Annotated in this window: 53 protein-coding genes (1 of these 53 running past the window's edge); 31 read left to right on the top strand and 22 right to left on the bottom strand. The window is 65.5% G+C overall.

Features of this window, described 5'->3' with window-relative positions; all coding sequences use genetic code 11:
* From AC16HO_RS03115 to AC16HO_RS03155, 9 genes are all read right to left on the bottom strand, one after another.
* Positions 1-433 (bottom strand): ECF-type sigma factor (locus AC16HO_RS03115; RefSeq protein ID WP_484335289.1); only part of this gene is annotated, 433 nt, incomplete at its 3' end.
* Positions 434-634: 201 nt separating this feature from the next.
* Entirely contained in the window at positions 635-1204 is a 570-nt protein-coding gene (locus AC16HO_RS03120) for a cytochrome b (RefSeq protein ID WP_395642891.1), read from the bottom strand.
* Positions 1205-1220: 16 nt separating this feature from the next.
* Positions 1221-2498, bottom strand: coding sequence for a TolC family protein (locus AC16HO_RS03125; RefSeq protein WP_395642890.1), 1278 nt, complete (start codon positions 2496-2498; stop codon positions 1221-1223).
* Positions 2495-2803: a DUF3240 family protein gene (locus AC16HO_RS03130; RefSeq protein WP_395642889.1), complete on the bottom strand. Its 309-nt coding sequence runs from the start codon at positions 2801-2803 to the stop codon at positions 2495-2497. Before AC16HO_RS03130 ends, AC16HO_RS03125 begins: the two co-directional genes overlap by 4 nt.
* The gene (locus AC16HO_RS03135) at positions 2800-5874 is read right to left on the bottom strand and encodes an efflux RND transporter permease subunit (protein WP_395642888.1); all 3075 of its coding nucleotides are present in this window, start codon (positions 5872-5874) and stop codon (positions 2800-2802) included. The genes AC16HO_RS03130 and AC16HO_RS03135 overlap by 4 nt, the downstream gene beginning before the upstream one ends.
* 7 nt (positions 5875-5881) lie before the next feature.
* Positions 5882-6940 (bottom strand): efflux RND transporter periplasmic adaptor subunit, encoded by a 1059-nt coding sequence (locus tag AC16HO_RS03140; RefSeq protein WP_395642887.1) that lies wholly within the window; start codon positions 6938-6940, stop codon positions 5882-5884.
* A 75-nt stretch (positions 6941-7015) separates the two neighbouring features.
* Positions 7016-8431 carry a sensor histidine kinase gene (locus AC16HO_RS03145; protein WP_395642886.1) on the bottom strand — a complete coding sequence of 472 codons (1416 nt, stop codon included), beginning with the start codon at positions 8429-8431 and terminating at the stop codon, positions 7016-7018.
* Positions 8418-9083 carry a response regulator transcription factor gene (locus AC16HO_RS03150; protein WP_395642885.1) on the bottom strand — a complete coding sequence of 222 codons (666 nt, stop codon included), beginning with the start codon at positions 9081-9083 and terminating at the stop codon, positions 8418-8420. Before AC16HO_RS03150 ends, AC16HO_RS03145 begins: the two co-directional genes overlap by 14 nt.
* 136 nt (positions 9084-9219) lie before the next feature.
* On the bottom strand, positions 9220-9744 hold the full coding sequence (locus AC16HO_RS03155) for a hypothetical protein (RefSeq protein WP_395642884.1): 525 nt from the start codon (positions 9742-9744) through the stop codon (positions 9220-9222).
* A gap of 136 nt (positions 9745-9880) precedes the next feature.
* Here AC16HO_RS03155 and AC16HO_RS03160 point away from each other — a divergent pair, with 136 nt between their 5' ends.
* Positions 9881-11728, top strand: a complete 1848-nt coding sequence (locus AC16HO_RS03160; protein ID WP_395642883.1) for a hypothetical protein — start codon at positions 9881-9883, stop codon at positions 11726-11728.
* 21 nt (positions 11729-11749) lie between these two features.
* Here AC16HO_RS03160 and AC16HO_RS03165 read toward each other — a convergent pair whose 3' ends face one another.
* The gene (locus AC16HO_RS03165) at positions 11750-12574 is read right to left on the bottom strand and encodes a polysaccharide deacetylase family protein (RefSeq protein WP_395642882.1); all 825 of its coding nucleotides are present in this window, start codon (positions 12572-12574) and stop codon (positions 11750-11752) included.
* 168 nt (positions 12575-12742) lie between these two features.
* Here AC16HO_RS03165 and AC16HO_RS03170 point away from each other — a divergent pair, with 168 nt between their 5' ends.
* The 5 genes from AC16HO_RS03170 (at position 12743) to AC16HO_RS03190 (ending at position 18684) form a co-directional block, all read left to right on the top strand.
* Positions 12743-13915: an acyl-CoA dehydrogenase family protein gene (locus AC16HO_RS03170; protein WP_395642881.1), complete on the top strand. Its 1173-nt coding sequence runs from the start codon at positions 12743-12745 to the stop codon at positions 13913-13915.
* A 46-nt stretch (positions 13916-13961) separates the two neighbouring features.
* Positions 13962-14504, top strand: a complete 543-nt coding sequence (locus AC16HO_RS03175; RefSeq protein ID WP_395642880.1) for a GNAT family N-acetyltransferase — start codon at positions 13962-13964, stop codon at positions 14502-14504.
* 59 nt (positions 14505-14563) lie between these two features.
* Positions 14564-15166, top strand: a complete 603-nt coding sequence (locus AC16HO_RS03180; protein ID WP_395642879.1) for a glutathione S-transferase family protein — start codon at positions 14564-14566, stop codon at positions 15164-15166.
* Positions 15163-16335 carry a hypothetical protein gene (locus tag AC16HO_RS03185; RefSeq protein ID WP_395642878.1) on the top strand — a complete coding sequence of 391 codons (1173 nt, stop codon included), beginning with the start codon at positions 15163-15165 and terminating at the stop codon, positions 16333-16335. The genes AC16HO_RS03180 and AC16HO_RS03185 overlap by 4 nt, the downstream gene beginning before the upstream one ends.
* A 75-nt stretch (positions 16336-16410) precedes the next feature.
* Positions 16411-18684 (top strand): thiamine pyrophosphate-dependent enzyme, encoded by a 2274-nt coding sequence (locus AC16HO_RS03190; protein WP_395642877.1) that lies wholly within the window; start codon positions 16411-16413, stop codon positions 18682-18684.
* Between the two features lie 100 nt (positions 18685-18784).
* Here AC16HO_RS03190 and AC16HO_RS03195 read toward each other — a convergent pair whose 3' ends face one another.
* The 3 genes from AC16HO_RS03195 to serA form a co-directional block, all read right to left on the bottom strand.
* The gene (locus tag AC16HO_RS03195) at positions 18785-20230 is read right to left on the bottom strand and encodes a DUF1501 domain-containing protein (RefSeq protein WP_395642876.1); all 1446 of its coding nucleotides are present in this window, start codon (positions 20228-20230) and stop codon (positions 18785-18787) included.
* Positions 20231-20237: 7 nt separating this feature from the next.
* Positions 20238-22145, bottom strand: a complete 1908-nt coding sequence (locus tag AC16HO_RS03200; RefSeq protein WP_395642875.1) for a DUF1800 domain-containing protein — start codon at positions 22143-22145, stop codon at positions 20238-20240.
* Between the two features lie 100 nt (positions 22146-22245).
* Positions 22246-23481, bottom strand: coding sequence for a phosphoglycerate dehydrogenase (gene serA, locus AC16HO_RS03205; protein ID WP_395642874.1), 1236 nt, complete (start codon positions 23479-23481; stop codon positions 22246-22248).
* 123 nt (positions 23482-23604) lie between these two features.
* Here serA and AC16HO_RS03210 point away from each other — a divergent pair, with 123 nt between their 5' ends.
* Complete coding sequence (locus tag AC16HO_RS03210) at positions 23605-25020, top strand: FAD-binding oxidoreductase (RefSeq protein ID WP_395642873.1); 1416 nt, start codon at positions 23605-23607, stop codon at positions 25018-25020.
* Positions 25021-25037: 17 nt separating this feature from the next.
* Here AC16HO_RS03210 and AC16HO_RS03215 read toward each other — a convergent pair whose 3' ends face one another.
* Positions 25038-27161 carry a CAP domain-containing protein gene (locus AC16HO_RS03215; RefSeq protein ID WP_395642872.1) on the bottom strand — a complete coding sequence of 708 codons (2124 nt, stop codon included), beginning with the start codon at positions 27159-27161 and terminating at the stop codon, positions 25038-25040.
* A 199-nt stretch (positions 27162-27360) separates the two neighbouring features.
* Here AC16HO_RS03215 and pip point away from each other — a divergent pair, with 199 nt between their 5' ends.
* Positions 27361-28341, top strand: coding sequence for a prolyl aminopeptidase (gene pip / locus AC16HO_RS03220; protein WP_395642871.1), 981 nt, complete (start codon positions 27361-27363; stop codon positions 28339-28341).
* 10 nt (positions 28342-28351) lie between these two features.
* On the opposite strand, the gene ccmE is transcribed toward pip, so the two are convergent.
* Genes ccmE through AC16HO_RS03255 form a run of 7 tightly spaced genes read right to left on the bottom strand, consistent with a single transcriptional unit; the run spans position 28352 to position 33842 of the window.
* Positions 28352-28798: a cytochrome c maturation protein CcmE gene (gene ccmE, locus AC16HO_RS03225; RefSeq protein WP_395642870.1), complete on the bottom strand. Its 447-nt coding sequence runs from the start codon at positions 28796-28798 to the stop codon at positions 28352-28354.
* Positions 28795-29004, bottom strand: a complete 210-nt coding sequence (ccmD, locus tag AC16HO_RS03230) for a heme exporter protein CcmD (RefSeq protein ID WP_395642869.1) — start codon at positions 29002-29004, stop codon at positions 28795-28797. Before ccmD ends, ccmE begins: the two co-directional genes overlap by 4 nt.
* Positions 28997-29761 carry a heme ABC transporter permease gene (locus tag AC16HO_RS03235; protein WP_395642868.1) on the bottom strand — a complete coding sequence of 255 codons (765 nt, stop codon included), beginning with the start codon at positions 29759-29761 and terminating at the stop codon, positions 28997-28999. Before AC16HO_RS03235 ends, ccmD begins: the two co-directional genes overlap by 8 nt.
* A 7-nt stretch (positions 29762-29768) precedes the next feature.
* A complete protein-coding gene (gene ccmB / locus AC16HO_RS03240) occupies positions 29769-30452 on the bottom strand; it encodes a heme exporter protein CcmB (protein ID WP_395642867.1) in 684 nt (227 codons plus the stop codon).
* On the bottom strand, positions 30449-31123 hold the full coding sequence (gene ccmA, locus AC16HO_RS03245; protein WP_395642866.1) for a heme ABC exporter ATP-binding protein CcmA: 675 nt from the start codon (positions 31121-31123) through the stop codon (positions 30449-30451). The genes ccmB and ccmA overlap by 4 nt, the downstream gene beginning before the upstream one ends.
* Before the next feature lie 43 nt (positions 31124-31166).
* On the bottom strand, positions 31167-31787 hold the full coding sequence (locus AC16HO_RS03250) for an HAD-IA family hydrolase (protein WP_395642865.1): 621 nt from the start codon (positions 31785-31787) through the stop codon (positions 31167-31169).
* A gap of 6 nt (positions 31788-31793) precedes the next feature.
* Positions 31794-33842, bottom strand: coding sequence for a 3-hydroxyacyl-CoA dehydrogenase NAD-binding domain-containing protein (locus AC16HO_RS03255; RefSeq protein ID WP_395642864.1), 2049 nt, complete (start codon positions 33840-33842; stop codon positions 31794-31796).
* 289 nt (positions 33843-34131) lie between these two features.
* On the opposite strand from AC16HO_RS03255, the gene rpoE reads away from it, so the two are divergent.
* The 9 genes from rpoE (at position 34132) to recO (ending at position 42880) form a co-directional block, all read left to right on the top strand.
* A complete protein-coding gene (gene rpoE / locus AC16HO_RS03260; RefSeq protein WP_395642863.1) occupies positions 34132-34740 on the top strand; it encodes an RNA polymerase sigma factor RpoE in 609 nt (202 codons plus the stop codon).
* A gap of 180 nt (positions 34741-34920) precedes the next feature.
* Positions 34921-35553, top strand: a complete 633-nt coding sequence (locus tag AC16HO_RS03265; RefSeq protein WP_395642862.1) for a sigma-E factor negative regulatory protein — start codon at positions 34921-34923, stop codon at positions 35551-35553.
* Positions 35554-35707: 154 nt separating this feature from the next.
* A complete protein-coding gene (locus AC16HO_RS03270; protein WP_395642861.1) occupies positions 35708-37138 on the top strand; it encodes a Do family serine endopeptidase in 1431 nt (476 codons plus the stop codon).
* A 183-nt stretch (positions 37139-37321) separates the two neighbouring features.
* On the top strand, positions 37322-39112 hold the full coding sequence (lepA, locus tag AC16HO_RS03275) for a translation elongation factor 4 (RefSeq protein ID WP_395642860.1): 1791 nt from the start codon (positions 37322-37324) through the stop codon (positions 39110-39112).
* A 34-nt stretch (positions 39113-39146) separates the two neighbouring features.
* The gene (gene lepB / locus AC16HO_RS03280) at positions 39147-40058 is read left to right on the top strand and encodes a signal peptidase I (protein WP_395642859.1); all 912 of its coding nucleotides are present in this window, start codon (positions 39147-39149) and stop codon (positions 40056-40058) included.
* Positions 40059-40102: 44 nt separating this feature from the next.
* Positions 40103-40495 (top strand): DUF4845 domain-containing protein, encoded by a 393-nt coding sequence (locus AC16HO_RS03285; RefSeq protein WP_395642858.1) that lies wholly within the window; start codon positions 40103-40105, stop codon positions 40493-40495.
* Complete coding sequence (gene rnc / locus AC16HO_RS03290) at positions 40496-41152, top strand: ribonuclease III (protein ID WP_395642857.1); 657 nt, start codon at positions 40496-40498, stop codon at positions 41150-41152. It begins immediately after the preceding gene.
* Between the two features lie 111 nt (positions 41153-41263).
* Complete coding sequence (gene era, locus AC16HO_RS03295) at positions 41264-42166, top strand: GTPase Era (protein ID WP_395642856.1); 903 nt, start codon at positions 41264-41266, stop codon at positions 42164-42166.
* A 24-nt stretch (positions 42167-42190) separates the two neighbouring features.
* Positions 42191-42880, top strand: a complete 690-nt coding sequence (gene recO / locus AC16HO_RS03300; protein WP_395642855.1) for a DNA repair protein RecO — start codon at positions 42191-42193, stop codon at positions 42878-42880.
* Positions 42881-42927: 47 nt separating this feature from the next.
* Here recO and AC16HO_RS03305 read toward each other — a convergent pair whose 3' ends face one another.
* A complete protein-coding gene (locus AC16HO_RS03305; protein ID WP_395642854.1) occupies positions 42928-43668 on the bottom strand; it encodes a response regulator in 741 nt (246 codons plus the stop codon).
* 79 nt (positions 43669-43747) lie between these two features.
* Here AC16HO_RS03305 and rlmD point away from each other — a divergent pair, with 79 nt between their 5' ends.
* The 14 genes from rlmD to ilvC form a co-directional block, all read left to right on the top strand.
* Positions 43748-45043 (top strand): 23S rRNA (uracil(1939)-C(5))-methyltransferase RlmD, encoded by a 1296-nt coding sequence (rlmD, locus tag AC16HO_RS03310; protein ID WP_395642853.1) that lies wholly within the window; start codon positions 43748-43750, stop codon positions 45041-45043.
* A gap of 120 nt (positions 45044-45163) precedes the next feature.
* Positions 45164-45676 carry a CYTH domain-containing protein gene (locus AC16HO_RS03315; RefSeq protein ID WP_395642852.1) on the top strand — a complete coding sequence of 171 codons (513 nt, stop codon included), beginning with the start codon at positions 45164-45166 and terminating at the stop codon, positions 45674-45676.
* 1 nt (position 45677) lies between these two features.
* Positions 45678-46685, top strand: a complete 1008-nt coding sequence (nagZ, locus tag AC16HO_RS03320) for a beta-N-acetylhexosaminidase (protein ID WP_395642851.1) — start codon at positions 45678-45680, stop codon at positions 46683-46685.
* A gap of 76 nt (positions 46686-46761) precedes the next feature.
* On the top strand, positions 46762-47307 hold the full coding sequence (locus AC16HO_RS03325; protein ID WP_395642850.1) for a hypoxanthine-guanine phosphoribosyltransferase: 546 nt from the start codon (positions 46762-46764) through the stop codon (positions 47305-47307).
* A gap of 100 nt (positions 47308-47407) precedes the next feature.
* Positions 47408-48157 (top strand): S-methyl-5'-thioinosine phosphorylase, encoded by a 750-nt coding sequence (locus tag AC16HO_RS03330; RefSeq protein ID WP_395642849.1) that lies wholly within the window; start codon positions 47408-47410, stop codon positions 48155-48157.
* Between the two features lie 176 nt (positions 48158-48333).
* Positions 48334-48540: a cold-shock protein gene (locus AC16HO_RS03335; RefSeq protein WP_395642848.1), complete on the top strand. Its 207-nt coding sequence runs from the start codon at positions 48334-48336 to the stop codon at positions 48538-48540.
* A 33-nt stretch (positions 48541-48573) separates the two neighbouring features.
* Complete coding sequence (locus AC16HO_RS03340) at positions 48574-48774, top strand: hypothetical protein (protein ID WP_395642847.1); 201 nt, start codon at positions 48574-48576, stop codon at positions 48772-48774.
* A gap of 223 nt (positions 48775-48997) precedes the next feature.
* Positions 48998-50584 (top strand): 2-isopropylmalate synthase, encoded by a 1587-nt coding sequence (locus AC16HO_RS03345; protein ID WP_395642846.1) that lies wholly within the window; start codon positions 48998-49000, stop codon positions 50582-50584.
* Between the two features lie 164 nt (positions 50585-50748).
* On the top strand, positions 50749-51690 hold the full coding sequence (locus AC16HO_RS03350; protein ID WP_395642845.1) for a branched-chain amino acid transaminase: 942 nt from the start codon (positions 50749-50751) through the stop codon (positions 51688-51690).
* Between the two features lies 1 nt (position 51691).
* Entirely contained in the window at positions 51692-53107 is a 1416-nt protein-coding gene (gene leuC / locus AC16HO_RS03355; protein ID WP_395642844.1) for a 3-isopropylmalate dehydratase large subunit, read from the top strand.
* A complete protein-coding gene (leuD, locus tag AC16HO_RS03360) occupies positions 53104-53682 on the top strand; it encodes a 3-isopropylmalate dehydratase small subunit (RefSeq protein ID WP_395642843.1) in 579 nt (192 codons plus the stop codon). The genes leuC and leuD overlap by 4 nt, the downstream gene beginning before the upstream one ends.
* 152 nt (positions 53683-53834) lie before the next feature.
* A complete protein-coding gene (gene leuB, locus AC16HO_RS03365; protein WP_395642842.1) occupies positions 53835-54905 on the top strand; it encodes a 3-isopropylmalate dehydrogenase in 1071 nt (356 codons plus the stop codon).
* A gap of 113 nt (positions 54906-55018) precedes the next feature.
* Positions 55019-56695 (top strand): dihydroxy-acid dehydratase, encoded by a 1677-nt coding sequence (gene ilvD / locus AC16HO_RS03370; RefSeq protein WP_395642841.1) that lies wholly within the window; start codon positions 55019-55021, stop codon positions 56693-56695.
* A 73-nt stretch (positions 56696-56768) separates the two neighbouring features.
* A protein-coding gene (gene ilvC, locus AC16HO_RS03375; protein WP_395642840.1) for a ketol-acid reductoisomerase crosses the window boundary here: on the top strand, positions 56769-57671 show its 5' portion. 90 nt of this gene lie beyond the right edge of the window; 903 of the gene's 993 nt are visible here — the first part of the coding sequence; its start codon is at positions 56769-56771; its stop codon lies off the right edge, out of view.

Genomic DNA, 57671 nt, shown 5'->3' on the forward strand with positions numbered 1-57671 from the left:
CCACGCGCAAGCCGTCGTCGTCGCCGCCGGCGTCGTGCACCGACGGCAGCCCGGCACCCTGGTCGAGGCGGTCGAAGCTGGTGATCGCGACGTCGCCGCCGCGCTTCTGCGCACGCTGCGCGCGCGCGTGATCGACGAGCACGTGGCGCATGATCTGCGCGGACAGGCGGATGAAGTGCGCGCGGTCATTGAGTTCGAGTTCGCGCCGCTCCGCGAGACGCAGGAAAACCTCGTTGACCAGCGCCGTCGGTTGCAGCGTGTGGTCGGAGCGCTCCTGTTGCAACTGGCGCCGTGCCGCGCGATGCAGTTCGTCGTAAACGCGCGGCAGCAGTTTTGCCATCGCCTCGGACTCGCCCGCGGCGTAACGGTGCAGGAGCAAAGTCAACGCCTCGTCGGCTCTTTCATCGTTGCGGGTTGAGGTGGATTCGACCATCGGTTTCGATGCTTTGTTTGCGGCGTGGCGTGGCGTGGCGTGGCGCGGCAAGAGACCGCATCGCGGGACGCGGCGAGTGCCGGCCGAGTATACGGTGTCTTGCACGGGCCGAGCATCTTCCCGGGACGAACAGCCCGGTACCGTGCGGCACCTCGCCCGGGGAGCGCGTGGCGGATCACGGTTGCGCAGGTATCGACGTGCCTACGGGGCCGGCGGCAGCATGCGTCGCATCACGCCGTCCTTGAGCACGAAATGGTGATAGATCGCCGCAAGCGCATGCAGCGAGGCGACGACGATGATCGCGTGGCCGAGGTATTCGTGCGCCACGCCCAGCAACTGCCTGGTCGCCTTGTCGAAGATCTGCGGTTCGGGAAACGCGAACAGCCAGAAAAATGCCAATGGCTCCTGTTGCGCGATGCGCCAGCACACGCCGATTACGGCCTGCGCGACGAGCATGAGGTACAGAGCGTTCTGCACGCCGGAAGCGGCGAGCCGCTGCGCCGCCGTACCGATGCCGGGCAGGTGCGGACGCCGGAACACACGCCAGTACACGCGCAGCGCGAGCACGACGATGAACAGCAAGCCGAACGAGATGTGCAGCGCCTGCAGAAGTTTGCGCGGTGGCGTTCCGCGCGGCAGTTCGTCCCAGATCAGGGCCGATGAATACAGGAAGATCACGAACAGGACGACGATCCAGTGCAGCGCGATCGTGACCCGGTCGTAGCGCGCATCGGCCTGTGGCGGCCGTGTCGGTGGAGCTGCGGCGTTCATGGTTTCCTCTCCTCTGTCAGGAATGGTCCTGGTGTTCGATTTTGTCTTCAGGATGCCAGAGTTCGTGGCTGTCGACACGCACACGCAACGCCGCTTCGTGCGCATCGGCACGCGTGCGCAGCTCGGTCAGTGAGGATTCGGCATCGAGCCGCTCGGCCTGCAGGCGCTCGGCAAGGCCGATTTCGCCCAGTTCGTAGGCGCGATGCTGGCGGGCGAGGCTGGCCGCGTTCGCCGTGCGCGCAGCGTGCGCGGCCTGCCAGAGTTCGACCGCGACTTGCGCGCGCGTGACGTCGAGTTGTGCGTCGCGGGCGATGTCGCGGCGCATTGCCTCGGTTTCGCTGCGAGCCGCTTCGGCCGCGGCGGCCTGCGCGCGCGCCTCGGCGCTGCGCCGCGCGCCGCCGAACGGAATGCTGACGACGAGGCCGAGGCCGCGTTCCATGCCATCGCGTTCGGAAAACGTACGCAGACCCACGGTAGGATCGGGCAGGCGATCGGCATTCGCGCGTCTGGCCAACGCGTCGCGTTCCGATGCGATCTCCTCGGCCGCGCGGATTTCGTGGCTGCGCGAAACGATGCGGTCGATCCAGCTCTGCGGGGTGTCTTCGAGCGGCGCCGGCTTGGGCAGCGAGGGCGCGCGTTCGGGCAGCGGAACTTGCGGAAAGTTCGCGCGAAGCGCGAGGCGCTGCGCCTGCAGCTCCGCGTCGGCCTGGCGCAGGTCCGCCTGGGCGATGGCCAGCGCGGCGGCGATCTGGTCGAGTTCGCGCCGCGCGGCATCGCCAAGCTGCAGACGGCGCGTGATCGTGTCGCGTTCGCGCGCGAGTGAATCGTGCCGCGCGCGTGCCGCCGCGGCGGCCGCGTCCGCGCGCAGCCAGCCCATCCACGACGCGAGCAGCAAGCGCGCGGCCTGGTGCTCGGCATCGCCCTGACGCAACTCGGCGGCGGCGACGCCGTGCGCGCCGGCCTCGCGATCGAGCGCGGCCTTGCCCGGCAGGCGGATCGCCCGCGTGAGCTGCACTTCCCATTCGCCATAGCGCGCCTTGCCGTTGACCGTCGGCGCGTCGCTGACGCTGCGGCGCAGCGGCATCAGCATGAGCTGGGTGTCGTGAGGCCCCGCGGCCAGCGCGCGCGCGTTTTCCCGCGCCGCGACGACGTATGAGTCGGCTGCACGCACCTCGGCATAGGCGCCGATCGCGGCATGCGCGCGGTCGGCCGGCGGCAGGAAGTCCTGCGCTCGTGCGGGCAGCGTCGCCGCGACGATCGCAGTACAGGCCAGCCTGGAAAGACAATGAATCACCGCAACCTCCCGAACGATTCGACCGGCTCGGTCCACCACACGACTTCGCCCGAGTACACGCGCGAACGCAGGAAAGCGACGAGATCGACGGCAGCGTCCTGTGTCAGCACCATCCACAGGACGCGCCGGTCGACGCGGCCACGCACGCGCTCTTCGACCGAGGCGTGGGCGAAATCGCCGCTGTGGCCCTCGGCCTTGAACAGGGTGAAGCCGGGCAATGGCGGCTCGTGCTCGATCAGCGCCGCCGTCACCGCTTCTTCGAGCGAGGCGGCGAACACGAGATTGAGACGACGCAGCACGGTCATGACACGGTCCTCGACGCGCCGAAGCGGCGATACAGCAGAGGCAGCAGCAGCAGGGTGAGTGCGGTCGAGGTGACCAGGCCGCCGATGACGACGATCGCCAGCGGGCGCTGTATTTCCGAGCCCGGTCCGCTCGCGAACAGCAGCGGGATCAGACCCAGCGCGGTGATGCTCGCCGTCATCAATACCGGACGCAGGCGACGGCGTGCGCCTTCGCGGACGATTTCCTCGACATCGCGGCCTTGCGCGCGGAGTTGGTTGAAACAGTCGATCAAAACCAGACCGTTGAGCACGGCAATGCCGAGCAGGGCGATGAAGCCGACCGACGCGGGCACCGACAGGTATTGGCCGGTCAACTCCAGCCCGAGCAGGCCGCCGACGAGCGCGAACGGCACGTTGCCGAGGATCAGCAGCGCCTGGCGAACCGAACCGAATGTCGTGAACAGCACGAGGAAGATCAGGCCGAGCGCGACCGGCACGACGAGGCCGAGCCGCGCCGCCGCACGCTGCTGATTCTCGAACTGGCCGCCCCAGACGATGCGATAGCCGGCGGGCAACGGCACGTCGCGCGCGACCGCTGCCCGGGCCTCGTCGACGAAACCGACGAGGTCGCGGCCGGCGACGCCGCTCTGGATCAGCACGAAGCGCGAGCCGTTCTCGTGATTGACCCGCACCGGGCCCGCGGCCGGCGTCAATCCGGCGAGCATGTCGAGCGGCAGCGCATCGCCTTCTGCATTCGCCAGCGGCAAGCGTGCGAAGCTGTCGGCGTCGCCGCGCAGCGAGGCGTCGCCGCGGATCAGGATCGGGATGCGCCGATCGGGCAGGATTACCTGGCCGGCAGGCAGGCCTTCGAGCTGTGCGCGCAGTTCGTCCTGGATCGTGGCCACGTCGAAACCGGAACGGCCGGCCATTTGTGCGTCGATCGCCACTCGCAGGAACTGCACGCCTTCGCCGGTCTGCGCGATCACATCCTGCGCGCCGTGCAGTTTGCCGATCACGCCGGCGACGCGCGTGCCGAGATCGGCGAGCGTGGCGAGGTCCGGGCCGAAGATCTTGATCGCGACGTCGCCGCGGCTGCCGGTCAGCATTTCCGCTACGCGCATCTCGATCGGTTGGGTGAATCCGACTTCGAGCCCCGGAAAACCGTCGGCGACCTTGCGCAGTTCACCCGCGAGCCATTCCTTGTCGGACACGCGCCATTTCGATTTCGGCTTGAGCTGCAGGAACAGGTCGGTTTCGTTGAGGCCCATCGGGTCCAGGCCGAGCTCGTCCGCGCCGAGGCGCGCGATTGCGTGCTCGACTTCGGGAACCATGGCGAGTACTTCGCGCTGCAGGGCGAGGTCGAGATCGCGCGAACGCGCGAGGCTGATCGACGGCAGCTTCACTACCTGCATGAGCAGGTCGCCTTCGTCCATCGTCGGCATGAACGTCTTGCCGGTACCGAGATACGCGCCGATGCCGAGCACGAGCGCGGCGCCGGCGCCGGCATAGGCTATCTTCGGTCGGCGCAGCGCGGCGTCGAGCAGCGGTGGATAGAGACGATCGATCTGGCGCATCAGCCACGGCTCGGCGTACGTTTTTTCCCGGAGCAGTGCGGACGACAGCACCGGCACGAAGGTCAGCGACAGCAGCAGCGATCCGGCGAGTGCGAACACGATCGTCAGCGCCACCGGCGCGAACAGGCGGCCTTCGAGGCCTTGCAACGTGAGCAGCGGCAGGAACACAAGGCAGATGATGAGGACGCCCGAGGCGACCGGCACGGCGACTTCGCGCACCGCGGCGTAGATGCGGTGCAGGCGAGGCAGACTGGCGCCTGCGGCGCGTGGGTCGAGCCTGCTCACCGTGTTCTCGACGACGACGACGGCGGCATCGACGAGCATGCCGACTGCGATCGCGAGACCACCGAGGCTCATCAGGTTTGCGCTCATGCCGCTGACGCGCATCATCAGGAAGGTGAACAGCGCGGACAACGGCAGGATCAGCGATACGACCACGGCCGCACGCACTTCGCCGAGGAACGCGAACAGCAACAGCACGACGAGCATGGACGCCTCGATCATTGCGCGCGTCACCGTGCCGACCGCACGATCGATCAGCGCGCTGCGATCGTAGAACGTTTCGATCGTCACGCCGGGGGGCAGGCTCGTGCGCAGTTCGGCGAGGCGCTCGCGTACCGCGGCGACGAGGCGCCCGGCATCGGCTCCGCGCAAGGCGACGACGATACCCTCGACCGCTTCCGCCCTGCCGTCGCGCGTGACCGCACCGTAGCGCGTCAATGCATCGATACGCACTTCGGCGACATCGCGCACATGCAGCACCTTGCCGTCGTGTTTCGAAAGGACGATTTCACCGAGATCCTCCGGCGTCTTCACCGCGCCCTCGGCGCGCACGATCAGCGCGACCTCGCCGGCGTCGAGCCGGCCCGAGCCGTCGTTGCGGTTGTTGCGTTCGATCGCATCGGCCAGCGCGCGGAAGCTGAGTCCCGCCGCAGACAGCTTGCCGCGGTCGGGAATCACGGCAAAGCTCTTCGCCTCGCCACCTAGTGCGTTGACATCGGCCACGCCGGGAATCGTGCGCAGCGCCGGGCGCAGCGTCCAGTCGAGCAGCGCGCGGCGCTCGGCGAGGCTCAGGCCGCCGCCCTCGATCGTGAACATCAGCATGTCCGACAGCGGCGTCGAGATCGGCGCGAGGCCGCCCGAGATGCCGTCCGGCAGGTTGGGCTGCACGCCCGCATAGCGTTCGGCGACCTGCTGGCGCGCCCAGTAGATGTCGGTGCCCTCGCTGAAGTCGATCGTGATGTCGGCGATCGCGTACTTGGCGACCGAACGCAGCACGGCCGCGTTCGGCAAGCCGAGCAGTTCCATTTCGATCGGCGCGACGACGCGCGATTCGACTTCCTCGGGCGTCATGCCCGGCGCTTTGAGGATCAGCTTGACCTGGGTCGGCGCGATGTCGGGATAGGCATCGATCGGCAGCGAACGCCAGGCGATCGCGCCGGCGATTGCGAGCGCGATCGTGCCGACGACGACGAGCAGGCGTTGGCTCAGCGCGAATTGGACGAGGCGACTCAGCATGATCGCCTCACTGATCGTGCAGAGATTTCAGCGTGCTCGCGCCGCTGGTGACGATCGCATCGCCCGGCTTGAGCGCGCCGCGCACGATTGCGTTCCGCGCGTCCGCGCCGAGACGCTCAACCCGCACGCCGGCGTAGCGTTGGCCGTTGGCGACGAAGACCAGGGTGTGCTCGCCGTCGGGAACGAGTGCGGCGAGCGGAACGCGCACGCTGCCCGGTGGCGCCGGCAGTTCGAGCCGCGCGCTCGTGCGCTGCCCGATCAGCCAATGTTGTGACGCCGGCAGACGCGCGCGCAGACGTACGCTCTGGCTACCGCTTTCGGTGGCCGCGGCGACGGCGACGAGACCGGCGCGTGCGCCGTCGGCCATGATCACGGTCAGACCCGGCGTGTACGCGGCGCGGTGTGCGACCGGCGCCTGCAGCACGACGTCGACGGCGTCGTCCGCAGCGAGCAGGAAGGCGGGCTCGAACGCAGCGACGACCTGACCCGGCGCGATGCTCCGGCGCACCACGCGGCCGACGACCGGCGCGCGCAGTTCGTACTCGCCGGCAGCGGCATGCGCGGGCAGCGCAACCTGGGCGAGCGCGCCACGCGCCTGGGCCAGGCGGGCCTGCGCATCGCGCGCCCGCGCCCGCGCCTCGTCGGCGCGCGCACGCGAGATGATGCCCTCGGCGAGCAGCGTGTCGTCGCGCTCGGCCTGGCCGTGTGCGAGCGTCGCATCGCTGCTGCTGCGTGCGAGGTCGGCTTGCGCTGCGAGGAAATCGCGGCTCTGCACGCGCGCGAGCGGCGCGCCGGCGGCGACGCTCGCGCCTTCGTCGACGGCAACACTTGCGACGACGCCGGCGAACGGCGCGCTGATCGTACGCGCGGATTCCAGCGGCGTGGCGATTTCGGCAGGCAGGTGATCCAGTGGAATGTGCTCCGCGACGGCGGCCGGCTCGGTGCGAAGGCCGAGGCGTTGCGCCTCGGCGGCATCGAGTTCGATGTCGGCGGCCTGCGCCGCCAGCGCGCCGACGACCAGGCAGGCGAACGTCGATGCGCGGCAGGCAAGGGAGAAACGGGGCATGGGTACACCATCGGCAGGATTCACGATGGCGACGATGCCGCGGTCAGCTTTGGTGAAGCTGTGGGCGACGCGGTTTCAGAGCGGTTTCAACGCCAGCAGCCGCGCGTGGAAAGTTTCGCGTTCGAGAGTGAAATGCAGTTCGAGCCCGAGATTGCGTGCCAGTGCGAGCGCCAGCGCGAGGCCGAGGCCGGCATGCGCCGCGGTGCCGCCGGAAGGCGATTTGCGCCAGAAGCGCTGGCCGACGTGGCCCAGATCTTCCGCGGAGAGATTCGGGGCCGGATTGGCGACGTGCAGCGTGATGGCACCGTCGTTCCGCGCCTCGACGCCGATGTCGACGCGGCTGCCCGCCGGTGCGTATTCGATCGCGTTGCGCAGCAGGTTGGAGACGATGCGTTCGAGCGAGCCGACGTCGGAGCGTATCCACAGGTTCGGCGGACATGCGCACTCGAAACGGATGTCGCGTTCGCGGGCGTAGGTGCCGAGCGCATCGAGCAGGCTCTCGAGCAGCGCCGACAAGTCGAGTGGGTCGAACGCGGGGTGGGCGAGTCCGGCTTCGTGGCGCGCGAGCATGAGCAGTGCGTCGATCGCGCGCTGCATGCGCTCGACCGCGCCGATCGACGCGGCGAAGGCGGCGCGGGTTCCCTCGCTGTCGCCGGGGGTGCGTACGGCGGTTTCGATCGACGTGCGGATCTCGGTCAGCGGCGTGCGCAGTTCGTGGGCGACGTCGCGGGAAAAGCGCCGCTCACGTTCGATCGTTGCGTAGAGTTTGTCGAACGCGGTGCCCAGCGCACGCGCGAACGGTGCGAGTTCGCGCGGCAACGGCTCGGCGGCGATCCGCGCGGGAGGCTGCGTGTCGTCGAGCGTCGCGATGCGTTCGCCGAAGCGCAGCAGCGGCGTCAGGCCACGGCGCACGGCAAGCAGGGCGATCAGAACGGCGAGGGCGAGGGCGAGTGCAATGCCGCCCATCAGCGTGTAGTGGATGCGTCGTTCGAGCCGGTCGTGCGGTTCGCGCTCGGTCGCAACGACGAGCATTCTGCGGTCGCCGCCGGCCGTGCGCGACTCGAGCATCGTCGCCACGGCGCGGCCGCCGTGGCCATCGGGAAGGGTCATGTCGAAGTACAGCGGCGTGCCTTCGGCGGGCGTCTGCGGCGGGCGCGCGAGCGGGCGATCAGCGCTCGACGGCGAGCGCGAGCGGCTGGTTCCGTCGGCATTCCAGACTTCAAAGAAGTCGGTGTGGCCGGGAACTTCGTATTCCGGCAACAGGCGGCCCAGCTCGCCGAGTTCGGCGGGCCCCGGGTGGGTGTCGAGAAACGCCGAGATCGTGTGCGTGCGTTCGAGCAAAGCGCTATCCATGCGCGCGTAGAGCTCGTTGTCGACGAGGCGGTCGAGCACGAGAAACAGCAGCACGAGGATGAGGCCGAGCGCGACCGACAGCTCGATCACGAGCCGGCGTTGCAGCGAAGGTGCCCGCGAGGGTTCAGGCGACGACATAACCGAAGCCGCGCCGTGTTTCGATCAAACCGCCTGCGCCGCATTGCGCGAGCTTGGCGCGCAGCGTGCTGACGATGACTTCGACGGCCTTGTCCGAGGTTTCGCTCGCGCCGTCGTAGAGGCGCTCGAAGATTTGTGTGCGCGACAGCACGCGGCCGCGCTCGCGCAACAGCAGTTCGAGCAGGGCGAATTCCTTCGGCGTCAGCTCGAGCTGTGCGTTGCCGCAGCGCACGCCGCGCGTGCGCGGGTCGAGTTCGATGCCGTTGTGGCGCAAGGTCGGTTCGGCCTGGTCGAGCGGGCGCCGACGCAGCGCGCGCAGGCGTGCGAGCAGTTCGTCGAAAGCAAACGGCTTGACCAGATAGTCGTCGGCGCCGGCGTCGAGTGCGGTCACGCGGTCGGCGACCTGGTCGCGCGCCGAGAGCACGAGCACGCGCGCGGCATCGTTGCGTGTGCGCAGATTGCGCAGCACGGTGAGGCCATCGATTTGCGGCAGCATGAGGTCGAGCACGACGAGGTCGTAGTCGAAGCTGCCGAGATACGCGAGTGCGCACTCGCCATCGGGCGCGTGGTCGCAGGCGTAGCCCTCCGCGCCGAGGCCGCGCATCAGGGCCTGCGCCAACGGCAGCGAATCCTCGACGATCAATACCCGCATCTGCGGTTTTCCCGTGGCCTCGTTTCTTCGCTGCGCCGAAGTGCAATCCGGCGGGCGCGGCGCAAAGCATGGTCCGCCGAGCTTTGGTCTTGCTGTGGAGCGGGCTTGCGGTCGCGGCAATCGTTGCGATGGGTTCTCAGAACTCGCCGACCGCATGCGCCTTGGCCAACAGCGCGCGGCGGAACGACTCGGGCAGCGGCTTGTGCCAGTTCACGTAGAGGTTTTCGTATTCGGTCGGAATCCAGCCCGCGGCGACCGCGACTTCGCGCGCGCGCGGATCGCCCGTGTAGCCGAAGAATGCATCGCAGCAGTCGGCATAGCGCTCGAACGCATACTTGAGAATGAGATACCAGGTGCCGCCGGCCGCGTACAACGCGTCGCGTTCGTGCGCCTGCATGCGCTTGACCGCGTCGCCGTTGCTGCACGAGCCGCCGGACAGGTAGATGTCGCCGAACGGGCGCATGTGCGAGTAACCGAGCACGTGCGTGGCGCCATCCGCGTCGCGATACAGCGCGACGATATGGCGCGGAAAATCCGGTGCCGGATCGTTGAACTTGCGCCGGAACAGCGCGCCGACGAGAAATTCGGCATCGTCGATCTCGGTGATCGTGAGGAAGCCGCGCAACGATTCGGGCAGGGTGTGCAGGGCGGAGCGGAGCATGTGCGTGGAACCTGTCGAGGCGGAGTGGCAAAGGGTAGCGGACCGGCGCAAGATTCCCAACCCCGTACGTGACGGCGCGACGCGGACGGCGCGGCGAATCGGTTAGGATGCGGCAACTTTTTCCCGTGGCGCTTCGATGTCAACTTCATTTGCCCGGGCTTCGACGACGGCTGCCCCCGCGCGGCAACTGTGCGGTTGGCGCATCGCCGGCCTGGCCTTCTGCTGCCTGATGCTCGCGCTGCATGTCGTCGCGGGCTACAACTCTGCGGGGGTCGTGGATTTCCGTCGCGATGTCTACTGGGCCACCGTGATCGCCTACGGAGAAGGCTTTCCATGGTCGGGACCGCCCATCTACCAGCTCGTCGAACTGGGGCCGTGGTGGTACTACCTGCTCGCGCCGGTGCTGCGCCTGGGCGGCAGCATCGCGGTCGCCGCCGCCGCGGTGCAGGCATTGGCCGCGCTGAAGTATTTCCTCGCATTGCGCCTGGGCACGCGCCTGCTCGACGCGCGCTTCGGCGTCGCACTCGCCGCTGGCATCGCGGTCACCGGTTGGGCGATCGCGCCGCTGATTTTCCCCAGTCATCCGGCGGTGGTGGAAACGACGCTGTGGCTGCTCGCACTCGCGGCGTGGCGCTGCCGCGACATTCTGAGGCCTGCGCGTGCGCTGCTGTTCGGCCTTGCCGCCGCGGCGTGTGTGCACGCGCATCCGACCACGGCGACCTGGATCCTTGCGGCCGGGCTGGTGTTGCTGTGGCGTCATCGCAGTTGGCACGCGCTGGCCATGCTCGGTCTGGCTGCGCTCGTGGTGGTGTTGTCGCTGCTGCCGCCGTGGCTGGACCCGCAGCCGCTGGCAGTCGGCATGCGCAAGGCGGCCGAAACGTACGCGAGCCACGATCTCGCGGTCGATCCTTTCGGTCGATTGGCGCGCCTGCTCGCGGGCTTGTTCGTCAACGGCGAATGGTCCGGCCTGATGATGATGACGCCGTGGAAGCTGCCCACGGTGCGCCTCGCGTGGGCTCTGTACTGCGTTTGCCTGGCGGTGGCGTTTAGCGGAGTCGCCCTGTTGCCGCGCGTACTGCGGCGCGCGTTCGGTATCGCGATCGCGGCGTTGGTTTTGCAGTGCGCCTTCCTCGTGTTGGTGCGCGCGAACATGCCGATCTGGATGCTGATGTCGGCGCTGCCTGCGCTGGCTTTTGCGCTGGCGCTCGGCTGGTACGGCTGGCTGTCGGCCGCGCCGGCGTGGCGCAGGGTGTTCGGTGCCGTCGCGCTCGGCGTGCAGGTGGCGCTGTCGCTGGCGACATTCAGCGTTCTGTTGCGCGACATCCGTGCGTTGCGCATCATGCCGGACGCCAATCCCTACGTCGACGCAACGCAACGTGGCGCGAGCTACATGCGTGTGCCGATCGCATTTTTTCCCGCGCGCAAGGTCGATGCCTTCGCTGCAATCGGCTGTGCGCCGATGACCTTGCACGGACGTCTGGCGGCGTTGCTGGAGGCTGACTTCGCGGTGCCGTTGCGCATTGCCTGCGGGCGCTGGCCCGACCTGCGTTTTCGTGGTGCGGACGAAGCGGGTGAACACTTGCTCGGCATCGAGTCGGCGGCGGCCGCGAAGACGACCATCGCAGCGGATGAAACGATCGCAGGCATGGCGATCTATCACCGGATCCGTCCGGTCGGCCCGGCCACCGGGACGCAGCGTACGCAACTGCGCCGCATGCAGGTCGTGCCGGAAACGCTGCGTTCCGAGGCGCGGACCTGGGCGTTCCAGACGCACCCGCGCGATGTCGTTTCGCTGACCGGAGTTGCTGCCGACGCCGTCGGCACGGCCCGTGCGGACGGGCGGCCGGCGAAGCTCGTCTATGCGGTAGGCAACCAGTTGCTCTATGCCTGCGATGCCTGCGCCGGTAGCGTTGCCGTCGACTGGGAAATCGCGATCACGCAGCCGACCTACAACCTCGATATCGTCGTCATCGAAGCGGAGTAGCTCGAAGCGAGCGCTTCGCGTTCAACGCGTCGTCGTGTCGCGCAGCAGACGTTCGAGTTCGGCCGGCGTTTTCCAGTGGTGCCCGCAGACATAGCGCGGCAGCAGCCAGCGGTCGGCATCCGCCTCGACCGGATGCGGCTCGCCGGTGAAGGCGGCACGCAGACGATGCTCATGGCCGTGGTGCGGAAAATATTCGCGCACGAGATAGTCGTTCCATTCGCCGTAGGGGTAGGCAAACAGCGTGCTGCGACACGGCGCGAGATGTGCGTCGAGCCAGTCGGCCGCCGCGCGGATCTCGGCATCGGCGTCGACGTGGCTGGCTATCGTGCTGAACGTGCCCTTGCGTTGTTCGTGCTGCACCGTATGCGGCAAGGTCGCGTGGTTGTGGTCCCAGCTGTGGTTTTCGATTGCGATGACGCCTTCGCGCGCGGCCTCGCGCCACCAGTCGTCGCGCCACCAGCCGCGGCCGGCCATGCAGGTGACATCGAGCACCGCGCGCGCCGCGGGCGAGACGATGACGAAGCTGGTCATGTGGGCGCAGCGTCCCGTTGCCCCACTGAAGTCGCGCAGGATGCCGGCGAATCCGCGCTGCGGTCCGAAGTGGGGATGTTCCATGTCGTGCCAGTCGAAGTACGAGCCGTCGTCGCAGGTCAGCGCGACCGCGCATTCGACGCTGGACGGCGCCGCCTCGCCCAGCAGCACGTCGACGACCTGCGCCGCCGAAACGATGCGCAGGCCGAGGCGTGCGATCGTGCGCAGGTCGTCGGCGAGGGCAACGTGATTGTTGCTCGCGTAGTCGCGACCGAAGATGTTGGTCGCGTGATAGGTGAGAATTGGTACCTTCATGTTGCGGCAAATCTGGATGGTGACTCGACCAATGACGGCCTCATAGAATACCGGCTATTGCCGACGGCTTCGCCGCCGCAATCCCTGCCGCCGTTGCAGCTGACAGCTTCGCTGCAGCTGGACGTCGGCGCGCGTCGTTCGTTTTTTCGGAATTTCCTGGAGTCATATATGGCCGCCGTTGCGCTAAACCCTGTCGATCTGTACGACATCCGCTCGCTGCTCAGCGAAGAAGAACGCATGGTGCAGGACACCGTCGCGCGTTTCACCGACGAGCGCGTGCTGCCGATCATCGGCGACTGTTTCGACAAGGCGCGGTTCCCCGCCGAACTCATTCCCGAGATGGCCGAACTCGGCCTGCTCGGCGCGACGCTGCCGGCGGAGTATGGCTGCGCCGGCATGAACGGCGTCAGTTACGGCCTGATCTGCCAGGAGCTGGAGCGCGGCGACTCGGGCCTGCGCAGCTTCGCCTCGGTGCAGTCCTCGCTGTGCATGTATCCGATCTACGCCTACGGCAGCGAGGAACAGAAGCAGCAGTGGCTGCCGCAGATGGCGCAGGGCAAGGTGATCGGCTGCTTCGGCCTGACCGAACCGCACGGCGGTTCCGATCCGGCCAACATGAAGACGCACGCGAAGCGCGACGGCGGCGACTGGGTCATCAACGGCGCGAAGATGTGGATCACCAACGGCAATCTCGCCCACATCGCCATTGTCTGGGCGCAGACTGACGACGGCATCCAGGGCTTCATCGTGCCGACCAACAGCAAGGGTTTCGCCGCACAGGAGGTGCACAAGAAGATGAGCCTGCGTGCCTCGGTGACCAGTGGCCTGTTCTTCGACAACCTGCGCGTGCCGGACTCCAACCGCCTGCCGAACGTGAAGGGCCTCAAGGGCCCGCTCGGTTGTCTCACCCAGGCGCGCTATGGCATCACCTGGGGGCCGATCGGCGCCGCGATCGCCTGCTTCACCGAGACCGCCGAATACGCCAAGAACCGCATCCTGTTCAAGCGTCCGCTCGCGGCGAATCAGGCGGTGCAGGTCAAGCTCGCCGACATGGCGCGACGGATCACCCTCGCGCAGTTGCTCTCGCTGCAGCTCGGCCGCCTCAAGGACGCGGGCAAGATGCAGCCGACCCAGGTGTCGCTGGCGAAATGGAACAACTGCCGCATGGCCATCGACATCGCGCGCGAATGCCGCGACATCCTCGGCGCCGCCGGCATCACCACCGAGCATGGTCCGATCCGTCATGCGCTCAATCTCGAATCCGTAATCACCTACGAAGGCACCGAGACCGTGCACCAGCTCGTGGTCGGACGCGAGGTGACGGGGATCAACGCGTTTTAGTTTTTTCCTTCTCTCGTCAGCGGGAGAGGTGGGCGGTGGAACACGTATGACGACTGCCGTTGCAACCATCGAAACCACCCGCCTGCTGCTGCGCCCGATCGCGCGCGAAGATTTCGATGCCTGGGCTGCGTTCATGGCCGACGAGGAATCGGCGCGCTTCATCGGCGGCGCGCAGCCGCGGGCGGCTGCGTGGCGAGGTTTCCTGACCATGGCCGGCGCGTGGACGATCCAGGGGTTTTCCATGTTCTCGGTGATCGAGAAGGCGAGTGGTCGTTGGGTCGGCCGCATCGGCCCATGGATGCCTGAAGGCTGGCCCGGCACCGAGGTCGGCTGGGGCCTTGCGCGCGAGGCGACCGGCAAGGGTTTTGCGACCGAAGCGGCGACGGCCGCGATCGATTGGGCGTTCGCGAATCTCGGCTGGTCCGAGGTGATCCACTGCATCGAGCCGGCCAACACGAAGTCCGCCGCGGTCGCGGCAAGGCTCGGGTCGCGCCGGCTGCGCCAGGCCGCGTTGCCGCCGCCGTTCAGCGACAAGGTCTGCGACATCTGGGGCCAGTCGCACGCGGAATGGATGGCGCGCAGGCGTTGATGCGCGCGCTCGTGCGCGGCAAGATTGACGCGCGGAATCGACTGCAGGAGAGACGCGGCATGGTCACCGTCTACGGCATGAAATCCAGCGGCAACTGCTACAAGGTGCAGTTGTTGCTCGAACAGTTGCAACGCCCGTATCGCTGGGTCGAAATCGACAGCGCGCGCGGCGAAACGCGTACGCCGCAATTCCTTGCCAAAAACGCCAACGGCAAGGTGCCGCTGCTCGAACTCGACGATGGCCGCCACCTTTGCGAGTCGAACGCGATCCTCCACTTCCTTGCCGAAGGCACGAACTACCTGCCGGCTGACGCGTGGCTGCGTGCGCAAGCGCTGCAGTGGATGTTCTTTGAACAATACAGCCATGAGCCCTACATCGCCGTCGCGCGCTTCATCTGCCGCTGGCTGCCGGCCGAGCATGCGCGCCGCGCCGATCTTCCGCGCCTGCTCGAGCGCGGCGCGCAGGCGCTGGCAGTGATGGAGAAACATCTTGCCGGGCGCGAATTCTTCGTCGGCGACGGCTACACGATCGCCGATATCGCGCTGTTCGCTTACACGCATTGCGCGGCCGACGGCGGCTTCGATCTGACCGTATATCCCGCGATCTGCGCCTGGCTCGCGCGCGTGCGGGCGCAGCCGCGTTTCGAGCGCATGCACGCTTGAACGGCTTGCGCAAGCGCGGGTGGATCTTGCGCGTCTGCGCGCGCGTCGCGCCGATATTGCTCGTGTTCATCATTGCGGATTTCGCGTTCGCGGCCGGCGTACCGCCGCGGCTCCCGCTCGTCGTGCGCGGTACATCGCCGACGCGCCAGTCTCCCTACGCCGGCCCGTTGCGCGGCGGCAGCAATTTCCTCTGGTACACGCTGGGGTCCGGCTGCGATCGCGAGCCCTACGGCATTGTGCCGAACTACCATCATGCCGAGGTGCGCAGCCAGGTGCGCGCGCAACTCGCGGCGATGTTCGCCTCCGGTCAGGCGCGGCTGAGCCTCGGCGTGTACTTCGCCCACGGCGTGCCGACCGGGACGGCGATCGACTCGAGCGATCCCGCGGCGGTCGCGCAGGCGGCGCAGAATGTCGCGGATTTGCTCGCCGACGTGAAGGCGGCAGGATTCCACGGCGCGCTGTTCCGCTTCTTCCCCGTCGGCACGATCTATCCGCCGAACACGGATTTCGATCCTTCGCTGATGAACGAATACTGGAGCTTCATCCAGACGATCCGTCCCGCGCTGGTGAATGCGCAGTTGCCGTATCTGATCGATCTCGGCGTCGAAGCGCTGCCGCGGGACTCGGACCTGCCTTTCATCCCCGATCCGTGGAAGTATCCGCGCAACACGAACTGGAGTCGCGCCGTGCGCACGCTCTGGCAGAGTTACTACGCGGCGTACGGTGCTGCCGACACGATAGGCTTCTCTTCGCTGACCGACGACGATGCCGGCACGATGCGCTCGCGCGTGCGCCACATGCGCTACGTCTACGATGTCGGCGGCGGCAATCCGCGTTATCCGGCGACGTTCGCGATCGACGTGTACGGCGATGCGAGTGCGAACGAAGCGGTCAAGCTCACCCAGTTCGACCAGGCGATGCGCCGGGAAGACCCGAACGGCTCGCTCGGCTGGCGCGACGCGCCTGTGATCGTCGCTGAAACGTATTACGACGATCCTGTATCCGCCGAGAACCTTGTTGCGGCGATGAAGAATACCGGCCGCAAGGTGCCGTTTCTGACCCAATGGCCGCTGGACCGCGGCAGCGGTGCGTCGAGTGGAGGCAATTGCGCCGCGACCAACGTGCTGCCGCCATTCACCTGGAGCGTGTACGGCCACTATGGCTTCTGATTCCGGCCAGATTGGCCCTGCGCGTTGGCGCAGGATTGCCCTAAAATACGCGCCAATCTTCCCCGAAATCGCACCATGAACGCCGTCGCCGCCCCGATTCCCGCCCGTCACAAGAACGTCAACCGCGCCGAAGTCTGCGATGCGAATTTCATCGAGTTCGTACGCGGCTGGAACGGCACGGTCGCGGCGCACGACGCACGCCCTTCGGCGCCGATCACGGCGGACAGCCTGTGCACGCGCGAGGATTTCGCACAACTGTTCGATTCGCAGCTGATCAGCCGCCACCTCGACCTGATGGCGCGCGTGCTGCGCGTGAAGAACAAGGTGTTCTACACGATCGGCTCGTCGGGCCACGAGGGCAACGCGATGGTCGCGCGCCTGACCCGGCATACCGATCCGGCGTTCCTGCACTATCGCAGCGGCGGCTTCATGGCCGAGCGCTTTCGCAAGCTGCCGGGCATGGACCCGATCATGGATTCGGCGCTGTCGTTCGCGGCCAGCGCGGAGGATCCGGCTTCCGGCGGTCGCCACAAGGTGTGGGGCTCGAAACCGCTGTGGGTATTGCCGCAGACCTCGACGATCGCCTCGCATCTGCCGAAGGCACTTGGTACCGCCGTCGCGATCGAGCAGGCGCGTCGCATCGGCCACAAGTTGCCGGTGCCGCAGGATTCGATCGCGATCTGCTCGTTCGGCGATGCTTCGGCAAACCATGCCACTGCGCAGACCGCATTCAACGCGGCCGCATGGACGGCGTACCAGAAATTGCCCGCGCCCGTGCTGTTCGTCTGCGAGGACAATGGTATCGGCATTTCGGTGAAAACGCCGACCGACTGGATCTCGGCGAGCTTCTCGCAGCGTCGCGACCTCGACTACTTCCACGCCGACGGCCTCGACATCGCCGCGGGCTACGAAGGCGTCGCGCGTGCCGTGCACCACTGCCGCACCACGCGCCGGCCGACCTTCCTGCACCTGCGCACGACGCGGATCATGGGCCATGCCGGCACCGACTTCGAAATCGAATGGCGCAGCTTCGAGGAACTGATGATGGTCGAAGCGACCGATCCGCTGCTGCGCAGTGCCGCGATCGCGCTCGAAGCCGGCCTGTACACGAAGGAACAGCTGCTCGCGCGCTATGAAGACTTCCGCGCGAAGTGCTTCGCCGCCGCGGAGCAGGCCGACAGCACGCGCAAGTTGACCTCGCTCGCCGAAGTCGTCGCGCCGCTCGCGCCGTACACGCCGGACAAGGTAAGCGCCGAGGCGCAGCGCGTCGACTACGAGGCGCTGCGCGTGAAAGTGTTCGGCGGCGCGGACAAGCTGCCGGAGAAGCTGCCGCCGCGCCACCTTGCGATCCAGATCAACAACGCGCTGCACGACCTGTTCGCGAAGTATCCCGAAGCGTTGCTATTCGGCGAGGACGTCGCGCAGAAGGGGGGTGTGTACACGGTGACCAAGGGCCTGCACAAGGCGTTCAAGAACGCACGCGTGTTCAACACCCTGCTCGACGAGACGATGATCTTCGGCCTGGCCCAGGGCTTCGCCAACATGGGCATGCTGCCGGTTCCCGAGATCCAGTACCTGGCCTATTTCCACAACGCCGGCGACCAGATTCGCGGCGAGGCGGCATCGTTGCAGTTTTTCTCGAACAACCAATACAGGAACCCGATGCTCGTGCGCATGGCCGGCCTGGGCTACCAGCGCGGCTTCGGCGGGCATTTCCACAACGACAACTCGATTGCCGCGCTGCGCGATATTCCCGGCCTCGTCGTCGGCTGCCCGAGCCGTGGCGACGACGCGGCGACGATGCTGCGCACGCTCGCCGCCCTGGCCAAGGTCGACGGCCGCGTGACGATCTTCCTCGAACCGATCGCACTGTACATGACCAAGGACCTGTACGCGGCCGGCGACGGCGAATGGTCGTTCGCCTATCCGCCGCCGGGTCAGGCGATGCCGTTCGGCGAAGGCCGCGTTTACGACGGCAACGCCAGCGACCTGGTCATCTTCACCTACGGCAACGGCGTGACCATGAGCCTGCGCGCCGCGCGCGAGATCGAGAAGGCGCAGGGCTGGAAGGTTCGCGTCGTCGACCTGCGCTGGCTGGTGCCGCTCAACGAGGCATACATCGCCGCGCATGCGAAGTCGGCCAAGCGCATTCTCGTGGTCGACGAAGGCCGTCACAGCGCGGGTGTAGGCGAAGGCGTGATCACTGCCATTGCCGAGGCGGGCTTCGGTGCGACGCCGTTCAAGCGCGTCGTCGGCGCCGACACCTACACGCCGCTCGCCGGCGCGGCCTTCCTCGTGCTGCCGGCCGAGGCCGACATCGTCGCCGCGGCACAACAACTTGCGAAATGAGGGCGTGCGCGAGACTTGTTGCCGACGAAAGTCGTCGGCATCAGCTATTCGCGGCGGAACGTGCCGCCGTCGAGCGACCGGCTGACACCTGATTGGCGGCTCAGACGAAGCCGAGGTTCTTGACCGAGAAGTTCGTCAGGTTGGGGAAGATCAAGGCGAGGTCGCTGGCGGAGAGGCCGAACCAGCCCGCCAACGTTGCGGCGTATTGGTCGACGGAGGTGGTCGGGATGATCTGGCCGTAGCCCGCATCGTTCGGGTTGCTCTTGGACAGCGCCAGGCTCGGCATGGCTGCCGTGCCGGTGTAGCTGGCGTTGTCGCCATAGAATCGCCCGCCCGCCACGGCGCCGCCGACGACGAGATGGTGCGAACCCCACCCGTGGTCGGTGCCGTCATCGTTGCACGACAGCGTGCGGCCGAAATCGGATGCGGTGAATGCCGTCGCTTTCGAGGCGAGGCCGGCACTGTTCAGGGCCCGGTAGAAGCCGGCCATCGATCGCGACAGTGTGCCGAGCAGCACCGGTTGTATCGGCAACTGCCGGTCGTGCGTGTCGAAGCCGCCGGTCGAGACAAAAAACACCTGGCGTTTCTGGCCGGTGTAGCCGGCAACGCCGTTGTTCGCTGCCCAGATCAGCTTGGCCACGGTCGAAAGCTGGCGATCCACGTCGGAGCTGCTGATGTTCGGGAAGAAGCTGTCGAATTTGGGCATGCCGGTCGCGTTGATCGCGGCGTTGATCTGCGCGGCGGTGTTGACCGAATGGTTGATCTGGTTCGCATATGTGCGCTCGAGCGCGTTGGCCTGGGTGCCCGCGGCACGCAACGCATCGAACACGCTTTTTAAGTTGTTCGGATTGGTGTCCCATGAATCGGGGATGTCGATCGTTGCCGCATCGCCCGCGTTCATGATGTAGTTGTTGCCGCTGTCGCCGCGGATGAAGGCGTCTTCGCCGGCCAGCGAGTTGAGCATCGGCAGCGTCGATGTGTTCGCGCTGGCGATGAGATCGCAAATGCGGCCGCCCCAGCCGGTGATCGGAGCGTTGCTCGGCGGCGAAGATTGCCAGTACGCCTGCTGGTCATTGTGCGAGAACAACTGCGGCGGCAGGGCGGCCGTGCCGTTCTGGTACTGCGATTTGGTCACCGGCTGTACCAGTGTGCCGACGTTGGCGACGATCGCCACCGGGCTCGACGCCTGGTTGAACAGGGTCTGCAGGTCGGTCATTGCCGGATGGAATCCGTATGTGCCGCCGTCACCGGGCGAACCGGCGCCCGAGCCTGGCGCATTGAGGGCCAGCAGCGTGTTCTGGGCAAGTGCGACTTTTGGCCGCACCGTCTGGTATTGGGCGTAGTGCGCGTTGTCGGTAGGCACGACCATGTTGAATGCGTCGTTGCCGCCGTAGAGGAATATGCAGACCAGCGCCTTGTAGTCGCTGAAGGAATAGCCGCCTGCCGCGGCGTGCACGAGCTGCAGATTGCCGAGTGCGGAATATACGCTCGCGCCAAGTGCGGCGTGCGCGGTCTTGCAAAGGAATTTGCGCCGATCGAAATTCATGTTGCGCTCACTTCTGGATCGCGTATTCGGGGGAGGTGAAGATCAGGTACAGCGCGCGCTGGATGCGGGCGATGCGCCAATCCTGGGTGCTGCTTCCCCAGTAGTGATCGATGCGGTTGAGGTAGTTGAGCAACGTCGTCCGCATGTACGTGGACATCTGCCCGCCCATGAAACGAACGTTGTAGGCATCGACGAGGCGGTCGGCGGGATCGGCAGGGCCGCCCTGTCCGCTGCCGGCCAGAGCGAGGTCGCGCAGGTGGTCGATCGCGACGTTGCCGTAGTCGTCGTTGCTGTTGCAGGTGTCGCGGATGTCCAGCCACATCGCGCGCGGCAGCACGTCGTTGGTGACGTCTGCGATCTGCGAGTCGGTCGTTATCTGGAACTCTGGGCCGAACAGGTTTTTCAGCACCATCTCGCCGGGCGGGACGAAATTCGGGCGGAAAAAATTGAACACCGAGTTCGCATACATCACGCGCTGGTTGAACAGGTAGTCGGTGGACCAGGCCGAGTACCAGCCGGCGTAGCGATAGGGCTGCGAGGAATAGTGCTCGGTATAGACGCTGCCGTTGCTGCGCGTCACCACCTTGTTGTGTCCGCAGCGATGCTGCGCACCCATCGCGCGCCAGATATGCGCCATGCGCAGCAGGGGTTCGCGCAGCTTGCCGAAGCTGTCCGGGGAGTTCTTCGCCCCATTGCGCGCCTCGTCATCGAGCACGATCGCGCTGATCACGGCCTTCAGGTCGCCGCGTACGCCGTGGCCGTTGTCGTTAAACACCGCCGCAACGCGCTGCACGTATCCGGGCGAGGGGTTGCTCGTGACCAGGCGCTGGATCAACTGTCTGCCGATGAACGGGCCGACATTCGGATGATTGAAGATGTTGTCGAGAGCGAACTTTAGATCGCTTTGCGGCGTGCCGCCATCGACGAGCAGGCCGCCGTTTACTGCTCCGGGGTAGCTCAGGAGTTGCTTGCCCGACAGATCATCAGGCGTTCGCGTGCCGTTGTCGTGATAGTTCGCGAACGCGACCATCGGCTGCTGCATGTTGGCGCCAGTGGTCCAGTTGACGTCGCAGTCGCTGAAGTTGTTGTGCGCGGCGGGATTGCAATCGGCCCAGTTCCAGCCGGTGAATACATGCGCGAATGCCTTGACCGTATTCTGCGTGTAGGTCGGTATCGGCTGGCCGCCGGAAAGCTGCGGCGAACCGTCCTGGTTCAGCAGCACGAGGCCGACGGTGAACAGCTGATTCACCTCGCGGGCGTAATTTTCGTCGGGATGGATGTTCTTGGTCGAGTCCGTGCGCTGATTGCTGAGCATGTTCAGGTACACGCCCATCGCCGGACTCAGGGTGACGTCCTCGAGCAGTTGGCGGAAGTTGCCGAACGCGTCGTTGACGAGGACATCGTAGTAGTACGCCTGGCCGTTCGGAAATTGATCGATCAGCGTGGTCTTGGTCGAAACGACGAAGATTTCCGACAGCGCGAACGCCACGCGCTGGCGCAATTGGTCGCGGTGGATCAGCGTGTTGTTGCCCGGGTCGGGTCCGCCAAGTGCACCGAGCCACCAGGCTTCGACCACGTGATTGGTTTCAAGGTCTTCGCCGAGGGTGCCCTTGACCCAGCCCAGGTAGTCGAGCATGCGCGTCGGCGGTGCCGCGAATTGATCGTCCAGCCATGACAGGTAGCCGAGCTTGACCAAGCGCTGGATATCCGCGTCGGTGGGCCCGAATGTAGTCTGGGCGAGGAAGCGCGAGGCCTCGGCCGGAGTGCCGGAGATCCAAGGTTTGATCAAGAACAACGAGTCTGGTTGGTAGGTCTTGCCCGCGGCATGCGCCGTGCCCAGGAAGAACGTGGCAGCAGCAAGTGGCAGCGCCACCCCGCGCCACCAGCGCGGTGCAAAGCGAACGGTTTTCGACATGGACATTTTTCCCCGGCCAATTGCCCGAATCTAGCCGAAGCCGAACTGCCGAACTGTGCGCAAGTATGCTTTTTCCGCCCAGGGTCGGCGAGTCCGGGGGTCAGTACAGGACGCGCATGCGCAAGGTTCCGGGAATGGCCGCGAGAGCAACCTTGAGCTTGTTCGCCTCGGCCGCGGTGGTCGACACGTCGATGACGACATAGCCGAGTGACGCGTCGGTCTGCAGGTACTGGGCGTCGATGTTGATGCCTTCGCGGGAGAAGACATCGTTGATGCGCGAGAGGATGCCGGGCGTGTTGCGATGGATGTGCAGCAGGCGCTGGCTTTTCGGATGCTCGGGCAGCGAGACTTCAGGAAAGTTCACCGCCGACAGCGTCGAGCCGTTGTCGCTGTAGCGCACGAGCTTGGCCGCGACCTCGATGCCGATGTTGTCCTGCGCTTCGAGCGTCGAGCCGCCGATGTGCGGAGTCAGGATCACGTTGTCGCGACCGCGCAACGGCGAAAGGAATTCGTCGTCGTTGCCCTTCGGCTCGACCGGAAACACGTCGATCGCGGCGCCGGCAATGTGGCCGGAGTCGAGTGCTGCGGCGAGCGCCTCGATGTCGACCACGGTGCCGCGCGCGGCATTGATCAGCAGCGCGCCGGACTTCATCTTGGCCAGCTCCGCAGCGCCGATCATCCACTTCGTCGCCGGCGTTTCCGGTACGTGCAGGGTGACCACGTCGGCGCGCGCGAACAGGTCGTCAAGGCCCTGCGCCGCGCGCGCGTTGCCGAGAGCGAGCTTAGTTTCGATGTCGTGGTAGATGACGTGCATGCCCAACGATTCGGCAAGTACGCCGATCTGCGTGCCTATGTGGCCATAGCCGATCACGCCCAGTGTCTTGCCGCGCACCTCGACGCTGCCGAGCGCCGATTTCGACCAGCCGCCGCGATGGCATTGCGCATTCTTCTGCGGAATCCCGCGCGCAAGCATGATCGCCTCGGCGATGACCAGTTCGGCCACGCTGCGCGTATTCGAGTACGGCGCATTGAAAACCGGGATGCCGAGTGTTTCCGCCGCGTCGGTGTCGACCTGGTTCGTTCCGATGCAGAAGCAGCCGACGGCGATAAGCTTTTTTGCCTGGGCGAACACGTCCGCGGTCAGGTTGGTGCGCGAGCGGATGCCGATGATGTGCGCGTCGGCGATCGACTTCTTCAGCTCGTCGACCGGAATCGACTTCTTGTGGAATTCGACGTTGGTGTATCCGGCCGCCTTGAATGCATCGAGCGCGGTCTGGCTGACGCCTTCGAGCAGGAGCACCTTGATGTCTTGCTTGGGGAACGAGGTCTTGGTCATGGATGGCGGTCAGGTCGGGGGGCTGGCGGAGTGGGCAACTATGCCAGAAATCCCACGTCCGTGTTGCGCTGCGGCACGGCCGTTCCACCCTTGCTAGAATGGGCCGACACTACGGGAAACGGCATGATGGGCAACAGCGGCGGCGCCGAGGCGTCCACAGCAGATTCACTGGGCGAGCTGAGTTGCCTGCTGCCGGCTCTTCGGCTGCTGACGGCCAGTGCCGACCTGGAACACTACGGCCGTGACTGGACGCGGCGCTGGACGCCCGCGCCGCTCGCGATCGCGTTGCCGGCGTCGATTCAAGAGGTGCGCGAGATCGCGCGCTGGGCGAGCGAACACCGGATCGCGCTCGTGCCGTCGGGCGGACGCACGGGCCTGTCGGGGGGTGCGGTTGCCGCCAGCGGCGAGATCGTCGTCAGCTTCGAACGCATGAACCGCGTGCTCGATTTCAACCTGGTCGACCGCACCCTGACGGTGCAACCCGGCATCGCCCTCGAAGCGGTGCACAAGGCAGCCGCGGAGCACGGCCTGATCTATCCGGTCGATTTCGCCGCGCGCGGCTCGTGCTCGATCGGCGGCAACATTTCCACGAACGCGGGTGGCATCCGCGTCATCCGATATGGCAATACGCGCGAGTGGATCGCGGGGCTGAAGCTAGTCACCGCGAGCGGCGATCTGCTCGAATTGAATCGCGGGTTGATCAAGAATTCGTCGGGCTACGACCTGCGCCAGCTCGTGATCGGCGCTGAGGGCACGCTCGGCTTCGTGGTCGAGGCGACACTGCGCCTGACCGATCCACCGCCGGCTTCGCAAGTGATGCTGTTCGCGGTGCCTGAAATGGCCTCGCTGATGCGCGTGTTCGCGGCGTGCCGCGCGCGCCTGAAGCTTTCGGCATTCGAGTTCTTCACCGATCGCGCCTTGCATCATGTACTCGTGCATGGCGCACAAAAGCCGTTCGACGAGGTTTCGCCTTACTACGTCGTCACCGAATTCGACGCTGCCGACGACATGCAGCAGCAGGCGGCGCTGGATGTGTTCGAGCAGTGTCTCAACGACGGCCTCGTCAACGACGGCGTGTTGAGTCAGAGCGAGGCGCAGGCGGCTGCGCTGTGGCGCCTGCGCGAAGGCATCACCGAAAGCCTTGCGTCATACAAGCCGTACAAGAACGACATCTCTGTGCGCATTTCGTCGGTGCCGGCGTTTCTTGACGAGATGCAGGCGTTGCTCGCGCGTGAGTATCCCCATTTCGACGTGGTCTGGTTCGGCCATATCGGCGACGGCAACCTGCACATCAATGTGCTCAAGCCGACCGAACTGGGCGACGCCGATTTCGTCGCGCAGTGCGAGCGCGTGACCAGACTGCTCAGTGAAGTGCTCGTGCGCCACGGGGGCAGCATTTCCGCCGAACATGGCATCGGCCTGGTCAAGAAACAGTATCTGGCCGGCACGCGCAGCGCCGAGGACATTGCGCTGATGCGCGGCGTGCGTCAGGTGTTCGATCCGCAGGGATTGATGAATCCGGGCAAGCTCTTCGATTGAGCCTGCGCCGGAGCGATCTACTGCGCGAACCAGCCGACCACATCGACCACGAGTTGCGTGCTGCCTGCCGAGTTGAACAGCGAGACCTTGCCGCCACTGCCGACGCGCGCGATCACCATGTTCGGCACGGTCTGACCCGGCACGAAATTCAGGTTCGATGCGAGCGGTTGTGCTGCGCCGGTCGGCCACGCGGTGACGTAGCCCGTAGCCGTTGCGCCGGCTACGGTCACGTTGAGTGCGACTGCGCCGACGCCGCTCGCCGGCACGCCGCCGCGATTGAGCACGGTGAGGTTGACGCTGCCGCCGCTCGACAACGCGCCGGTGCCCGCGAACGTGCCGTCGACCGTCGTGGCGCCAGATCGCGTATCCATGAGTCGCGCCGGCACCAGCGCGGTCAGCTCCGAGCTTGCCGGGAACCACCCCTGTGCGTCCGCGATCACGTCGGTCCGGCCGGCAGAGTTGAACATGCCGATCTTGCCGTCGGTTCCGACCTTGGTGATCACCAGATTCGGTACGGTCAGGCCGGGGACGAAGTTCAGGTTCGAGGTCGGTGGCTGCGCGCTTGTGCTCGGCCAGACCGTGAGATAGCCCGGGGCTGTCGGGCCGGTCACGGTGACATTGAGGATCGCAGCGCCAAGACCGCTTGCCGGCATGCCGGCACGACCGGCGACGACGAGATCGAGCCGCGATGCTGCGGTCATCGCGCCGCCGCCCTGGAACAGGCCGTCGATCGTGCCGGCGCCGGCACGCGTGTCGAGCAGCCGCGCCGGTGTCATCGCCGTCAGGGTCGAGGTGGTACCGAAATATCCGACGACGTCGGCGATCAAGTCGGTGCGCCCGGCGGAGTTGAACAGCGAAACCAGCCCGTTTGCGCCAACCTTCACGATTACGAGGTTCGGGGCGGTGGTGCCAGGCGTGAAGTTGAGATTCGATGCAAGCGGGCGTGCCGCATCGCCCGGCCAGACCGTGACGAAGCCGGCGGCGTTCGGATTGGTCACGGTGACGTTGAGCGCGACGGCGACGACGCCGGCTGTCGGCAGGCCGCCGCGACCGAGCACAGCAAGATCGAGCTGGGTGCCGCCGTTCAGCACTCCGGTGCCGGCGAATTGGCCATCTATCGTCTGCGCGCCGCCGCGCGTATCGAGCAGGCGCGCCGGATTCAGCGCAACGAACGGATTGGTCGGCGGCGGTGGCGTGCCGTCGCAGGAGGGCAACGCCGTGGTGCTCCAGTCCGGACAGGTTGCGCTGCCATCGCCGATACCCAGCGATCCGGCGGTCGGATACAGCACGGTGTTGCCAGAGCTGTCCTTGAACGCGAACTGATAGCGATGGCAGCCGCTGCCGACGCCGCCCACGCTGGCGTGCCAGGCGCCGTTGGTCGACGTGCCGCGGCCCAGCGTCATGTTGCTGCACACGCCGTCCACGTTGATCTTGGCGCTGCTCGGCGCGGCCGTGTCGTACCAGTTCGCCCAGGCGTCGACCGTCGCGGCCTGCCGCGGGTAGTGCGAACCGGAGGGAATCTTGTAGTTGTCGGAGGCGGTGCCGGCGAAATCCATCACCGCGAAATTCTGGGTGCTGGTGTAGCCGGCACCCGCCGCCGCGCCGTAGCCGCCCGACAGCAACAGGAAGCGGTGGCCGTTCTCTTCGTTGAATCCGCACGAGGCCGTGCTGGTAGGCTCGTACATCCAGGCGTAAAACGTCGCATCCGGGCCGCCGTAGCCGGCCGCGATGATTTCTCCCGCGCCATTCAGGCTGGCGCCGAACAGCTGCATGCGCGAAAACGGATCGGTCCAGGTATTGGAATTGGTGCTCAACGCGCCCTGGGTACATGAACACGAGGCCGCGCCTGAACAACTGTTCGGGTACAGCGCGGCGATATTGGATACGACGGTGCAGTGCGAGGGGTGATCAAAGTAGTTGTTGATCTGCATGTGGTCGCCATGGAAGCGGGCGGAACGCTGCAGATTGAAATCGACGTGGCGCGGCGCGGCCGCCGAGCTGTAGCAGGCCGCTTCCTTGCAGTTGCCGCTCGGGCATGCCGCGAGGTCGGCCTGCGGGTCCGAGCGCGCGCGATTCATCCATTCGAGCAATACGCGTTCGGACCAGTTCGGATATCCGTTGACCGCTTCGCCTTCAGCCAAAGCACGGTTGAGCGGAAGCAGAAGAACGATGCAGCAGAAAAAGCATGCGAGCGCGCGATGCATCGGGAATCCCGTTAAGATAGGCGAAACCTCATCCTGCGGTCGAAGTCGGCCACAGGCCCTCCCCGCGCCAATTTAGCATGACCGCACCGGTCGGTTTGTGAGAAGTCGGTCACGCCGCGCGAAGCGAAATTGAGGGATGCCCCGCATTTTCTGGAAATCCGATCCGATGTCAGGACTGCGCACGCTGTATCCGGAAATCGAGCCCTACGACAGCGACATGCTGCCGGTGTCGCCGTTGCACACGATCTACTATGAACAATGCGGCAATCCGGATGGCAAACCCGTCGTGTTCCTGCACGGTGGGCCCGGAGCGGGATGCAATGCGCGCTCGCGGCGCTTCTTCGATCCCGCGCACTATCGTATCGTGTTGTTCGACCAGCGCGGCTGCGGCCGCTCGACGCCGCACGCGGAGCTGCACGACAACACGACCTGGCATCTCGTACGGGACATCGAAACGCTGCGCGCGCATCTCGGCATCGGCTGCTGGCAGGTGTTCGGCGGTTCGTGGGGTTCGACGCTGGCGCTGGCGTATGCGCAAACGCATCCGCAGCGCGTCACCGAACTGGTGCTGCGCGGCATCTTCATGCTGCGCCGCTGGGAGCTGGAATGGTTTTACCAGCGCGGCTGCGATGCGATTTATCCCGATGCGTGGGAGAACTATCTCAAACCGATTCCCGAAGTGGAACGCCACGACCTGATGAGCGCCTACTACCGGCGGTTGACTTGCGGCGATGAACCGGTGCGACTCGAGGCAGCGAAGGCCTGGTCGGTCTGGGAAGGGTCGACGAGTTTTCTCGCGCCGAGCGCCGACTATGTGAATTCGACCGGCGCCGACCAGTTCGCGCTCGCCTTCGCGCGCATCGAATGCCACTACTTCGTCCACGGCGGCTTTTTCGAGCGCGACGACCAACTTTTATACTATGCGCACAAGTTGAAAAAGATACCGGCGCTGATCGTGCAGGGACGCTACGACGTGGTCTGTCCGTTGCGCAGTGCCTGGGATCTGCATCGCGCCTGGCCCGAGGCCGAACTGCGTATCGTCGGCGATGCCGGCCATTCGGCCTTCGAGCCGGGCATTACCCACGAGTTGATCAGTGCGACAGATCGTTTTCGCTGACGGTTGCCTGTTACTTCACACCGGCGGAGTGGGCGTCCTTCGCCTTCTTGATCGCGTCAGCCACTTCCTTGGGCATGTAGCTTTCGTCGTGCTTGGCCAGCACCTCGCGCGCGACAAAGCGATCGCCTTGCATTTTTCCGGTGGCGATCACGCTCTGTCCCTCGCGGAACAGGTCAGGCAGGATGCCGGTGTATTCGACCGGAATCTGCTTGAAGCGGTCGGTGATGACGAAGTCGACCTTTAGTGATGCCGGATCGCGCTGGATCGAATGCTCGAGGACGATGCCGCCGAGCTTGAATGCGGCTTCGGCAGGGGCCTTGCCGGCCAGCGTTTCGGTCGGCGAGAACAGGTAGGTCATGTTCTGGCTCAATGCCGTCACAGTCAGCGCGGCGGCGACGCCGACGGCGAGCAGGATCAGGGCGACCGCGATCAGGCGGCGTTTGCGGGTGGGAGTCATTGAGTCTGGTCCTCCGTCCCTGAGGGACGGCTTTTGATGGTGCCGTCGCGTGAAGCGTCGCGGCGCAGGCGCGCGGCGATGTCGCGCAACGTGCCGCGCCGCTGCCACAGCGGCGTCAACGCATCGGCGATCAGGGCGATGGCGAACACCGCGTAGGCCGCCCAGACGTAGGCGCCGTAGCCGCCCATGTGGAAGAACTCAGCCATGCGCGTTCGCCTGCCGTGCCTGGGCGATGCCGCGCACCCAGTCTTTACCCGATTCGAGCGCGAGCAGCGCGGCGCGCGCGCGCGCGAGCAGGCTGGCGAAAAAGTATACATGGGTGGCGAACGCCATCGTCAGCAGCGGCCAGAGCATGCTCGAAGAAATCTTCGACTGACCCATCAGACTCACGGTCTGGCCCTGGTGCAGCGTGTTCCACCACACCACCGAGTAGTGCACGATCGGCAGGTTGACCACGCCGACCAAGGCGAGGAACGCGGCCGCGCGCGCGGCCTGGCGCGTATCCTCGATCGCATGGTACAGACCGATCACGCCGAGGTAGAGAAACAGCAGCACGAGTTCGGAAGTCAGGCGCGCGTCCCAAGTCCACCACGTGCCCCACATCGGCTTGCCCCACAGCGAGCCGCTGACCAGGGTGATGAAGGTGAACGCGGCGCCGATCGGTGCGCTGGCCATCGCCAGCGTTTCCGAAAGCTTGATCCGCCAGACCAGCGCGACGAATGAATTCGCCGCCATGAACGCGTAGACAAACAGGCTCATCCACGCGCACGGCACATGCACGTAAATCATGCGGAACGAATCGCCTTGCTGGTAATCCGCCGGCGCGATGACGAGGCCACCATAGAGTCCGACTACACCCGAGATCAGCGCAATCGCGTACAGCCACGGCAGGAAGCGCCCGGCAAGACGATAGAAGTACGGAGGCGAACCGAGTTTGTGGAACCAGAGCAGAAGGGGATTCATCGAAAATTTACGTCAGCGAAATCTTCAGTGCCGCCGCGGTCGCCAGCGGCGCCAGCACCAGTGCGAGCACCAGCCATGCGCCGAGCCACAGCAGCGGCGCGCCGTAAGGCAGGCCCGCTTGCGCGGCATTGCAGGCGCCTGCGCCGAAGATCAGCACCGGCACGATCAGCGGCAGCACGAGCAGGGTCAGAAGCATACCAGAGCGGCGCAGGGCCACCGTCAGCGCGACGCAGATCGCGCCGATCAGGCTGAGCAGCGGTGTTGCCAGCGCGAGCGCGACAAGCAGCACCGGCAGCACGCGGTCGGGCAGATGCAGCAGCATCGCGAGCAGCGGTGCGATCACGATCAGCGGCAGCGCGGTGGTCAGCCAATGGATCGCGATCTTGCACGCGAGCAGCAGCGACAGCGGATGCGGCGAGAGCACGAGTTGTTCGAGCGAACCATCGTCGAGATCGCTGCGGAACAGGCTGTCGAGCGAGAGCAGTGCGGCAAGCAGCACGGCGACGAAGATCGTGCCCGCAGCGATGCGTTCGAGCACCTGCGCATCGGGGCCGAGCGCGAACGGGAACAGGGCGACCACGATGACCGCGAACAACAGTGGATTAAGTGCGTCGCCGCGCCGACGCCAGGTCAGCGCGAGGTCGCGTCTGAGCAGCGCGGTACACGCCGCCGAAGTCGTGCCGGGCTTCACGCGTGTACCTCGCTGGCAGGTTGTTGCGCCGCCTGCGCGCGCAACGCGATCCTGCGCGGCGTTCCCGAGGTGTACGCGTACGCGCCGTGCGAGGTGATCAGCGCCGCGCCGTCGCGTTGGGCGTGCGTCAGAAGCAGGCGATTGACGAGTTCGATGCCTTCACGATCGAGATTCGCATAGGGCTCGTCGAGCAGCCACAGCGCGGCCGGCACGAGCAGCAGGCGCGCGAGTGCGACGCGTTTCTTCTGTCCCGCCGAGAGCAGGCGCAGCGGTTGATCCTCGTAGCCGGCGAGGCCGACGCTGGCCAGCGCGATCGCGGGCGTGATCCCGGGCCGGATGCCACCCAAGCCGACCGCGAAGCGCAGGTTCTGCAGCGTGGTCAATTCCAGTTTCATGCCCGGCAGATGGCCGAGCAGGGCGACCTGATGCGAGAGTTTCGCCAAGGTCAGGTGCACGCCGTTGAGCAGCACTTCACCCGACGTCGGTTCGAGCAGGCCGGACAGCACCTTGAGCAGCGTGGTCTTGCCGCTGCCGTTGTCGCCCTCGATCAGCACGACTTCGCCCGCCGCAAGGGAAAAATCGAGCGGGCCGAAAATCGGCTCCTCGTTGCGCGCGTACGCGAGTGCGCGCGCTTGGAGCAATGGCGGCTTTTCGTGAAGGTCGGCGTTCATCGGCCGCGCATGCTACCGCATCCGTAGGAGTCGATGCGCGAAGTCAGGGCGCTTGCTCGCACATTGCGCCGGATTGCCGAAGAAACCGCAGCAGACCGGCAGGATCGGCAAAGTGATGACTGCGGATGCCGAGCTGTGCGGCCGCCTCGACGTTGGGCAGCGAGTCGTCCACGTACACTGCTTCGCCCGGCTCTGCGGCGGCCAGCTTCAACGCACTGGTGTAGAACTCCGCCTGCGGCTTCATGATCCGAAACTCGCTTGAGTTGGCGACCGCGTGGAAGCGGCCATCAAGCCCGAGTGCTCGCAAATCGGCAGGAAGGCGCGATGTCGCATTCGTCGCCAGGACCACGCGCACATTGGGCTGGCATTGTGCGATGACATCGAGCACTTCGGGATCTGTTTCGCCGTGCGAAGCTGACCACTTCGCCATCGCTTCGTCGACATTCGACGCCGGGTGCAAGCGGCGGAGTTCCGACAGTATGTTTGCCCGCCACGCTTCATCCGGGATAGCGCCGCTGACGGCAGGCAACAGAAACTCCGGCGCAAACGCAATGCGCCGTATCGCACCAGGGGGCAGGTCGCATGCTGTCTCGATGTGTGAGTCGTCGTTGCTCCAGAAGCGGATGACGCCGTCCAGATCGACAAGGAGCGCAGAAGGGTGCACGAGATGTCAGGTATTGCGCAGCGCTGGATCGTCCCAGCCCGCCTTCGGCGCGAAGCGCGCACCGTATTTCGCGGCGAGTGCGTCGAGTTGCGCCTTGAGCTTGTCGGCGCCTTCGCTCTTGATGTGCTGGATCGGGCCGCCGCGGAACGGGGCAAACCCGGTGCCGAAGATCACGCCGGCGTCGAGCAGGTCGGCATCGTCGGTGACGCCGTCGTGCAGGCAGGCGACCGACTCGTTGAGCAGCGGCAGGATCATGCGCTCGGTGATGTCGTCCGGCGTCTTGTAGTTGGGGTCGACCTCGGGTTTGACCGGCTTGCCGTTCTCCCACTTGTACAGGCCCTCACCGGTCTTCTTGCCTTTCTTGCCGGCGGCGAGATAGCCGTCGAGTCCGTCCGGAATGTCGAGGTGGAGGAATTTGCCGACTTCCTTGCCGACCGAGACGCAGACGTCGAGTCCGACCGTGTCGGCCAGCTCGATCGGCCCCATCGGCATGCCGAATTTCTTCGCCGCCCTGTCGAGCACGGGGCCGGGAATGCCTTCCTTGAACATGCGCAGCGCTTCGAGCAGGTACGGAAACAGAATCCGGTTGACGAGAAAACCCGGCGTGCCCTTGACCGGCACCGGCAGCTTGTCGATCTTCTTGCAGAACGCAAACGCGCGCGCTTCGTTGGCGTCGTCGAGGTGATCCTGACGCACGATTTCGACCAGCGGCATTTGCGCGACCGGGTTGAAGTAGTGCAGGCCGAGGAAGCGGCCTTGACTTGCGACAGCGGTACGCAATTCGTCGAGCGGAATGCTCGAGGTGTTGGTGGCGAGCAGCGCATCGGCTTTCATCGCGGGTTCGGTCTTGCGGTACAGGTCTTCCTTCGCTTGCAGGTTCTCGAAGATCGCCTCGATGACGAGGTCGGCATTCGCGACGCCCGCGCCCTCGACATCGGCCTTGAGTCGCGCCGCCGCCGGCGCGATCGCCTCGGGCGTTTTCAGGCGCTTGGCGAACAGATCCTGCGCGCGGTCGAGCGCGGGCTGGATGTATTTCATCTCGCGATCCTGCAAGGTCACATCGAAGCCGCGCAGCGCGCACCACGCGGCGATGTCGCCACCCATGACGCCGGCGCCGACGACGTGGACCTTGCTGATGCCCGAGTCGCCGCTGCCGAGCTTCTTGAGACGCTCCTGCAGGAAATAGACGCGCACGAGGTTGCGGCAGGTCGGCGTGGTCGCGAGCTTGGCGACGGCGCGCGCTTCGAGCTTGAGGCGCTGCGCGATGCTCGATCCGCCGCGGCGCCACACCTCGATCAGCGCTAACGGTGCGGGATAGTGCTGTGGGTTCGCCTTCGCCGCGGTCTGCTTGGCGACGATGGGCGCAAGAATCTGGCGTACCGGCCACAGGTTCGTCGCCCAAGCGGTCGCGCGCTGCGCGAACGCGCGCGGGCGCGGATGTGCGATCAGTTCCTTGGCCTCTGCGACGAGCAGCTCGGGCGAAGTCAGCTTGTCGACCACGCCGAGCGACTTGGCGGCCTCAGCCGACAGGGATTTCCCGGTCAGCATCACGGGCAGCGCCTCCGGTGCGCCGATCAGGCGCGGCAGGCGTGCCGTGCCGCCCCAACCGGGGATGATACCGAGCATGACTTCAGGGAAGGCGAGGCGTGTTTTCGGGTCGCGCGTGGCGACGCGGTAGCGGCAGGCCAGCGATAGTTCGAAACCGCCGCCCATGCAGGCGCCGTGGATCGCCGCCACCGTCGGGCAGCGCAGCCGCGCGATGCTCTGGAACACGCGCTGGCCGTTCTCGATGCTGGCGAGGACGCGGCCTTCCTTCTCGTACTGTTCGAACTCGGTGATGTCGGCGCCGGCGATGAACGTATCGGCCTTGCCCGAGCGGATCACCAGACCTTTCGGTGGTTCGATGGCCAGACGCTCGGCGATCTGGGCCAGCTCGTCCATCGCCGCGCGGTTGAAGGCATTGACCGCCGCGTCGGCGCGGTCGAAGGTGAGCACGAGGATGCCGTCGGCGCCGAGGTCGGGTTTCCAGTGGGCAAAGCGCAGGCCTTCGAACATGACGATTCCGGTCGTTGCGGGGTGAGGCGGCTATAATTGACGCTAGCCGGCGATGGGGTCAATGGAAGTGTAGTGAGTCGCACCGGCCAGCGTCACCCCGACAGGGAATGCCGGGGCCCAGACTGCATGGACGCAATCAAGGGGATAATGTCCGTCTCAGGTTGCCATTCCCGGAGCCTGGATTCCGGCATTCGCTGCCGGAATGACGCAATTGCGGAACTAATTTCATCGGAACCGGTCTAGCATCGTCATGCTCAACCGGGTCGAATACAAACGGAGTATGGCCCGGATGGGTGAGGCGGACACCGACCGCGAGTTGGTCGAACGTGTACAGAAAGGAGACAAGCGCGCGTTCGATCTGCTGATCCGCAAGTATCAGCACAAGATCGTCAGCGTGATCTCGCGTTACGTCTCCGACTGGAGCGAATGCCAGGACGTGGCCCAGGAAGCCTTCATCCGCGCCTATCGCGCGATCGGGAACTTCCGCGGCGACGCCCAGTTCTACACATGGGTCTACAAGATCGCGATCAACACGGCGAAGAACCACCTGGTCTCGCAGGGCCGGCGTCCGCCGAAGGACGACATCGCCGTCGACGATGCGATGCTGCTCGATGGTGGCGCCTGGCTCAAGGACCGCGCCACCCCCGAACATGAATTGCTGCGCCAGGAAATTGAACAAACGGTTTTCGATACGGTCGAACAATTGCCGGAAGAGCTGAAAACCGCAATCACCCTGCGCGAGGTCGATGGTTTGAGCTACGAGGAAATCGCGGAACGCATGAACTGCCCGATCGGCACGGTCCGTTCGCGCATCTTCCGCGCCCGCGATGCGATCGATGCGAAGTTGCGTCCATTGCTTGGCGATCCGGATTCCGGGTTGCCGGGTGGGTCGGGATGACCTGCCGTGGACCGGGCACTTGCGCCTGGTCCGGCGTAGTCGAGCCCGGGCATGTGCCGGACCCGACGTGCCGGAAGACGTTCCTGGATGGAATTCTTTCAGCTGAAGATTGCGGACAGGGCACAGGTACCGAACATGAGTGAACATCTTCTTTCTCATCCGATGAACCCCAATCAAGCCATGGCTGAGTCGCTCGGCGAACAACTGTCTGCGCTGATGGACGGCGAGCTGGCGCACGATCAGGTGCGATTCCTGCTGCGCGGCGTCGAGGCGCAGCCCGATCTTTTCCGGCGCTGGTCGAATTATCACCTCGTCAGTGCGACGTTGAAACGCGAGTACGTTGCGTTCGCGCTGCCGGTGAATTTCGCCCAAGGCGTGATCGCGCGGCTTGACGCAGACGTCGCCGTATCGGCCGTCCGTCCCTCGCGGCGCGTCGGTTTCGGCGTGTTGCGTTGGGTTGGCGGCGGTGCGATCGCCGCCGCAGTCGCCGTGGTCGCGCTGACCGTGTCGCGCCCGGTTGGGCAGGTCGACAGCCCGGCGGTCGCGGTCGCCGAGCAGGCGCCTGCGCATTCGTCGTCGCAGCCGTATCTGCCGCTGGCGCGACCGCTGGCGAATTCGACTTCGCCGCTGTTCAACTATGCCGCAGTGCAGCCGGCGAGTTTCGAGCAGGTGGTGCCGAGCTACTACCTGCCGGACGGCAGCGAACCGGCACCCGAGCGCATCGAAATCGGCGGGGTGTCCTATGTGCTGCGCGCGCAGCGCCCGCCCGTGCCGGACCCGTTGCCGCAAGTCACCGCACCCGCGCAGCGATAGGCGCAGGGAAGACGGCCCGTCTTAACATTGGCTGACCCGTAACCATGGCGCGCCCGTTCGGCTGGAACCCGGACGGGCGTTTCTCGTTCCAAGCCATCGCTTCCCGGAACGAAAAATGTTTTCCATTCGTCGGAATTTGTATAAAGGTATAAACATGAACAAAGTTCAGAAAGTCGGCGCCGTCGCCGCGTTGTTCGTCCTTGCCGCGTCGGCGCATGCGGATCTCCCGGATTTCACCCAGCTTGCCGAGAAGAATGGCCCATCGGTTGTCAACATCACTGCGACCCAGGGCGATGGCGCCACGCAGAAGGGCGTCGATGCTGACGACGACGATGGCAGCGGTCCGCAGAATGTGCCGCCCGGCATGCAGGATTTCTTCCGCCGTTTCTTCGGCCCGAATGGCCCGGGCGGGCAACCACGCGGCGGCGGCGAATCGCACGGCTCCGGCTTCGTCATATCGAGCGATGGCTACATCCTCACCAACAACCACGTCGTCGACGGCGCGGAAAAGGTCGTCGTGCGCCTGTCCGACCGACGCGAACTCGATGCGAAGGTGATCGGTACCGACAAGACTTCCGATGTCGCCCTGCTCAAGGTCAACGCGACCGGTCTGCCCGCGGTCAGCATCGGCGATTCGTCGAAGCTGAAGGCTGGCCAGTGGGTCGTCGCGATCGGCTCACCGTTTGGCTTTGACCATACGGTAACCCATGGCGTGGTCAGCTACGTCGGTCGCGGCAACCGCAGCGAACAATATGTGCCGTTCATCCAGACCGACGTGCCGATCAATCCGGGCAATTCGGGCGGCCCGCTGTTCAACCTCGACGGCCAGGTCGTCGGCATCAATTCGCAGATCTACTCGAATTCGGGTGGCTACATGGGTGTCTCGTTCGCCGTGCCGATCAACATGGCGATGAACACGGTCGAGCAGCTCAAGACCACGGGCAAGGTGCGTCGCGGAATGCTCGGCGTCACCATCCAGGACGTCAGCCGCGACAGCGCCAAAAGCCTCGGCCTGACCCAGATCGGTGGTGCGCTGGTCGGCCAGGTCAACGGCGGCAGCGGCGCGGAAAAAGCCGGCATCCAGCCGGGCGACGTGATCGTCGCCTACAACGGCCAGTCCATCGACCGTTCTTCCGATCTGCCGCTGCTGGTCGGCAACACCAAGCCGGGCGCGACCGCGAACCTGAAGGTGTTCCGCGACGGCAAGACGATCGATGTGCCGGTCACGGTCGGCGAGTTGCCCAGCGAAAAGGGCGCCAAGCTGGCCAGCCTCGGCGGAACGGAAGCCAAGCCGCGCAGCAATCCGCTCGGCATCGTCGTCGAGGACATTTCCGCGGACGATCGCAAGGCATTGGGTCTCAAGGACCAGAACGGCGTAGTCATCGCGCAGGCCGGCGCGGCGGCGCAGCGCGGCGGCCTGCAGCGTGGCGACGTCGTGCTCAAGGTCGGGCGCAGCTACGTCAAGAGCGCGGCCGAATTCCAGGCGGCGACCAAGGACCTCAATCCAGGCGATTCGGTGATGCTGCTGGTCCGGCGTGGCGAGTCCGCCGGGTTCACGACGTTGACGGTACCGAAGAAAGGTTAGTCCCTGCGCTGCGCGCCGGACTAACTGCCGCCGCGTCGAGCGGGCTTTGCAGTCCGCCCAACGCCGGTGAGGGCCCGCCTGGCGGGCCCTTTTGCCTTCCTGACTGCCGAAATTCCTTTCAATTCATGCGATAATGCGAAGCTCACCGGCGCGCAACTGCGCCGGTTCGTTTATCGGCATTCCATGGAACTCATTCGCAATTTTTCGATCATCGCCCATGTCGATCACGGCAAGTCGACCCTGGCCGACCGCATCATCCAGATCTGCGGTGGCCTGCAGGAGCGTGAAATGGAAGCGCAAGTGCTCGATTCGAACCCGATCGAGCGCGAGCGCGGCATCACGATCAAGGCGCAGTCCGTGTCGCTACCGTACACGGCGCGCGACGGCAGGACCTACCAGTTCAACTTCATCGATACGCCGGGCCACGTCGATTTTTCCTACGAGGTGAGCCGCTCGCTGTCGGCCTGTGAAGGCGCGCTGCTCGTGGTCGATGCGGCACAGGGGGTCGAGGCACAGTCGGTCGCCAACTGCTACACCGCGGTCGAGCTCGGCCTCGAAGTCGTGCCCGTGCTCAACAAGATCGACCTGCCGACCGCCGACGTCGACAAGGTCAAGGAAGAAATCGAGGCGGTGATCGGCATCGATGCGACCGACGCGGTCGCGATCAGCGCCAAGACCGGCCTCAACGTGGTCGACGTGCTCGAAGCGATCGTCGCGCGCATCCCGCCGCCGAAGCCGCGCGATACCGACCGCCTGCAGGCGCTGATCATCGATTCGTGGTTCGACAACTATCTCGGCGTCGTCTCGCTCGTGCGCGTGATGCAGGGCGAGATCAAGCCGCGCGACAAGCTGCTGGTGATGTCGACCGGGCGCACGCACGAGGTCGATTCGGTCGGCGTGTTCACACCCAAGCGTCTGGCCAAGGACGCGCTGCGTGCCGGCGAAGTCGGTTGGGTCACGGCGTCGATCAAGGACGTGCACGGCGCGCCGGTCGGCGACACGCTGACGCTTGCGGGCAAGCCCGCGGACAAACCGCTGCCGGGCTTCCAGCAGATGCAGCCGCGCGTCTTCGCCGGCCTGTTTCCGGTTTCGGCCGACGATTATCCGGCGCTGCGCGAGGCGCTGGAGAAGTTGAAGCTCAACGACGCCGCGCTCGTGTTCGAGCCGGAGTCGTCCGAGGCAATGGGCTTCGGCTTCCGCTGCGGCTTCCTCGGCCTGCTGCACATGGAGATCATCCAGGAGCGGCTCGAGCGCGAGTACGACCTCGACTTGATCACCACGGCGCCGACCGTGGTCTACGAGATCCTGCGCACCGACGGCACGGTGGCCGCGCTCGACAATCCGGCCAAGATGCCGGCGGTGAACTGCATCGAGGAGATCCGCGAACCGATCATCGTCGCCAACATCCTTACCCCGCCCGAGCACATCGGCAACGTGATCAAGCTGTGCGAGGAAAAACGCGGCGTGCAGCGCTCGATCAACTACATGGCCAGCCAGGTGCAGATCAGCTACGAGTTGCCGTTGGCCGAAGTCGTGCTCGACTTTTTCGACAAGCTCAAGTCCGTGTCGCGCGGCTACGCGTCGATGGAATACCATCTCGAGCGTTTCCAGGCCGCGCCGCTCGTGCGCGTCGACGTGCTCGTCAATGGCGACCGCGTCGATGCGCTGAGCCTGATCCTGCATCGCTCGAACGCGGACCGCCGCGGTCGCGAACTGGTCGAGAAGATGAAGGAGCTGATCCCGCGCCAGCAGTTCGACGTGGCGATCCAGGCCGCGATCGGCGCGCAGATCATCGCGCGCTCGAGCGTCAAGGCGCTGCGCAAGAACGTGCTCGCCAAGTGCTATGGCGGCGACGCCACACGCAAGCGCAAACTGCTGGAGAAGCAGAAGGAAGGCAAGAAGCGCATGAAGCAGGTCGGCAGCGTGGAAATTCCGCAGGAGGCGTTTCTGGCCGTGTTGCAGATGGACAAATAGGTATCGCCCGCAAGGTTTTTCGCAGGATACAACGATGGACTTCGATTTTGCGCTGCTGCTGGTCATTCTCACCGCCGTCACTGGCGTGATCTGGCTGTTCGATGTGCTGTTCCTCAAGAAGGGTCGTATTGCACGCGCGCAGGCGCTGGGTGCGGTCGGCGGCAGCAAGGAGGAGCGCGAACAGCGCGCCGCCGAGGCGATGCGCGAACCTGCGATCGTCGAGTACGCGCGTTCGTTCTTCCCGGTGATCCTGATCGTGCTGGGGTTCCGTTCGTTCATTGCCGAGCCGTTCAAGATTCCGTCGGGTTCGATGATGCCGACCTTGCTCGTCGGCGACTTCATCCTCGTCAACAAGTTCGCCTATGGCTTGCGCGTGCCGGTGCTGAACACCAAGTTCCTCGCCGTTGGCGAGCCGAAGCGCGGCGACGTGTTCGTCTTCATCTATCCCGGCTACAGCTGCACGCGTGATGGCAAGGAAATGCGCAGTGGCCGTCCGTGCGACAACGGCGAATCGCTGGTGCCCGTGCCCAAGATGAACTACATCAAGCGCGTGATCGGGCTGCCCGGCGACACGATCACGTACCGCAACAAGACGCTGTACGTGAACGGCAAGGAGATTCCGAGTACGTACACGGGGCCCTATGTCGGTTCGGGCGGCGAAGGGCAGCGCATGGCCGGTGCCGCGGTGCGCGAGGAGATGTTGCCGGGTGTGGAGCACCAGATCCTCAACGCGCCGGTCGACCGAGGCTTTTCGCAAGGGCGCGAGGGTGAATGGGTCGTGCCGGCCGGCCACTATTTCGCGATGGGCGACAATCGCGACAACAGCGAGGACAGCCGCTACTGGGGCTTCGTACCCGAGCAGAACCTGGTTGGCCGTGCCTTCGTGATCTGGATGAACTGGGATGGCGGCATCGATTTCAAGCGGCTCGGCGCGCTGATAAAGTAGCGGCCTGGGCAAGAATCCGGTTTTCCTCAACCAGGGGGCGTGTCATGCAAGTGCGCAATCGGCAACAAGGTCTCAGCATCATCGGCTTCCTGATTCTGCTCGCCGTCGTCGGCTTCTTCGCCTATGCGGCAATGCTGCTCGTTCCCGCGTACACCGAGTATTTCGGTGTGGTCAAGGCGATGAAAGGAGTCGCCGAGGAAGCTGGCGTGGCGAACATGCCGATCGAGCAGATCCGCGGCAAACTCGGATTCGGCATGCACTTGCAGTACGTCGGCGACAACACCGTGCCTGCGAATGCCATCAAGCTCAACACTCAGGGTGGCGCGCGCATCCTGCAGGTGGCATACGACAAGCAGATTCCGTTCCTGTACAACGTTTCCCTGCTCCTGCATTTCGAGCATGCGGAAAATCTCGGTGGTCCCAACACGGGATATTGATTGCTTCGAATTGCCTACAGCTTTGCCGACGCCGCCCTGCGCGAACGTGCGCTGACCCATCGCAGTGCCGCCGCCGGCAACAACGAGCGGCTCGAGTTCTTCGGTGACGCGCTGGTGAACGTGATCGTCGCTGAAATGTTGTTCGACGAATTCCCCAAGGCCGACGAAGGCGAACTGACGCGCCTGCGCGCGCGCTTGGTCAGCGAGCCGGCGCTCGCGGCGCTCGCGCGCGAACTCGACATCGGCGATGCCTTGCACCTCGGTCCGGGCGAATTGAAAAGCGGGGGCTTTCGCCGCGATTCGATCCTGGCCGATGCGTTCGAGGCACTGGTCGCTGCCGTCTATCTGGACGGGGGTTGGGCCCAGTGCCGCGAGGTCGTTCGCGCGCTGGTCGCGCCGCGCGTTGCCGCTGCGGTGGCGATGGACGACAAGGATGCGAAGACGCGCTTGCAGGAGTGGCTGCAATCGCGCGGCGAAGCACTGCCGGGCTACGATCTCGTCGCGACCAGCGGCGTCGAACACGCGCGCGTGTTCGACGTCGAATGCCGCATCGAATCGCGTGGACTTTCCGCTGCCGGTCGCGGCAGCAGCCGGCGCGCCGCGGAACAGGCCGCAGCCACCGCGGTGCTCGCGTTGTTGAATACTCGTGCCGAATAGGCAAACTGGAAAATTCCCGCCGCGGATTGCACGGATGAACACGGATACAGTCAACAGAATCTTCGCCTTGTCCGTGCAGGCTGCGGCCAATTCGAACCGTCCAATCACGCCATGACTGCAGCTTCGGAGTTCCGCTGCGGCACCGCGGCTATCGTCGGCCGGCCCAACGTGGGCAAGTCCACTCTGGTCAACGCGCTGGTCGGCGTTCGCCTCTCGATCATCGGCCCCAAGCCGCAGACCACGCGTCATCGCATCCTCGGCATCGTCAGCAAGCCCGAAGGGCAGATCCTGCTGCTCGACACGCCGGGCCTGCACGCGGGCGGTGCGCGCGCGATCAACCGCCAGCTCAACCGCGCCGCGCGCAACGCGGCCGCCGAAGCCGACGTCTGCGTGCACCTGATCGAAGCCGGGCGCTGGACCGATGAAGACCAGCTCGTGCGCAACGTGCTTTCGGATTCGTCGCGACCGCGCCTGCTCGTGCTCAACAAGGTCGATGCGCAAAAGGACAAGAAGCAACTTTTGCCGTTCCTGCAGAAGGTCGGCAGCGACGGGTTCTACGCCGGCGTATTCCTGATCTCGGCGCGCCGCCGCGATGGCGTCGATGCGCTCGAACGAGCGGTCATCGGGCATCTGCCGCCGGGACCTGCGCAGTTCGCCGAGGACGAGTTCACCGATCGCAGCGAGCGCTTCCTCGCTGCCGAGCTGATCCGCGAGCAGTTGATGCTGCGCCTGGGTCAGGAATTGCCGTACGCGGTAACGGTCGAGATCGAGAGCTTCGCCGACAACGAGAGTGGCATGAGCGAAATCCACGCGGCGATCTGGGTCGAACGCGAAGGCCAGAAGGCGATCGTGATCGGCAAGGGCGGCGAGCAGCTCAAGGCGATAGGCAGCGCCGCGCGCCTGGCGATGAATCGCCTGTTCGGCCGACGCGTGCATCTCAAGCTCTGGGTCAAGGTGCGCGAGAACTGGTCCGACGACGAGGCGGCGTTGCAGCGTTTCGGCTACGGCGAATAGGCTCTTTCAATTCCCGATCCAGCGGTGCGCATCGAACATCAACCCGCCTTCATCCTGCACGCGCGTGCCTATCGCGAAACCTCGCTGCTGCTTGAATGCCTGACCCGGGATTTCGGGCGCGTGGGACTGATTGCACGCGGCGTGCGCCGCGCGCGCACGCGCACGCCGCGCGCGCTGCTGCAGCCACTGCTTCCGGTACGGCTCGCCTGGAGCGGGCGCGGCGAACTGGCCACGCTGGCCCAGGTCGAGGCCGCGGCACCGGGTTTCGATCTCGGCGGCGACGCGCTGCTCTGCGCGCTTTACCTCAACGAGCTCGTGTTGCGCATCACTGCGCGGCAGGACCCGCATCCGGATCTGTTTGCCGACTACGCCGAAACGCTGGCGCGGCTGGCACGCGCGGAGTCGCAGGCGTGGACGCTGCGCCGCTTTGAGCGCGACCTGCTTGCCCATCTCGGTTATGCGCTGGTGCTCGATGTCGATGGCGACGGCGTGCCGCTCGATCCGGAACGTGACTACGCCTATCGCCACGAGCACGGGCCGATGCCGTGGCGCGACGCGCGCGATGGCGTGCGAGTGCGCGGCGTGGCGCTGCTCGCGCTCGCACGCGACGCCATGCCCGCCGCCGAACATCTGCCACCGCTGCGCCGCCTGATGCGCGGCGTGATCGCTGCACATCTCGACGGCGAACTTCGCTCCTGGAGCATGCTGGTCTGAACCGGTGTTGCCCGGAGCGTCGGTGGCCAGCGCGAGCGATTCTGCGATCAGCGCAACAACGCGTCGATGGTCGCGGTGCAGGCGGTCATAAACACGGCCAGTTGCGCATCGTCGTGCGGTCCGTGGGCCTTGATGCCGAGCTCGAGTTTTCCGGCCGCGTCGCCAAGCCTTGTGGCGCCGCAATAGCGACACGAGGCGCGCAGGCGGTGCAGCCAGTCCGCGAGCTCGTTCGCCGGCATCGTGGCGATGCACGGCAGCATGGTTTCGAGTTCGTTGGCGAAAAGCCCGCGCAGTGCACGCAGGGTATGCTCGTCGCCGCCGACGGTGGCGAGGGCCGGGCCGTCTTCGAGCAGGGCGGATTGTGCGGACTGCGCAGCAGTCGCGTCCGAGCCAACGTTGCTGCCGGGGCGCGACCATTGCGGAAAACGCGAGTCGAGCAGGGCGGCCAGACGCGCCACGCTGATCGGCTTCGTCACCGCGTCGACATATCCGGCGGCAGCGAGATCTGCACGCACAGCGGCATCGAGTTCGGCGCTGGTGGCGATCGCCGGGGCCATGCAACCGCTGCGGCGCAGTTCGTGCAACAGCGGTGCGCCGCCCAGATCGGGCATGCGTCGATCGAGCAGCAGCAAATCGGGCGCCGATTGCGCGCAAGCCGCGAGCGCCTCGCCACCGCTTGCTGCGGCGGTGACCGTGCAGCCTAGCCCGCGCAGCGCGGCGATGAAAAACTGCAAGCTGACCGCGTCATCGTCGGCCACGACGATGCGGGGTGGGCGATCCTTGTTCATGCGATCACTATAGCAGTGTGCAGGAACGGCGGATCGCTGCGGGCTGGTATCATGTGCGGCCCACTTTTCGCCTGCCCGCATGACTTCGATCGACGCCGACATCACCGACCTGACCCACGACGGCCGCGGCGTCGCGCACATTGCCGGCAAGGCCGTGTTCGTTGCCGGCGCGCTGGCCGGCGAACGCGTGCGCTTGCGCGACTTGCGCCGCCATCGGCACTACGACGAAGCCGCGGTCGAGGAAGTGCTGCAGGCCTCGCCCGATCGCGTCGCGCCGCGCTGCCGGCACTTCGGCGTCTGTGGCGGCTGCACATTGCAGCATCTCGATCCGGCGGCACAGATCGCCGCCAAGCAGCGCGTGCTGCTGGAGAATTTCGAACGCATCGGCAAGGTGCAGCCGTCGACGCTGTTGCCGCCGCTGACCGGCTCGCCGTGGGGCTACCGGCGCCGCGGCCGGCTCAGCGCGAAGTACGTCGAGAAGAAAGGGCGCATGCTTGTCGGCTTCCGCGAGACGAACGGTCGTTACGTCGCAGACATCGAGCGCTGCGAAGTGTTGCATCCGGCGGTCGGCGAGCGCATCGCCGCGATCGCCGCCTTGCTCGAATCGCTCGAAGGCAAGCGCGAGATAGCGCAGATCGAGATATCCGCGGGCGACAATCTGGTCGCGCTGGTGTTCCGCCATCTCAAGCCGTTGTCGGAGGCGGACACGCAGGCATTGGTTGCGTTCGGCCAGACCCACGATCTGGCGATCTTCCTCCAGCCAGGCGGCATCGACAGTGTCGCGCCGTTGTGGCCAGTCGCCGCCCGGCTCGAATTCGAGCTGCCGGCCTACGATGTTGCGCTCGATTTCCGCCCGTTGGACTTTATCCAGGTCAACGGTGGCATGAACCGGCGCATGATCGATCACGCACTCGCGTTGCTGGCGCCGCGGCCGGACGATCGTGTGCTCGACCTGTTCTGCGGCCTCGGCAATTTCACCCTGCCGCTGGCGCGGCGCGCGGGCCAGGTCGTCGGCGTCGAAGGCGACGCCGGGCTGGTTCAGCGCGCGCGCGACAACGCGGCGAAGAACGGCATCGCGAACGTCGCGTTTCACAGCGCCGATCTCGCCGCCGATCAGCGCGCGACCACCTGGGCCAGGGTCGACTACGAGCTGCTGCTGCTCGATCCGCCGCGCTCGGGCGCCGATGCGGTGCTGGAATACCTGCCACGCAAGTCCACGCGCAGGGTGGTCTACGTGTCCTGCCATCCGGCTTCACTCGCGCGCGATGCGGGCATACTCGTCGACAGGCACGGATTCGAATTGAAAAGCGCCGGCGTGATGGACATGTTTCCGCATACGGCCCATGTCGAGTCCATAGCGCTGTTCGAACGTTGAATGAAGTACAAAAGATTTTCTCGCTGCGGATCACGCGGATGAACACCGGCAAAGCAATCGATCAAGGATATTTGCTCAATTCGTGCGTATCCGTGGAAACCCGTGGCCAACGAGGCAGTCATGGCGGTCGAAATTGAACGCAAATTCCTGGTGACGGGCGACGCCTGGCGCGCACAGGCCGTGCATGAGCAGCGCATGGTGCAGGGCTACCTGATCGACGCGGGTCTGGTGCGCTCGCAGACCGGCACGCGCTGCTCGTTGCGCGTGCGTGTCGGTGGCGACCAGGCGTGGCTCAACGTCAAATCGGCGACGCTCGGCGTCGAGCGGCTCGAATACGACTATCCCATTCCGGTTGCGGATGCCGAGCGCATGCTCGGCGATTTCTGCAACGGCGTCGTCGAGAAAGTGCGCCACTATGTGCCGCATGCCGGCCTGACCTTCGAGGTCGACGAGTTTTTCGGTGAGAGTGCCGGTCTCATCGTCGCCGAGGTCGAGCTGCAATCGACCGCTCAGGCCATCGCCAGGCCCGATTGGCTCGGACGCGAAGTCACCGCGCACCTGCGCTACTACAATCTGAACCTGCTGCAGCATCCGTATTCGCGCTGGAGCGAGCGCGAACGCAACGGAGAATGACATGTTGATCATCGGCCTGTCCGGACTGGAACCCACCGCCGCCGAGCGTGCGCAACTGGCCGCGCCGCAAGTCAGTGGCGTGATCCTGTTCAAGCGCAACTTCGTCACGCGCAAACAGGTGACCGCATTGATCGGGGAAATACGCAAGCTGCGCGGTGACGAATTCCTCGTCAGTGTCGACCAGGAAGGCGGCATGGTGCAGCGCTTCCGCGAGGGATTCACCGAGTTGCCGGCGCTGGCACAGATCGGGGCACGGTACGATGCGGATCCGCAGCATGCGCTGGCGCGCGCCGAGGAACACGCCTGGTTGATGGCGAGCGAAATGCGCGCTATCGGTGTCGATCTGAGCTTTGCGCCCGTGTTAGATCTGGCACGCGGCAATCGCGCGATCGGCACGCGCGCCTTCGATGCACGGCCTGAGGTGGTTTCCGAGTTGGGCCTGGCCTATGCGCGCGGCATGCGCCTGGCCGGCATGGCGGCGACACCCAAGCATTTCCCCGGTCACGGCTCGGTGCCCGAGGACACCCACGTCGATCGCGCCGTCGACACGCGCGGGCTCGAGACGATCCGCACCGAGGATCTCGTGCCGTTCGCCGACGCGATCGTCGCCGGGGTGGAGGGCGTGATGATGGCGCACGTCGTCTACCCGCGGGTGGACGCGAAGCCGGCAGGCTATTCGCGCGTCTGGATCGCCGATATCCTGCGCGCCGAACTCGGCTTCAAGGGCGTCGTCTTCAGCGATGACATCAGCATGGCGGCGGCAGCGGACGAGGGCGGCATCGCGGCGCGAGTCGAGGCGCACCATGCGGCCGGTTGCGATCTGATTCTTGCGTGCCGGCCAGAAGTCGTCGACGAGGCGCTGGCAGCGACGAACGGGGCGGTGCCGCTCGATCCACGGCGTCTGGCGAGCCTGCTCGGCGGCGTCGCCCAGGATTGGGACGAGATGGTCGACAATCCGCAACGCCGCAGGTTTGTTGAAAACATGGGCAAATTGGGCAATCTTCGCTGATGGCGAAGTTCAAACGGCATCCGTCCGCGGATGTGCCATGCGCTAGAAGCATTTCATCTTGAGAGGAGTGGGGTCAGTGACCGAAAAGCCTTCGTTAGCCGAAGCCATGCAGACCGCGGAGTTGCTGTTTTCGCACGACGAGCTCGGCGCGCGCATCGCCACGATGGGCAAGGAGATCGAGGACGCGCTCGAGGAGGGCGAGGTGCCGATCTTCATGACTGTCATGAACGGCGGCCTGATCTTCGGCGGCGTACTCGCGCTGGCGATCCCGGCCGACCTCGAGTTCGACTACGTGCACGCCACCCGCTATCGCGGCGGCACGCGTGGCCACGACCTGCTCTGGGTCAAGCAGCCGCGCGCGACGCTGACCGGCAAGACGGTGTTGCTCGTCGACGACATCCTCGACGAAGGCCACACGCTCAAGGCGATCCGCGATTTCTGCATCGACGAGGGCGCACGCCGCGTGCTGATTGCCGTGCTGTGCGAGAAGCGCCACGACCGCGCCACGCCGGATCTGCGCGCCGATTTCGTCGGCGTACGCGTGCCCGACCGCTACGTGTTTGGCTACGGTATGGATTTCCACGAGCAGGGACGCAACCTGCCGGGCATCTATGCGTTGTAAACATATTGGCCACGGATTGCGCGGGTAGAGAAAGTCCCTGATCGTTCTGGTCTTGATCGGCGCATGCCTGTGGCAAAAAAGATCTGTTGAGGAAAGATCCGTGCAAATCGACCTTGCAATCGTAGGCGGCACCGGCCTGTACAACTTCCCCGGTCTGGCGAAGGTGGAAAAACGCGTCGTGCAGACGCCGTACGGCCCGGCATCGGATGCGATCACGCTCGGCGAACTCGGCGGCAAGCAGGTGGCGTTTCTCGCGCGCCACGCGAGCGGGCATTCGATTCCGCCGCACCGCATCAACTACCGTGCGAACGTCTGGGCGTTGCACAGCCTCGGCGCGTCGCGGGTGCTCGGCGTCAATGCGGTCGGCGGCATCCGCGCCGACATGGCGCCGCGTGTGCTCGCCGTGCCTGATCAGGTCATCGACTATACGCATGGCCGTATCACCAGTTTCTGCGACGATGGCGCAGCCCGGGTCGAACATATCGATTTCACCGAGCCTTACAGCGCACGCCTGCGCTCAGAGGTGCTGGCCGCGGCCGGGCGCGCCGGCATCGCCGTCGTCGATGGCGGCTGTTACGGGGCAACCCAGGGGCCGCGGCTGGAAACGCGCGCGGAGATCGCGCGCATGCGCAGTGACGGTTGCGATCTCGTAGGCATGACCGGCATGCCCGAGGCTGCATTGGCGCGCGAGCTGAAGCTCGACTACGCCTGCCTTGCCGTGGTTGCGAACTGGGCCGCGGGCTGTCCGCAGGGCGACGCCGCCCCCGAAATCAGTCTTCCCGAGATCTTCGCCCATCTCGAGGCGGCCACGGCCAAGATCCCGCCGGTCATAGCCTCGCTCCTTGCCTGAAGCGGGCCCGGCGAGCCAACCCTGCCGATCGCGGCTGCCGTATCCGGCCGTGCCGTGGATCGCCGTACTTGCAAAATTTTGTTAATTCAGCGTTATACTTTCGTTGTGCCGGGTCTGTGCTGTGGGGAAACATGGCAGCGGGCGCCGGCACTGGTCCAATTCGACGAGGTCGTTAAATGCGCACCGGTACTGTGAAGTGGTTCAACGATGCCAAGGGGTTCGGGTTCATCGCGCCCGAAGATGGAGGCGAAGACGTGTTCGTACACTATTCGGCGATCAACACCCAGGGCTTCCGTAGTCTGCAGCAGGGTCAGAAGGTCACTTTCGAAGTCATAGAGGGTCCGAAGGGCTCGCAGGCCGCGGCGGTACAGCCGGTCAGGTGAGCGCCAGTGACACGTTGCGACAAAGCCCGCCGCATGGCGGGCTTTTTCGTCGGTGCGGAACGACATGCGCATCCGGCGGTGGGCACCAGGCGTCGTTTGGACATCCATCCATTTAAACGTAAAGAAATCCGGACACTGCCCATCCATTCGCCGGCGTATACCGGCCGCTCGCGGAAAATTCTTTGCGCGGAGGTGTTGACAGGCATGCAGGCATCGTTTACGTTTGCAATATGACGCAACGCAGCAGCCAGCGCAATCCCGCTTTCAGCCTCCTCATCCGGGCTGCCGGCGTGCGTGGCATGCTCCTCCTTCTTGCCCTTGTACTTATTAGCACCGGAGGTGCGGGTTAGGGCGCGTCTGAGCAACAGAACCAGGCGAAGAATCCAAAACCCCGCACCCGGCGACGAGTGCGGGGTTTTTTTGTTTTCGGCAAGTTACTTATGGGTTGGCAAGCATCATGAAATCGAATAACGATCCTGCCGCAGTGCCTGCACGCGAACGCGTGCGCATCTTCGACACCACGCTGCGCGACGGCGAGCAGTCGCCGGGCTTTTCGATGAGCCAGCCGCAGAAGCTGCACATGGCGCACGCGCTGGCTGAGCTTGGCGTCGATGTGCTCGAGGCCGGCTTTCCGCAGGCTTCCGCGGGCGACTTCGAGGCGGTGCGCGCGATTGCGAAGGAGCTGCGCGGCCCGATTATCGCCGGCCTCGCGCGTGCCCAGATCGGCGACATCGACGCTTGTGCACGCGCGCTGGAGTCGGCGCAGAAGAAGCGCATCCATATCTTCCTCGCGACCAGCCCGCTGCATCGCCGGCACAAGCTCAACATGAGTCGCGAACAGGTGATGGAAACCGGCGTCAAGGCGATCCGCCACGCGCGCCAGTACTGCGACGATGTCGAATTCTCGGCCGAAGACGCGATTCGCACCGAGCCGGAATTCCTGATCGAAGTACTGTCGACGATGATCGAAGCCGGGGCGACGACGGTCAATGTGCCCGACACCGTCGGCTACACGACGCCCGAGGAAATCTTCGCCCTGTTTTCGCGCCTGAAGCGCGAGGTGCGCGGCATCGACAAGGTGGTTCTGAGTTCGCACTGCCACAACGATCTCGGCCTTGGCGTCGCCAATAGCGTCGCGGCGGTGGCCGCGGGCGCGCGCCAGGTCGAGTGCACGATCAACGGCATCGGCGAGCGCGCAGGCAACGCCGCGCTCGAGGAAATCGTCATGGCGTTGCGCACGCGCGCGGACAAGTTCAACGTCGAGACCGGCATTCGCACGCCTTTGCTCTATCCGACCGCGCGCCTGCTCGCCAACGTCACCGGCTCGACGATCCCGCGCAACAAGGCGATCGTCGGCGAGAACGCATTCGCCCACGAGTCCGGCATCCACCAGCACGGCATGCTGAAGAACCGCGAGACCTACGAGATCATGCGGCCCGAGGACGTGGGCGTCGAGAAAACCCAGCTCGTGCTCGGCAAGCACTCGGGCAAGCATGCGCTGCGCGATCGGCTGAAGTCGTTGGGTTACGAGGTCGACGACGTACAGGTCGAGGAAATCTTCCCGCGTTTCAAGGCGCTGGCCGACAAGAAGAAGGAAGTATTCGACAGCGACCTCGACGCGCTCGTGCTCGGCCAGGATCCTGCCGCGCTCGGCCCGTGGACGCTGGAGCAGATGCACGTGACCTCGCATCTCGGCGGCGGTGCCTCGGCCTCGGTGCGGCTGCGCCACGAGGACGGGCGCAGCGTCGGCGAGACCGAAGGTTCGCTCGGCGACGGTCCGGTGCACGCCATGCTGCGCGCGATCGAACGCGCGACCGGGACGTCGCTCGACATCGCCGATTTCCAGATCCGCTCGCTGAGCTATGGCGCCGACGCGCAGGGTCGCGCGACGCTGACGGTCAACCACGCCGGGCGCGAGCTGATCGGGCGTGGCGTATCGACCGATATCGTCGAGGCCACGGCATTTGCGGCGCTCGAGGTGGTCAATCGCATCGAACGCGTCAAGCTTGGCCAGGCGCTGCCGCTGGTGGCCAAGTCGGCCTGACTTCAAGTGGAGCGGATTTAGCCATGGATTGCACCGAATGAGCACGGACAGGGCAAAGAGCCGGAAGGTACAGATCGGAGTAAAATTTCAGGTTCATTCGCTTTATCCGTGTTCATTCCGTGCAATCCGTGGCAAAACAGCTCTTGATCCAATAAGGACCCAATATGGCAAACACTGAATTCATCTGGCACAACGGCAAGCTCAAGCCCTGGCACGAGGCCACCGTGCACGTCACAGCGCATGCGCTGCACTACGGCTCATCGGTGTTCGAGGGTCAGCGCGTCTATGCGACGCCGCAGGGCCCGCAGCATTTCCGCCTCGCCGACCACACGCGCCGCCTGTTCGAGTCGGCCAAGATCTACGAGATCGAAGTTCCCTACACGTTCGAGCAGATCGTCGCCGCGAACAGCGAAGTCGTCGCCGCGAACAAGATGAAGTCGGCCTATCTGCGCCCGCTCGTGTTCCGCGGCGCCGGTCCGCTCGGCGTGTTGCCGAAGGAAGGCTCGAGCGTCGACGTCTGCATCATCGCGATGGAGTGGGGCGCTTATCTCGGCGATGCGATCGAGAAGGGCGCCGACGTCTGCGTGTCATCGTGGAATCGCGCGGCTCCCAACACGTTCCCGTCGTGGGCCAAGGCCGGCGGCAACTACCTGTCGTCGCAGTTGATCGGGCTTGAAGCCAGGCGCCACGGCTACCACGAGGGCATCGCGCTCGGCTACAACGGCCTGCTCAGCGAAGGCGCGGGAGAGAACCTGTTCATCATCCGCAACGGCAAGATCACCACGCCGACGACCAGCGCGAGCATCCTCGCCGGCATCACGCGCGACACGGTGATCACGCTCGCCGGCAAGCTCGGCCTTGAAGTGATCGAGCGCGACCTGCCGCGCGAGGCGCTGTACACGGCCGACGAAATGTTCATGGTCGGTACCGCCGCCGAGATCACGCCGGTGCGCTCGGTCGATCGCAAGCCGGTCGGCGAGGGCAAGCCCGGTCCGATCACCAAGTCGCTGCAGAAGGCGTTCTTCGGCCTGTTCAACGGCGAGACCCGCGACGAATGGGGCTGGCTGACGCCGGTGTCCGCGGACCAGACCAAGGCGGCTGCATAACATGTCCGGCGTTCCGCAAACACTGCTCGACAAGATCTGGAACGCGCACCAGGTCGCCGCGGAAACCGCGGCGACGCCGGCGATTCTCTACATCGACCTGCACCTGGTGCACGAAGTCACCTCGCCACAGGCGTTTGCGGAGCTGCGCGCACGCGGGCTCAAGGTGCGGCGTCCTGATCGCATCGTCGCGACGATGGATCACTCGACGCCGACCCTGCCGCCCGATGCGAACGGCAAGCGTCCGTATCTGGACAAGGCGACCGAGGCGCAGGTTGCCACGCTCGAGGCGAACACGCAGGAGTTCGGCATCGTGCTGCACGGCTGGAACAGCACCCACCGCGGCATCGTGCATGTGATGGGACCGGAACTCGGCGCGACCCAGCCCGGCATGACCATCGTCTGCGGCGACAGTCACACGTCCACGCATGGCGCGTTCGGCGCGCTCGCGTTCGGCATCGGCACGACCGAGGTCGGTCACGTGCTCGCCACGCAGTGCCTGCTGCAGCGCAAGCCGAAGTCGCTCGCGATCACCGTGAACGGCCGGCTCGCGAACGGGGTGACGGCGAAGGATTTGATCCTGCACATCATCGGCAGGATAGGCATGAACGGCGGTACCGGTCAGGTGATCGAATATCGCGGCAGTGCGATCGAAGCACTGACGATGGAAGAACGCATGACCGTGTGCAACATGTCGATCGAGGCTGGCGCCAAGGCGGGCCTGATCGCGGCGGATGCGACCACGTTCGAGTTCCTGCGCGGGCGCGAGCGCGCCCCCAAAGGCGCGGACTGGGATGCCGCCGTGCAACGCTGGGGCGGGTTCAAGTCCGATGTCGGCGCGAAGTTCGACCGCGAGGTCGTCATCGACGCGGCCGACGTGAGGCCGAGCGTCACCTACGGCACGAATCCCGGCATGGTGATCGCGCTCGGCGCGACGGTGCCCGCGGCGAAAGACGCGCTCGAGCAGCGCGCTCTGGACTATATGCATCTCAAGGCGGGGCAGGCCCTGCTCGGCGAAAAGGTCGATCTCGTCTTTGTCGGCAGTTGCACGAACGGACGCCTGTCCGATTTGCGCGCGGCCGCGAGTGTGCTGCGTGGCCGCAGGGTCGCCGCCGGCGTACGCATGCTCATCGTGCCGGGCTCGGTGCAGGTCAAGCGCGATGCGGAGAAGGAAGGCTTGCACGAGATCTTCCTCGCCGCCGGTGCCGAATGGCGCGAAGCCGGCTGCTCGATGTGTCTGGGCATGAACGGCGACATCGGAAAGCCTGGCCAGCTTGTCGTCTCGACCAGCAACCGCAATTTCGAGGGGCGCCAGGGACCGGGCGTGCGCACGGTGCTCGCCAGTCCGCTCGTTGCAGCGGCATCGGCGCTGGCCGGCGTCGTCGCCGATCCTTCGTCATACGTTTCGGAAGCCGCATGAAACCCTTGACCCACATTCAATCGCGCACCGCCGTGTTGCCGTTCGAGAATATCGACACCGACCGCATCATCCCGGCGCGCTTCCTGACCACGACCGAGCGTACCGGCCTTGGCAAGTCGCTGTTCAACGACTGGCGTTATCAGCCCGATGGCTCGCCAAACCCCGATTTCGCGCTCAACAAGCCGGAGGCCCGGGGCTGCGAAATTCTCGTCGCGGGCCGCAACTTCGGCTGCGGCTCGTCGCGCGAACACGCGCCGTGGGCCTTGACCGACTACGGTATCCGCGCCGTGTTTTCCAGCGAGATCGCCGACATCTTCCGTGGCAATGCGTTGAAGAACGGCTTGCTCGCGGTGGTGCTCGAGGAAGCGGATATTCGTCATCTGCTCGATCATCCCGGCATGGAACTCAAGATCGATATCGCCGCGCAGACGATCGAGCTGCCCGATGGCCGCAAGATCGGGTTCCCGCTCGAACCGTTCGCCAAGCATTGTTTGTTGGCGGGCGTCGACCAGCTCGGGTTCCTGCTGCAGCACGAGGTACAGATTTCTGCGTTCGAGCAGGCAAGAGCGGCATAACCCCCGCTGGTCATTCCCGCGAAGGTGGGAATCCGGCGATGTTCGCTTCCGGGTTCATCGGCAAATCTTAAAGTCACTGGATGACCAGCCCTCCGGCTGTTGAAAGCCCCGCCAGAAGCACGCGGGAATGACGGCAACGAAAAAGGCAAAACATGAAGGCAAAAATCACCCTGTTGCCCGGCGACGGCATCGGCCCCGAAGTCGTAGCCTCCGCCGTCGACGTATTGAAGGCGGTCGCGACGAAGTACGGCCACGACTTCAGCTTCGACGAACAACTGATCGGCGGTGCGGCGATCGACGCGCACGGCGATCCGTTGCCGCCGGCGACGGTCGCGTCGTGCCAATCCGCGGATGCGGTGCTGCTCGGCGCTGTCGGCGGGCCGAAGTGGTCGGATCCGAACGCGAAGGTACGGCCGGAACAGGGCCTGCTCGCGTTGCGCGCGACGCTCGGCGTCTACGCGAACCTGCGTCCCGTGCGCGTGCATCCGCAGCTTGCGAACCTTTCCCCGCTGAAAAACGAGAAATTGCAGGGTGTCGACCTGCTGTTCGTGCGCGAGCTGACCGGCGGTGCCTACTTCGGTGCGAAGACGCGCACGGCCGACACGGCCACCGACGAGTGCAAGTACACCGTCACCGAGATCGAGCGCGCAACGCGTCGCGCGTTCGAGTTCGCGCGCGGCCGCAAACATCACGTCACCCACGTCGACAAGGCCAACGTGCTGGAAACCTCGCGCCTGTGGCGCTCGACAGTCGAGCGCGTTGCCAAGGATTACCCCGATGTCAAGCTTGAACACCAGCTCGTCGACTCGATGGCGATGCTGCTGCTGAGCCGCCCGTCGACTTACGATGTGATCGTTACCGAAAACCTGTTCGGCGACATCCTCACCGACGAAGCCGCCGCGCTCGCCGGTTCGCTCGGCCTGCTGCCTTCGGCTTCGCTCGGCGACGGCAAGGCGGGCTTGTACGAACCGATCCACGGCTCCGCGCCGGATATCGCCGGCAAGGGCCTCGCCAATCCGCTCGGCACGATTTTGTCGGCAGCGCTGCTGTTGCGTTGTTCGCTCGGTCTGGAAACCGAGGCGCGCGAAATCGAAGCTGCGGTCGATGCGGTGATTGCGCAGGGCACGTTGACCCGCGATTTGGGCGGCAGCGCGAATACCGCAGAAGTCGCTGCAGCGGTGCTCCGCGCGCTCGTTGCGGCGCACGAGAAAGCGGTGGCGTGAAGCAATGCAGGTTGGGGTGAGCTTGCGAACCCCGACATGCTGGTTGGTCAAATCGTTGGGGCTCACGTTCGTTCGCCCCATCCTACGAAATTTTGAAAAAGGTGGCAGTTGAAATGTCAGCAAGTCAGAACAACGACAAACTCCGCAGCGACGTGATGAAATCCGGCCCCGATCGCGCGCCGGCGCGCGCGATGCTGTACGCGACCGGGCTTGACGAGGCGGCGGTCAGGAAGCCACTCGTCGCGGTGGTGCACACCTGGTCGAATATCTCGCCATGCAATCTCAACCTGCGCGAACTCGCCGAGCACGTTGCCGAGGGTGTGCGCGCCGCAGGCGGTACCCCGGTCGAGTTCAACACGATCGCGGTGACCGACGGCATCGCGATGGGCACGCCCGGCATGCGCGCTTCGCTGATCAGCCGCGAGGTGATCACCGATTCGATCGAGCTCGCGGTCGATGGTCATTCGCTTGATGCGATGGTCGTGCTCTGCGGCTGCGACAAGACGATTCCGGCGGCGGCGATGGCGCTCGCGCGCCTCAATATACCCGGCGTCGCGCTGTACGGCGGCAGCATCGACCATGGCACGCTCGACGGCAAGTCGATCACGATCCAGCAGGTGTTCGAGGCGGTCGGTGCACACGGCGCGGGCAAGATCGACGATGCGCGCCTGCATGAGGTGGAAAGCAGGGCCTGCCCCGGCGCCGGCGCCTGCGGCGGGCAGTTCACCGCGAACACGATGTCGATGATGTTGATGACGCTCGGTCTCTCGCCGCTCGGCTTCAACGATGTCGCCGCGACCGACCCGCACAAGCTTGAGGTCGCCCGACGCTGTGGCGGGATCGTGATGGAAAACCTGCGGCGCAACTTGCGTCCGCGCGACTTGCTCAGTTCGGCAACGTTCCGCAACGCCGCGCGTGTGGCGAATGCGACGGCCGGCTCCACCAATGCCGTGCTGCATCTGCTCGCCATCGCCGGCGAGGCGCAGGTGCCGTTGAGTCTGGAAGATTTCGAAGCCGCCTCGAAAACCACGCCGGTGATCGCCGACCTGATGCCGGGCGGCAAGTACACTGCGGTCGAGATGACCGCGGCGGGCGGGTTGACCCAGGTGCTGCGCGAACTGCGTGCGGCAAAGCTGATCGAAGACACGCCTACGGTCACCGGCAAAAGCCTGTTCGAGGAAATCGACGCGGCGGCACCGGCGCCCGCAGACCAGCAGGTCGTCGTGCCGGTGGCCAGGGCATTCAAGCCGCGCGGCGGTTACTCGATCCTGTACGGCAACCTCGCAACGGAAGGCTGCGTACTGAAGCTCGCCGGCAAGGGCAGGTTGAAGTTCAGCGGTCCGGCGCGCGTGTTCGAGAGCGAGGAAGACACGTTCAAGGCCGTGCAGGCCGGCGCGATCAGGGCCGGCGACGTGGTCGTGATCCGCAACGAAGGGCCGGCCGGTGGACCGGGCATGCGCGAGATGCTCGCGGTGACTGCCGCGCTGGTCGGGCGCGGTCTCGGCGACGACGTCGCCTTGATCACCGACGGCCGCTTCAGCGGCGCGACGCATGGCTTCATGGTCGGGCATATCGCGCCGGAAGCAGCGAAAGGCGGTGGTATCGGCCTCTTGCGCGACGGCGACATGATCGTGATCGACGGCGAGCGCCGCGTGATCGAGACCGATGCCGACCTCGATGCCCGGCGCAAGTCCTGGGTCGCTCCGGAGCCGAAGGTCAAGCGGGGAATTCTTGCGAAGTATGCGAAGAGCGCCGGTTCTGCTTCGCGCGGAGCCGTCATGGAGATTTGATGCTTCCCTTCTCCCGGCAGGAGAAGGAAAGAAATGTGTTTTATTTACTTTTACCATTGTGGAGAAATAGAAAATGTCTACCGCTACCCCCGCCGTCACCACCGCGGCACTCGAGAAGTCGAAGATCGCCATTCTCGGCTACGGCAGTCAAGGCCGTTCACATGCGCTCAACCTGCGTGATTCCGGCCTCGACGTCATCGTCGGTCTGCGTGCCGGCGGCGCCACGGCGGCGACCGCCAAGGCCGATGGCTTCACCGTGGTCGAACCCGCTGAAGCCGTGAAACAGGCCGATCTCGTCGCCGTGCTCACGCCGGACATGGTTCAGCCCGACCTTTACGTCAACGCGATCGAAAAGAACCTGAAAGCAAACGCCGCGCTGTTGTTCGCGCACGGGTTCAACGTGCACTTCAAGACGATCACTCCGCGCAAGGACATCGACGTGATCCTTGTCGCGCCGAAGGGCCCGGGTCACCTCGTGCGCACCGAGTACGAAATCGGTCGCGGTGTGCCGTGCCTGTACGCGGTCTACCAGGACGTCACCGGCAAGGCGAGGGAAAAGGCGATGGCCTACGCGGCCGGCCTCGGCGGCGCGCGCGCGCTGCTGATCGAAACCGATTTCAAGGAGGAGACCGAAACCGACCTGTTCGGCGAACAGGCCGTGCTCTGCGGCGGCGCGAGCGAACTGGTGCAGAAAGGCTTCGAGACGCTGGTCGAGGCGGGTTATCGCCCGGAGATCGCCTACTACGAAGTGTTGCACGAGCTGAAGCTGATCGTCGACCTGCTGTATCAGGGCGGCATCACCAAGATGCTGACCTTCATTTCCGAGACCGCGCAGTACGGCGATTACGTCAGTGGTCCGCGCATCGTCGATGCGGCGACCAAGGAGCGCATGAAGGCCGTGCTCAAGGACATCCAGGACGGCACATTCGCGAAGAACTGGACCGCGGAATACAAGGCCGGGCTGCCGAACTACAAG

This window comes from Rudaea sp. (genome assembly GCF_057139185.1).

What these genes read in the sequence shown, in the direction of transcription:
- AC16HO_RS03120 (WP_395642891.1), bottom strand. Translation starts at nt 1,204, where the DNA reads ATGAACGCCGCAGCTCCACCGACACGGCCGCCACAGGCCGATGCGCGC.
- AC16HO_RS03130 (WP_395642889.1), bottom strand. Translation starts at nt 2,803, where the DNA reads ATGACCGTGCTGCGTCGTCTCAATCTCGTGTTCGCCGCCTCGCTCGAA.
- AC16HO_RS03135 (WP_395642888.1), bottom strand. Translation starts at nt 5,874, where the DNA reads ATGCTGAGTCGCCTCGTCCAATTCGCGCTGAGCCAACGCCTGCTCGTC.
- AC16HO_RS03140 (WP_395642887.1), bottom strand. Translation starts at nt 6,940, where the DNA reads ATGCCCCGTTTCTCCCTTGCCTGCCGCGCATCGACGTTCGCCTGCCTG.
- AC16HO_RS03145 (WP_395642886.1), bottom strand. Translation starts at nt 8,431, where the DNA reads ATGTCGTCGCCTGAACCCTCGCGGGCACCTTCGCTGCAACGCCGGCTC.
- AC16HO_RS03150 (WP_395642885.1), bottom strand. Translation starts at nt 9,083, where the DNA reads ATGCGGGTATTGATCGTCGAGGATTCGCTGCCGTTGGCGCAGGCCCTG.
- AC16HO_RS03155 (WP_395642884.1), bottom strand. Translation starts at nt 9,744, where the DNA reads ATGCTCCGCTCCGCCCTGCACACCCTGCCCGAATCGTTGCGCGGCTTC.
- AC16HO_RS03160 (WP_395642883.1), top strand. Translation starts at nt 9,881, where the DNA reads ATGTCAACTTCATTTGCCCGGGCTTCGACGACGGCTGCCCCCGCGCGG.
- AC16HO_RS03165 (WP_395642882.1), bottom strand. Translation starts at nt 12,574, where the DNA reads ATGAAGGTACCAATTCTCACCTATCACGCGACCAACATCTTCGGTCGC.
- AC16HO_RS03170 (WP_395642881.1), top strand. Translation starts at nt 12,743, where the DNA reads ATGGCCGCCGTTGCGCTAAACCCTGTCGATCTGTACGACATCCGCTCG.
- AC16HO_RS03175 (WP_395642880.1), top strand. Translation starts at nt 13,962, where the DNA reads ATGACGACTGCCGTTGCAACCATCGAAACCACCCGCCTGCTGCTGCGC.
- AC16HO_RS03180 (WP_395642879.1), top strand. Translation starts at nt 14,564, where the DNA reads ATGGTCACCGTCTACGGCATGAAATCCAGCGGCAACTGCTACAAGGTG.
- AC16HO_RS03190 (WP_395642877.1), top strand. Translation starts at nt 16,411, where the DNA reads ATGAACGCCGTCGCCGCCCCGATTCCCGCCCGTCACAAGAACGTCAAC.
- AC16HO_RS03195 (WP_395642876.1), bottom strand. Translation starts at nt 20,230, where the DNA reads ATGAATTTCGATCGGCGCAAATTCCTTTGCAAGACCGCGCACGCCGCA.
- AC16HO_RS03200 (WP_395642875.1), bottom strand. Translation starts at nt 22,145, where the DNA reads ATGTCGAAAACCGTTCGCTTTGCACCGCGCTGGTGGCGCGGGGTGGCG.
- serA (WP_395642874.1), bottom strand. Translation starts at nt 23,481, where the DNA reads ATGACCAAGACCTCGTTCCCCAAGCAAGACATCAAGGTGCTCCTGCTC.
- AC16HO_RS03210 (WP_395642873.1), top strand. Translation starts at nt 23,605, where the DNA reads ATGATGGGCAACAGCGGCGGCGCCGAGGCGTCCACAGCAGATTCACTG.
- pip (WP_395642871.1), top strand. Translation starts at nt 27,361, where the DNA reads ATGCCCCGCATTTTCTGGAAATCCGATCCGATGTCAGGACTGCGCACG.
- ccmE (WP_395642870.1), bottom strand. Translation starts at nt 28,798, where the DNA reads ATGACTCCCACCCGCAAACGCCGCCTGATCGCGGTCGCCCTGATCCTG.
- ccmD (WP_395642869.1), bottom strand. Translation starts at nt 29,004, where the DNA reads ATGGCTGAGTTCTTCCACATGGGCGGCTACGGCGCCTACGTCTGGGCG.
- AC16HO_RS03235 (WP_395642868.1), bottom strand. Translation starts at nt 29,761, where the DNA reads ATGAATCCCCTTCTGCTCTGGTTCCACAAACTCGGTTCGCCTCCGTAC.
- ccmA (WP_395642866.1), bottom strand. Translation starts at nt 31,123, where the DNA reads ATGAACGCCGACCTTCACGAAAAGCCGCCATTGCTCCAAGCGCGCGCA.
- AC16HO_RS03255 (WP_395642864.1), bottom strand. Translation starts at nt 33,842, where the DNA reads ATGTTCGAAGGCCTGCGCTTTGCCCACTGGAAACCCGACCTCGGCGCC.
- rpoE (WP_395642863.1), top strand. Translation starts at nt 34,132, where the DNA reads ATGGGTGAGGCGGACACCGACCGCGAGTTGGTCGAACGTGTACAGAAA.
- AC16HO_RS03265 (WP_395642862.1), top strand. Translation starts at nt 34,921, where the DNA reads ATGGCTGAGTCGCTCGGCGAACAACTGTCTGCGCTGATGGACGGCGAG.
- AC16HO_RS03270 (WP_395642861.1), top strand. Translation starts at nt 35,708, where the DNA reads ATGAACAAAGTTCAGAAAGTCGGCGCCGTCGCCGCGTTGTTCGTCCTT.
- lepA (WP_395642860.1), top strand. Translation starts at nt 37,322, where the DNA reads ATGGAACTCATTCGCAATTTTTCGATCATCGCCCATGTCGATCACGGC.
- lepB (WP_395642859.1), top strand. Translation starts at nt 39,147, where the DNA reads ATGGACTTCGATTTTGCGCTGCTGCTGGTCATTCTCACCGCCGTCACT.
- AC16HO_RS03285 (WP_395642858.1), top strand. Translation starts at nt 40,103, where the DNA reads ATGCAAGTGCGCAATCGGCAACAAGGTCTCAGCATCATCGGCTTCCTG.
- era (WP_395642856.1), top strand. Translation starts at nt 41,264, where the DNA reads ATGACTGCAGCTTCGGAGTTCCGCTGCGGCACCGCGGCTATCGTCGGC.
- AC16HO_RS03305 (WP_395642854.1), bottom strand. Translation starts at nt 43,668, where the DNA reads ATGAACAAGGATCGCCCACCCCGCATCGTCGTGGCCGACGATGACGCG.
- rlmD (WP_395642853.1), top strand. Translation starts at nt 43,748, where the DNA reads ATGACTTCGATCGACGCCGACATCACCGACCTGACCCACGACGGCCGC.
- AC16HO_RS03315 (WP_395642852.1), top strand. Translation starts at nt 45,164, where the DNA reads ATGGCGGTCGAAATTGAACGCAAATTCCTGGTGACGGGCGACGCCTGG.
- nagZ (WP_395642851.1), top strand. Translation starts at nt 45,678, where the DNA reads ATGTTGATCATCGGCCTGTCCGGACTGGAACCCACCGCCGCCGAGCGT.
- AC16HO_RS03335 (WP_395642848.1), top strand. Translation starts at nt 48,334, where the DNA reads ATGCGCACCGGTACTGTGAAGTGGTTCAACGATGCCAAGGGGTTCGGG.
- AC16HO_RS03340 (WP_395642847.1), top strand. Translation starts at nt 48,574, where the DNA reads ATGGCGGGCTTTTTCGTCGGTGCGGAACGACATGCGCATCCGGCGGTG.
- AC16HO_RS03345 (WP_395642846.1), top strand. Translation starts at nt 48,998, where the DNA reads ATGAAATCGAATAACGATCCTGCCGCAGTGCCTGCACGCGAACGCGTG.
- AC16HO_RS03350 (WP_395642845.1), top strand. Translation starts at nt 50,749, where the DNA reads ATGGCAAACACTGAATTCATCTGGCACAACGGCAAGCTCAAGCCCTGG.
- leuC (WP_395642844.1), top strand. Translation starts at nt 51,692, where the DNA reads ATGTCCGGCGTTCCGCAAACACTGCTCGACAAGATCTGGAACGCGCAC.
- leuD (WP_395642843.1), top strand. Translation starts at nt 53,104, where the DNA reads ATGAAACCCTTGACCCACATTCAATCGCGCACCGCCGTGTTGCCGTTC.
- leuB (WP_395642842.1), top strand. Translation starts at nt 53,835, where the DNA reads ATGAAGGCAAAAATCACCCTGTTGCCCGGCGACGGCATCGGCCCCGAA.
- ilvD (WP_395642841.1), top strand. Translation starts at nt 55,019, where the DNA reads ATGTCAGCAAGTCAGAACAACGACAAACTCCGCAGCGACGTGATGAAA.